The sequence below is a fragment of the Bacillus pretiosus genome (assembly GCF_051294775.1).
In the GTDB taxonomy this organism is placed as follows: domain Bacteria; phylum Bacillota; class Bacilli; order Bacillales; family Bacillaceae_G; genus Bacillus_A; species Bacillus_A wiedmannii.
In genome coordinates this window covers 1-55895 of record NZ_JBPPHF010000011.1, presented here as the reverse complement: position 1 = coordinate 55895, position 55895 = coordinate 1, and the positions used below count along the sequence as shown (strand labels likewise).

Annotated in this window: 71 protein-coding genes, 1 rRNA gene and 2 other annotated features (1 of these 74 running past the window's edge); of the genes, 1 reads left to right on the top strand and 71 read right to left on the bottom strand. The window is 39.1% G+C overall.

From position 1 onward, the window contains the following. A protein-coding gene (gene gerD / locus ACSG5Z_RS28750; RefSeq protein ID WP_087983920.1) for a spore germination protein GerD crosses the window boundary here: on the top strand, positions 1–335 show its 3' portion. 283 nt of this gene lie to the left of the window's left edge; only the last 335 of its 618 coding nucleotides appear in the window; the start codon falls outside the window, past its left edge; it ends in the stop codon at positions 333–335. 56 nt (positions 336–391) lie between these two features. On the opposite strand, the gene salA is transcribed toward gerD, so the two are convergent. The 71 genes from salA to rrf all read right to left on the bottom strand — a co-directional run bounded on the left by salA (position 392) and on the right by rrf (position 55886). Beyond that, entirely contained in the window at positions 392–1459 is a 1068-nt protein-coding gene (gene salA / locus ACSG5Z_RS28745; RefSeq protein ID WP_137011870.1) for an iron-sulfur carrier protein/transcriptional regulator SalA, read from the bottom strand. A gap of 143 nt (positions 1460–1602) precedes the next feature. Continuing rightward, entirely contained in the window at positions 1603–2316 is a 714-nt protein-coding gene (cwlD, locus tag ACSG5Z_RS28740; protein ID WP_000822446.1) for an N-acetylmuramoyl-L-alanine amidase CwlD, read from the bottom strand. A 66-nt stretch (positions 2317–2382) separates the two neighbouring features. Then, positions 2383–2811 carry a YbaK family protein gene (locus ACSG5Z_RS28735; RefSeq protein WP_001101006.1) on the bottom strand — a complete coding sequence of 143 codons (429 nt, stop codon included), beginning with the start codon at positions 2809–2811 and terminating at the stop codon, positions 2383–2385. A gap of 162 nt (positions 2812–2973) precedes the next feature. Then, positions 2974–3366 carry a 30S ribosomal protein S9 gene (gene rpsI, locus ACSG5Z_RS28730; protein WP_000079986.1) on the bottom strand — a complete coding sequence of 131 codons (393 nt, stop codon included), beginning with the start codon at positions 3364–3366 and terminating at the stop codon, positions 2974–2976. A 21-nt stretch (positions 3367–3387) separates the two neighbouring features. Further along, positions 3388–3825, bottom strand: a complete 438-nt coding sequence (gene rplM / locus ACSG5Z_RS28725; protein ID WP_001260795.1) for a 50S ribosomal protein L13 — start codon at positions 3823–3825, stop codon at positions 3388–3390. Between the two features lie 152 nt (positions 3826–3977). Further along, positions 3978–4721, bottom strand: a complete 744-nt coding sequence (gene truA / locus ACSG5Z_RS28720) for a tRNA pseudouridine(38-40) synthase TruA (protein ID WP_087983930.1) — start codon at positions 4719–4721, stop codon at positions 3978–3980. Positions 4722–4735: 14 nt separating this feature from the next. Continuing rightward, positions 4736–5530 carry an energy-coupling factor transporter transmembrane component T family protein gene (locus ACSG5Z_RS28715; protein ID WP_087983922.1) on the bottom strand — a complete coding sequence of 265 codons (795 nt, stop codon included), beginning with the start codon at positions 5528–5530 and terminating at the stop codon, positions 4736–4738. Beyond that, on the bottom strand, positions 5518–6399 hold the full coding sequence (locus ACSG5Z_RS28710; RefSeq protein WP_000406519.1) for an energy-coupling factor ABC transporter ATP-binding protein: 882 nt from the start codon (positions 6397–6399) through the stop codon (positions 5518–5520). Before ACSG5Z_RS28710 ends, ACSG5Z_RS28715 begins: the two co-directional genes overlap by 13 nt. Then, positions 6375–7217, bottom strand: coding sequence for an energy-coupling factor ABC transporter ATP-binding protein (locus ACSG5Z_RS28705; RefSeq protein WP_137035281.1), 843 nt, complete (start codon positions 7215–7217; stop codon positions 6375–6377). The genes ACSG5Z_RS28710 and ACSG5Z_RS28705 overlap by 25 nt, the downstream gene beginning before the upstream one ends. A gap of 103 nt (positions 7218–7320) precedes the next feature. Continuing rightward, positions 7321–7683, bottom strand: a complete 363-nt coding sequence (gene rplQ / locus ACSG5Z_RS28700) for a 50S ribosomal protein L17 (RefSeq protein ID WP_000331490.1) — start codon at positions 7681–7683, stop codon at positions 7321–7323. A 35-nt stretch (positions 7684–7718) separates the two neighbouring features. Next, the gene (locus ACSG5Z_RS28695) at positions 7719–8663 is read right to left on the bottom strand and encodes a DNA-directed RNA polymerase subunit alpha (RefSeq protein ID WP_000569644.1); all 945 of its coding nucleotides are present in this window, start codon (positions 8661–8663) and stop codon (positions 7719–7721) included. Positions 8664–8843: 180 nt separating this feature from the next. Next, positions 8844–9233, bottom strand: coding sequence for a 30S ribosomal protein S11 (rpsK, locus tag ACSG5Z_RS28690; protein WP_000101797.1), 390 nt, complete (start codon positions 9231–9233; stop codon positions 8844–8846). A gap of 24 nt (positions 9234–9257) precedes the next feature. Next, positions 9258–9623, bottom strand: a complete 366-nt coding sequence (gene rpsM / locus ACSG5Z_RS28685; protein WP_000090790.1) for a 30S ribosomal protein S13 — start codon at positions 9621–9623, stop codon at positions 9258–9260. A gap of 21 nt (positions 9624–9644) precedes the next feature. Further along, entirely contained in the window at positions 9645–9758 is a 114-nt protein-coding gene (rpmJ, locus tag ACSG5Z_RS28680; protein WP_000868344.1) for a 50S ribosomal protein L36, read from the bottom strand. A gap of 35 nt (positions 9759–9793) precedes the next feature. Further along, on the bottom strand, positions 9794–10012 hold the full coding sequence (infA, locus tag ACSG5Z_RS28675; RefSeq protein WP_001029884.1) for a translation initiation factor IF-1: 219 nt from the start codon (positions 10010–10012) through the stop codon (positions 9794–9796). A gap of 68 nt (positions 10013–10080) precedes the next feature. Next, positions 10081–10827, bottom strand: coding sequence for a type I methionyl aminopeptidase (gene map, locus ACSG5Z_RS28670; protein WP_000582534.1), 747 nt, complete (start codon positions 10825–10827; stop codon positions 10081–10083). Then, on the bottom strand, positions 10827–11477 hold the full coding sequence (locus ACSG5Z_RS28665) for an adenylate kinase (protein WP_001048998.1): 651 nt from the start codon (positions 11475–11477) through the stop codon (positions 10827–10829). The genes map and ACSG5Z_RS28665 overlap by 1 nt, the downstream gene beginning before the upstream one ends. Before the next feature lie 56 nt (positions 11478–11533). Beyond that, a complete protein-coding gene (gene secY, locus ACSG5Z_RS28660) occupies positions 11534–12835 on the bottom strand; it encodes a preprotein translocase subunit SecY (protein ID WP_000490119.1) in 1302 nt (433 codons plus the stop codon). After that, positions 12835–13275 (bottom strand): 50S ribosomal protein L15, encoded by a 441-nt coding sequence (gene rplO / locus ACSG5Z_RS28655; RefSeq protein WP_000766083.1) that lies wholly within the window; start codon positions 13273–13275, stop codon positions 12835–12837. The genes secY and rplO overlap by 1 nt, the downstream gene beginning before the upstream one ends. A gap of 33 nt (positions 13276–13308) precedes the next feature. After that, positions 13309–13491: a 50S ribosomal protein L30 gene (gene rpmD, locus ACSG5Z_RS28650; protein WP_001085232.1), complete on the bottom strand. Its 183-nt coding sequence runs from the start codon at positions 13489–13491 to the stop codon at positions 13309–13311. Positions 13492–13504: 13 nt separating this feature from the next. Next, positions 13505–14005, bottom strand: coding sequence for a 30S ribosomal protein S5 (gene rpsE / locus ACSG5Z_RS28645; protein ID WP_000554646.1), 501 nt, complete (start codon positions 14003–14005; stop codon positions 13505–13507). A gap of 21 nt (positions 14006–14026) precedes the next feature. Next, positions 14027–14389, bottom strand: a complete 363-nt coding sequence (gene rplR / locus ACSG5Z_RS28640; RefSeq protein ID WP_000628818.1) for a 50S ribosomal protein L18 — start codon at positions 14387–14389, stop codon at positions 14027–14029. 31 nt (positions 14390–14420) lie between these two features. Further along, positions 14421–14960 carry a 50S ribosomal protein L6 gene (gene rplF, locus ACSG5Z_RS28635; protein ID WP_000086550.1) on the bottom strand — a complete coding sequence of 180 codons (540 nt, stop codon included), beginning with the start codon at positions 14958–14960 and terminating at the stop codon, positions 14421–14423. 32 nt (positions 14961–14992) lie between these two features. Continuing rightward, on the bottom strand, positions 14993–15391 hold the full coding sequence (gene rpsH / locus ACSG5Z_RS28630; protein WP_000245511.1) for a 30S ribosomal protein S8: 399 nt from the start codon (positions 15389–15391) through the stop codon (positions 14993–14995). A 29-nt stretch (positions 15392–15420) separates the two neighbouring features. Continuing rightward, positions 15421–15606 (bottom strand): 30S ribosomal protein S14, encoded by a 186-nt coding sequence (gene rpsN, locus ACSG5Z_RS28625; RefSeq protein ID WP_001085700.1) that lies wholly within the window; start codon positions 15604–15606, stop codon positions 15421–15423. A gap of 33 nt (positions 15607–15639) precedes the next feature. After that, a complete protein-coding gene (rplE, locus tag ACSG5Z_RS28620) occupies positions 15640–16179 on the bottom strand; it encodes a 50S ribosomal protein L5 (protein WP_001080829.1) in 540 nt (179 codons plus the stop codon). A gap of 26 nt (positions 16180–16205) precedes the next feature. Beyond that, positions 16206–16517, bottom strand: coding sequence for a 50S ribosomal protein L24 (gene rplX, locus ACSG5Z_RS28615; RefSeq protein WP_000558201.1), 312 nt, complete (start codon positions 16515–16517; stop codon positions 16206–16208). 38 nt (positions 16518–16555) lie between these two features. After that, positions 16556–16924, bottom strand: coding sequence for a 50S ribosomal protein L14 (gene rplN / locus ACSG5Z_RS28610; protein ID WP_000615912.1), 369 nt, complete (start codon positions 16922–16924; stop codon positions 16556–16558). Between the two features lie 43 nt (positions 16925–16967). Continuing rightward, positions 16968–17231 (bottom strand): 30S ribosomal protein S17, encoded by a 264-nt coding sequence (rpsQ, locus tag ACSG5Z_RS28605; protein WP_000004106.1) that lies wholly within the window; start codon positions 17229–17231, stop codon positions 16968–16970. Positions 17232–17251: 20 nt separating this feature from the next. Then, a complete protein-coding gene (rpmC, locus tag ACSG5Z_RS28600) occupies positions 17252–17452 on the bottom strand; it encodes a 50S ribosomal protein L29 (RefSeq protein WP_000855718.1) in 201 nt (66 codons plus the stop codon). After that, the gene (gene rplP, locus ACSG5Z_RS28595; RefSeq protein ID WP_000928969.1) at positions 17442–17876 is read right to left on the bottom strand and encodes a 50S ribosomal protein L16; all 435 of its coding nucleotides are present in this window, start codon (positions 17874–17876) and stop codon (positions 17442–17444) included. Before rplP ends, rpmC begins: the two co-directional genes overlap by 11 nt. Position 17877: 1 nt before the next feature. Continuing rightward, the gene (gene rpsC, locus ACSG5Z_RS28590) at positions 17878–18537 is read right to left on the bottom strand and encodes a 30S ribosomal protein S3 (protein ID WP_000529958.1); all 660 of its coding nucleotides are present in this window, start codon (positions 18535–18537) and stop codon (positions 17878–17880) included. Between the two features lie 3 nt (positions 18538–18540). Beyond that, on the bottom strand, positions 18541–18882 hold the full coding sequence (gene rplV / locus ACSG5Z_RS28585; RefSeq protein WP_001148024.1) for a 50S ribosomal protein L22: 342 nt from the start codon (positions 18880–18882) through the stop codon (positions 18541–18543). A 17-nt stretch (positions 18883–18899) separates the two neighbouring features. Further along, the gene (gene rpsS / locus ACSG5Z_RS28580; RefSeq protein WP_000124454.1) at positions 18900–19178 is read right to left on the bottom strand and encodes a 30S ribosomal protein S19; all 279 of its coding nucleotides are present in this window, start codon (positions 19176–19178) and stop codon (positions 18900–18902) included. A 60-nt stretch (positions 19179–19238) separates the two neighbouring features. Beyond that, on the bottom strand, positions 19239–20069 hold the full coding sequence (gene rplB, locus ACSG5Z_RS28575; RefSeq protein ID WP_000511583.1) for a 50S ribosomal protein L2: 831 nt from the start codon (positions 20067–20069) through the stop codon (positions 19239–19241). A gap of 28 nt (positions 20070–20097) precedes the next feature. Continuing rightward, positions 20098–20388, bottom strand: coding sequence for a 50S ribosomal protein L23 (rplW, locus tag ACSG5Z_RS28570; RefSeq protein ID WP_001205558.1), 291 nt, complete (start codon positions 20386–20388; stop codon positions 20098–20100). Beyond that, entirely contained in the window at positions 20388–21011 is a 624-nt protein-coding gene (rplD, locus tag ACSG5Z_RS28565) for a 50S ribosomal protein L4 (RefSeq protein ID WP_001127258.1), read from the bottom strand. The genes rplW and rplD overlap by 1 nt, the downstream gene beginning before the upstream one ends. 25 nt (positions 21012–21036) lie before the next feature. Next, on the bottom strand, positions 21037–21669 hold the full coding sequence (gene rplC, locus ACSG5Z_RS28560; protein WP_000160209.1) for a 50S ribosomal protein L3: 633 nt from the start codon (positions 21667–21669) through the stop codon (positions 21037–21039). Between the two features lie 34 nt (positions 21670–21703). Further along, complete coding sequence (rpsJ, locus tag ACSG5Z_RS28555; RefSeq protein WP_001040595.1) at positions 21704–22012, bottom strand: 30S ribosomal protein S10; 309 nt, start codon at positions 22010–22012, stop codon at positions 21704–21706. A 398-nt stretch (positions 22013–22410) separates the two neighbouring features. Beyond that, positions 22411–23598: an elongation factor Tu gene (tuf, locus tag ACSG5Z_RS28550; protein WP_001029617.1), complete on the bottom strand. Its 1188-nt coding sequence runs from the start codon at positions 23596–23598 to the stop codon at positions 22411–22413. 117 nt (positions 23599–23715) lie between these two features. Then, positions 23716–25794 carry an elongation factor G gene (gene fusA, locus ACSG5Z_RS28545; protein WP_000196381.1) on the bottom strand — a complete coding sequence of 693 codons (2079 nt, stop codon included), beginning with the start codon at positions 25792–25794 and terminating at the stop codon, positions 23716–23718. A gap of 208 nt (positions 25795–26002) precedes the next feature. Next, positions 26003–26473, bottom strand: coding sequence for a 30S ribosomal protein S7 (rpsG, locus tag ACSG5Z_RS28540; RefSeq protein WP_001137489.1), 471 nt, complete (start codon positions 26471–26473; stop codon positions 26003–26005). Positions 26474–26502: 29 nt separating this feature from the next. Then, on the bottom strand, positions 26503–26925 hold the full coding sequence (gene rpsL, locus ACSG5Z_RS28535) for a 30S ribosomal protein S12 (RefSeq protein WP_001142341.1): 423 nt from the start codon (positions 26923–26925) through the stop codon (positions 26503–26505). A gap of 114 nt (positions 26926–27039) precedes the next feature. Next, entirely contained in the window at positions 27040–27288 is a 249-nt protein-coding gene (locus tag ACSG5Z_RS28530; RefSeq protein ID WP_000121828.1) for a 50S ribosomal protein L7ae-like protein, read from the bottom strand. A gap of 113 nt (positions 27289–27401) precedes the next feature. Beyond that, positions 27402–31013 carry a DNA-directed RNA polymerase subunit beta' gene (gene rpoC, locus ACSG5Z_RS28525; RefSeq protein ID WP_000567950.1) on the bottom strand — a complete coding sequence of 1204 codons (3612 nt, stop codon included), beginning with the start codon at positions 31011–31013 and terminating at the stop codon, positions 27402–27404. Between the two features lie 37 nt (positions 31014–31050). Continuing rightward, the gene (gene rpoB / locus ACSG5Z_RS28520; RefSeq protein WP_000147550.1) at positions 31051–34584 is read right to left on the bottom strand and encodes a DNA-directed RNA polymerase subunit beta; all 3534 of its coding nucleotides are present in this window, start codon (positions 34582–34584) and stop codon (positions 31051–31053) included. 290 nt (positions 34585–34874) lie between these two features. Next, entirely contained in the window at positions 34875–35474 is a 600-nt protein-coding gene (locus tag ACSG5Z_RS28515) for a class I SAM-dependent methyltransferase (RefSeq protein ID WP_048543031.1), read from the bottom strand. 76 nt (positions 35475–35550) lie between these two features. Then, a complete protein-coding gene (rplL, locus tag ACSG5Z_RS28510) occupies positions 35551–35910 on the bottom strand; it encodes a 50S ribosomal protein L7/L12 (RefSeq protein ID WP_000159737.1) in 360 nt (119 codons plus the stop codon). Between the two features lie 67 nt (positions 35911–35977). Continuing rightward, positions 35978–36478 carry a 50S ribosomal protein L10 gene (gene rplJ / locus ACSG5Z_RS28505; RefSeq protein ID WP_000048721.1) on the bottom strand — a complete coding sequence of 167 codons (501 nt, stop codon included), beginning with the start codon at positions 36476–36478 and terminating at the stop codon, positions 35978–35980. A 39-nt stretch (positions 36479–36517) separates the two neighbouring features. Beyond that, positions 36518–36661 (bottom strand) — a sequence feature (ribosomal protein L10 leader region). Positions 36662–36710: 49 nt separating this feature from the next. Further along, positions 36711–37403: a 50S ribosomal protein L1 gene (gene rplA, locus ACSG5Z_RS28500; protein WP_002096939.1), complete on the bottom strand. Its 693-nt coding sequence runs from the start codon at positions 37401–37403 to the stop codon at positions 36711–36713. Between the two features lie 177 nt (positions 37404–37580). Beyond that, positions 37581–38006, bottom strand: coding sequence for a 50S ribosomal protein L11 (gene rplK, locus ACSG5Z_RS28495; RefSeq protein WP_001085872.1), 426 nt, complete (start codon positions 38004–38006; stop codon positions 37581–37583). Between the two features lie 167 nt (positions 38007–38173). Further along, entirely contained in the window at positions 38174–38707 is a 534-nt protein-coding gene (gene nusG / locus ACSG5Z_RS28490) for a transcription termination/antitermination protein NusG (RefSeq protein WP_000415794.1), read from the bottom strand. Between the two features lie 131 nt (positions 38708–38838). Next, positions 38839–39018 carry a preprotein translocase subunit SecE gene (secE, locus tag ACSG5Z_RS28485; protein ID WP_001241321.1) on the bottom strand — a complete coding sequence of 60 codons (180 nt, stop codon included), beginning with the start codon at positions 39016–39018 and terminating at the stop codon, positions 38839–38841. A 32-nt stretch (positions 39019–39050) separates the two neighbouring features. Continuing rightward, the gene (gene rpmG / locus ACSG5Z_RS28480; protein ID WP_002070160.1) at positions 39051–39197 is read right to left on the bottom strand and encodes a 50S ribosomal protein L33; all 147 of its coding nucleotides are present in this window, start codon (positions 39195–39197) and stop codon (positions 39051–39053) included. A gap of 128 nt (positions 39198–39325) precedes the next feature. After that, entirely contained in the window at positions 39326–39985 is a 660-nt protein-coding gene (locus tag ACSG5Z_RS28475; RefSeq protein ID WP_000387198.1) for an RNA polymerase factor sigma-70, read from the bottom strand. Between the two features lie 67 nt (positions 39986–40052). Next, positions 40053–40565: an NYN domain-containing protein gene (locus ACSG5Z_RS28470; RefSeq protein ID WP_000997888.1), complete on the bottom strand. Its 513-nt coding sequence runs from the start codon at positions 40563–40565 to the stop codon at positions 40053–40055. A gap of 3 nt (positions 40566–40568) precedes the next feature. Further along, positions 40569–41312, bottom strand: a complete 744-nt coding sequence (gene rlmB, locus ACSG5Z_RS28465; RefSeq protein ID WP_000093757.1) for a 23S rRNA (guanosine(2251)-2'-O)-methyltransferase RlmB — start codon at positions 41310–41312, stop codon at positions 40569–40571. Then, a complete protein-coding gene (locus ACSG5Z_RS28460) occupies positions 41309–41716 on the bottom strand; it encodes a Mini-ribonuclease 3 (RefSeq protein WP_000564263.1) in 408 nt (135 codons plus the stop codon). The genes rlmB and ACSG5Z_RS28460 overlap by 4 nt, the downstream gene beginning before the upstream one ends. Before the next feature lie 2 nt (positions 41717–41718). Further along, entirely contained in the window at positions 41719–43116 is a 1398-nt protein-coding gene (gene cysS, locus ACSG5Z_RS28455; protein ID WP_262751484.1) for a cysteine--tRNA ligase, read from the bottom strand. Further along, positions 43097–43762 carry a serine O-acetyltransferase gene (gene cysE / locus ACSG5Z_RS28450; RefSeq protein WP_000476500.1) on the bottom strand — a complete coding sequence of 222 codons (666 nt, stop codon included), beginning with the start codon at positions 43760–43762 and terminating at the stop codon, positions 43097–43099. Before cysE ends, cysS begins: the two co-directional genes overlap by 20 nt. 146 nt (positions 43763–43908) lie before the next feature. Then, positions 43909–44155, bottom strand: a binding site (T-box leader). A 47-nt stretch (positions 44156–44202) separates the two neighbouring features. Then, on the bottom strand, positions 44203–45660 hold the full coding sequence (gene gltX / locus ACSG5Z_RS28445) for a glutamate--tRNA ligase (protein WP_087983926.1): 1458 nt from the start codon (positions 45658–45660) through the stop codon (positions 44203–44205). Positions 45661–45749: 89 nt separating this feature from the next. Further along, positions 45750–46226, bottom strand: coding sequence for a 2-C-methyl-D-erythritol 2,4-cyclodiphosphate synthase (gene ispF / locus ACSG5Z_RS28440; protein ID WP_000488386.1), 477 nt, complete (start codon positions 46224–46226; stop codon positions 45750–45752). A gap of 115 nt (positions 46227–46341) precedes the next feature. Next, entirely contained in the window at positions 46342–47022 is a 681-nt protein-coding gene (ispD, locus tag ACSG5Z_RS28435; protein ID WP_435712680.1) for a 2-C-methyl-D-erythritol 4-phosphate cytidylyltransferase, read from the bottom strand. 16 nt (positions 47023–47038) lie between these two features. Further along, entirely contained in the window at positions 47039–48142 is a 1104-nt protein-coding gene (locus ACSG5Z_RS28430; protein WP_000919686.1) for a PIN/TRAM domain-containing protein, read from the bottom strand. 160 nt (positions 48143–48302) lie between these two features. Further along, on the bottom strand, positions 48303–49376 hold the full coding sequence (gene disA / locus ACSG5Z_RS28425) for a DNA integrity scanning diadenylate cyclase DisA (protein ID WP_000392165.1): 1074 nt from the start codon (positions 49374–49376) through the stop codon (positions 48303–48305). Positions 49377–49379: 3 nt separating this feature from the next. Then, entirely contained in the window at positions 49380–50756 is a 1377-nt protein-coding gene (radA, locus tag ACSG5Z_RS28420) for a DNA repair protein RadA (protein ID WP_001085205.1), read from the bottom strand. 96 nt (positions 50757–50852) lie between these two features. Next, positions 50853–53288 (bottom strand): ATP-dependent protease ATP-binding subunit ClpC, encoded by a 2436-nt coding sequence (clpC, locus tag ACSG5Z_RS28415; protein ID WP_000971181.1) that lies wholly within the window; start codon positions 53286–53288, stop codon positions 50853–50855. A 22-nt stretch (positions 53289–53310) separates the two neighbouring features. Then, positions 53311–54375: a protein-arginine kinase McsB gene (gene mcsB / locus ACSG5Z_RS28410; RefSeq protein ID WP_087983928.1), complete on the bottom strand. Its 1065-nt coding sequence runs from the start codon at positions 54373–54375 to the stop codon at positions 53311–53313. Positions 54376–54379: 4 nt separating this feature from the next. Further along, the gene (gene mcsA, locus ACSG5Z_RS28405; protein WP_088061472.1) at positions 54380–54928 is read right to left on the bottom strand and encodes a protein-arginine kinase activator protein McsA; all 549 of its coding nucleotides are present in this window, start codon (positions 54926–54928) and stop codon (positions 54380–54382) included. A gap of 173 nt (positions 54929–55101) precedes the next feature. Then, entirely contained in the window at positions 55102–55563 is a 462-nt protein-coding gene (ctsR, locus tag ACSG5Z_RS28400; RefSeq protein ID WP_001244556.1) for a transcriptional regulator CtsR, read from the bottom strand. A 207-nt stretch (positions 55564–55770) separates the two neighbouring features. Next, positions 55771–55886 (bottom strand): 5S ribosomal RNA (gene rrf / locus ACSG5Z_RS28395). Positions 55887–55895 lie beyond the last annotated feature (9 nt).

Genomic DNA, 55895 nt, shown 5'->3' with positions numbered 1-55895 from the left:
ACCCTGAGTTCTCATCGAAATTCGCTAAAAGTATGGGGAAAGAACAAACAACCTTAATGAAAACATTACTAAAAGACCCTGAATACCAAGCAGGCGTTATAGAAATTATGAAAAACCCTGAAGTAGAAAAAATAATGTTACAAACAATGAAGAGCAAAGAATACCGCCAATATTTACAACAAGTACTAACAGAAACTGCTGAAAGCCCACTCTTCCAAGCTAAGATGATTGATATTATTAGTAAAGGTGTACAAAAGGCCGAAAAAAGTGGATCTGATAAAAAAGAAGCAGGCGGTGAAGGTGGTTCCCAAGACGGTAAAAAGGAGCAACAGTAAAAATAATAATTATAATAATGAGTGGACAATATATGTATCGTCCACTCATTATTATTTTATTTTTGCGCGACAGCTATTTTATCAATTACTGTCTCAGCTATCGTACGATAAATAAGACCCGTCGTATGTGTATCTTCATATACCGAAGGCGCAAAGTCATCTTTATTCCAATCAGGTTGTTGAAGCGGGATTCGGCCAAGTACTTCTGTTTGAAGTTCTTTAGCTAATTTATCTCCTCCACCTCTTCCAAACACATATTCTTTTTCACCAGTTGTTTTACTTTCAAAATACGCCATATTTTCAACAACACCAAGAATACTATGTTCTGTACGTAAAGCCATGGCTCCAGCACGCGCTGCCACAAATGCCGCTGTTGGATGTGGCGTTGTTACAATAATCTCTTTACAAGCTGGCAACATTGAGTGTAAGTCTAGCGCAACATCACCTGTACCCGGTGGTAAATCTAAAACTAAATAGTCTAAATCGCCCCACTCTACTTCTGTAAAGAAGTGATTTAACATTTTCCCAAGCATAGGGCCTCTCCAAATAACCGGTGCATTATCTTCTACAAAGAATCCCATTGAAATTACCTTTACACCTAGACGCTCCACTGGAATGATTCTATCTCCTCTTACAACAGGACGTTTTTCTATCCCCATCATATCCGGTACGCTAAAACCATAAATATCAGCATCAATGATACCAACCTTTTTACCTAGACGAGCTAAAGCAATAGCAAGGTTAACAGAAACTGTTGATTTTCCGACTCCACCTTTTCCACTCGCCACTGCTAAAAATGTTGTTTTTGAATTTGGTGACAATAAAGATTCAGTTTGCTCTTCTTCCTGTTCCGGTGCAAACTGAGCTAATTCCTCTTCTGTAAATTCTGCAAAGCGAAGCCCTACTGTTGCTGCTCCTAGTTCTTTTACTAATTTTACAATTCCAGATTGCAATTGCATTTGTTCCGCTGTACCGGTTTTTACAATTGCAATTTTAACACTTACATGTTCCTTCTCAGGCTTAACTGTTACCTCTTTAATTGCACCTGTTTCTTTTAACGTTTTATGTAAAAACGGATCTACAATCCCTTCTAACGCTTCCACTACTTGCTCTTTCGTTACCATAGTTAGCCCAGCCCCCTGTATGAAAAATAACGTAATGTTAATTAAATTTATCTCTCTTTATTTTTGAAATAAATGCGTTTACATTTCCAGTATAACATATTTTCGGAAAACTTCGTTAACGGGAGAAACTCAAAAAATCCTCCTTATTCTGGAGGATTCCCTTTTTCCGTGAAATAACGTAATATACCACGATATACTGCAGCCGCTACCTTTTGCTGATATTTCTCCGAATTTAACATATACCTTTCGTTTACATTCGATAAAAAGCCAGCTTCAATTAGAGCACCTGGTGTTTTCGCATACTTCAATAAATACACATGAGAAATTGTTTTAGCAGAACGATTCGTATTCTCTAAACTCGTTCTCAATTCAGCTTGTATAAATTTCGCAGCACGTTCATTTTCAACCGAAGAACGATAGTAGAACGTTTGTGCGCCTTTCGATCCACTACTAGTTAAAGCATTTAAATGAATACTCGCAAAAAAGTCTACATCAGGCTTATTAATAATCTCTACACGCTTTTTTAAATCCTCTGCTTTACGTCTACTATATGATTTTGTATCTTTCTGAGCTAAATCATAATCTCCCTCACGTGTTAAAATAACTAGTGCACCTTGTTCTTGTAAATAATCTTGTACCTTCTTTGTAATTTCAAGCGTAATATCTTTTTCTATAATATCTTTTCCACCAACAGCCCCTCCGTCTGGCCCACCATGCCCAGCATCTAATACAATCACTTTCCCTGATAAGGGTAAATTCCAAGCTCGCCACGATTTTGTAATTTGAAATTCTTGTTTGACTAAAAAAAACAAAACAACCGCAGCGAGTGCAAAAGAGATAATTCGAATTCTCTTCATACCTTTCCTCCTCCAGCTAGTCCCTCTAATTACTTATATGGGACAAGAGGAAAGTTTATGCTTGTCTTAATGAAGCTTTAATCGATATCTTCTTTCACCTTTTTCATATCCTTCCTGCCACCATAAGCCGATAAACTGCTGGCAAGATTCAAAAAGTAATTCCTCATCTTGTAACTTAATTTCCCGCATAGTCATGCTCGTTAAAAATTGGAATAGTGTTTCCGTTAATTGTTGCTCTTCTTCTAAGGCTCTATATTTCACATCAAAGAATGATTCACCATAATAACCAAACTTACTGTATCTCGCTCCTAATAAATACGATTCTATCCCTAATTCAATACAGTAATCTTCATACTGACGATGAAGTTCCTGCATCTGAAAGGCATCCCTAATATTTGAACGTAATGTTTTTAATGATAATTCTCGCAGCATCTTCCGTTCATATTTCAACTGCTTTTCTTTTTGTTTTTCTTGTAAGCTGACAATGACATTCATAGTACTTATAAACCTCCCTAATACGTATTAGTCTAAACTTCTAAAGAAGAAGCATACGCGAGAGAATAGCACTAAAATATTCCAAACTACAAAAATTACAAAAGAGGAATGAAACATAAAAAAACCCCAACCAAAATGGTTGGGGTTTGTAGTTCGCAAAAATTAACGTTTTGAGAACTGAGGTGCACGACGTGCGCCTTTAAGACCGTATTTTTTACGCTCTTTCATACGTGCGTCACGAGTTAATAGACCTGCACGTTTTAGTGTTAGACGGTATTCTGGATCAGCTTTTAATAAAGCGCGAGAAATACCGTGACGAATAGCACCAGCTTGACCAGTGTATCCACCACCATTTACGTTTACAAGTACATCGTAGTTACCTAAAGTTTCTGTTGCAACTAGAGGTTGTTTCACTACTTCACGTAATGCAGCAAATGGGATATAGTTTTCAAAATCACGACCGTTAATGATAACGCGTCCTTCGCCTGGAACTAGGCGTACGCGCGCTACTGAACTCTTACGACGTCCAGTGCCATAGTATTGAACCTGTGCCAAAGTAAGCCCTCCTTTAATTGATTATCCGCGAAGTTCGTAAACTTCTGGTTTTTGTGCTTGGTGTGGATGCTCTGCTCCAGCATACACGTTTAATTTCTTAGATACTTGACGTCCTAAACGTCCTTTTGGAAGCATCCCTTTAATTGCAAGCTCTAACATTTGTACAGGATAGTTTGTACGCATTTCTAGAGCTGTTCTTTGTTTAAGTCCACCTGGGTGGTTAGTGTGACGGTAGTAAATTTTATCGTTTAATTTATTACCTGTTAAATGAATTTTTTCAGCGTTAATAATAATTACATGATCACCCGTGTCAACGTGTGGTGTAAATGTAGGTTTGTTTTTACCGCGTAAAATAGATGCTACTTCAGTAGATAGGCGACCTAAAGTTTGACCTTCAGCATCAACCACATACCATTTACGCTCAACTTCGTTAGCTTTTGCCATAAAAGTCGTACGCATGTGTTTCCCTCCTCGTTATCTTTTCCATAGAAAAAATCTATTGTTTATCTTAAACACGATTTCCTTCCGGGGCTAATCGTGGTTTTAGAAACAATACCATATGTTATGATATACTTTTGAGTTTCTAATGTCAAGCAAATGTTACACCAGGATTAGTTGTTATAGTTTACCTGCCATAAGTAAAGTCCATGACCTGGAGCCATCTTTCCAGCAAACTGACGATTTTGTTTCGCTAAAATCTCTGGAATGCTATCAGGATCAAGCTTTCCTTGCCCTACGCTAAGTAACGTACCAACAATAATTCTGACCATATTATATAAAAATCCATTACCTACAAAACGAAAAATTAATTCATCGCCTTGCTCAATTAACTCAATTTCATAAATCGTTCGCACCTTATCTTTTTTGTCAGTTTTTGCCGAACAAAAAGAAGTGAAATCATGCGTTCCAATAAAATATGGAATCGCCTTTCTTATAGAGCTTATTTCGAGCGGATATGGATATTGATATACGTAATTTCTACGGAATACATCCGCAGTCTTTGATAATAATACACGATAACGATATTCTTTTCTCTCGACACCGTAACGCGCATGAAATTCTTCTGTTTTTTTCTCTACCTGTCTGATAACAATATCATCTGGCAACATTGTGTTTAATGCATTACTCCATTGCCACTCTTCAAGCGACAACGGTGTATCAAAGTGTATGACTTGTCCTTTAGCGTGAACGGTAGAATCCGTTCTGCCCGATGCCTGAACACGAACAAGCACTCCTTTATGCAATTTCTGCAAAGCTTTCTCAATCTCTTGTTGAACAGTACGATGCTGCGGCTGAATTTGATAACCACAAAAATGCATGCCATCATATGCAACCGTACATTTTATTCTATCCATTTCTCTATTCTCCATTACGATCGCACCCATGCCAAAATACAAGCTAAACAAAGTAAGCTTATTATCGTTACTGTATCACTTGTTTTCCAGCGTAGTTGCCTAAATTTAGTACGTCCTTCACCATTTTGATACCCACGTGCTTCCATAGCAATTGCTAAGTCCTCAGCACGCTTAAAAGCACTGATAAATAGAGGAACGAGTAGTGAGATAATAGCTTTCATCCTATCTTTTATCGGTCCTCCTGCGAAATCAATACCGCGTGAAGATTGTGCCTTCATTATTTTACTCGTTTCATCCATTAATGTCGGAATAAAACGAAGAGAAATTGACATCATTAATGCGATTTCATGAACAGGAACTTTTATACGTTTCAACGGCTTTAATAACGTCTCCAAACCATCTGTAATCTCAATAGGTGTCGTCGTTAACGTTAATAATGTCGTCATTAAAATAATAACGAAGAATCGTATAGAAATGTATATCCCTTGCTCTAATCCTTTTTCATGTATCGAAAACCAACCAAGCTGGAATAGTACTTCCCCTTCTTTATTTGTAAAAATATGCAGGAAAAATGTAAAAAGAAAAATCCATAGAATGGGTTTTAAGCCCGAAAGTACATAACGAATCGGCACTTTTGCAAAAAATAAAGCAATGAGTGCATATAAAAATAAAAATCCATATGAAATCGCATTATTTGCTAAGAAAACAACAAATACATATAAAAAGACAATCAGCAGCTTCGTACGTGGATCAAGTTGATGAATAAGAGACTTCCCTGGAATATATCTTCCAATAATCAACTGCTGCATGATTCATGACCACCTTTTCGTAACACCTGCACAACTTCATGAGTAAGATCCTCTAAAGATAAGGTAGCCTTTGGGATTGAAATGCCAAACTTCTCTTCAATTGCACGTTTATACTTTAAAGACATAGGAAGATCCACGCCAATTTTCTCTAGTTCATCAGCATGTGAAAATACTTCCTCTGCACTTCCTTGCAAAAAGACCGTTCCTTTATGCATGACTACAATCTGCTCTGCATACTTAGCAGCATCCTCCATATTATGTGTTACTAGGATAACTGTAAGACCTTTTTCCTTATGCAGCTTATAAAACATCTCCATAAGTTCATTCTGCCCTTTTGGATCTAGTCCTGCTGTAGGTTCATCTAATACAAGCACTTCGGGTTCCATCGCCAATACACCCGCTATCGCAACACGCCTCATTTGCCCACCACTTAACTCAAACGGTGAACGTGTTAACAGTTCTGGCTCTAACCCTACAAGTTCAATTGCCTCTCTTGCCTTTTGCTTCGCTTCTTCTACAGATACCCCAAAATTAGTAGGGCCGAAACAAATATCCTTCTCCACAGTCTCTTCAAACAACTGATGTTCTGGGAATTGAAAGACAACCCCTACCTTTTTACGTAGTGGCTTTAGCTTTTTTTCTTTCTTTCCTGCCGAAATGAAATGTTCACCAATTTGAACTGTGCCATTCGTCGGCTGCAATAAACCATTTAAATGTTGAATCATCGTCGACTTACCTGAACCAGTATGACCGATAATGGCATAATAGCCCCCACTTGGAAACGACACGTCTACATCATAAAGTGCGCGTCTTTCAAATGGAGTTTTATATTGATAACGATGTTCTACTTTTTGGAATGTAATCTCCAAAGTTCGTTCACCAAGCTTTCCATTGTAAGATGCGTATTTTGCAAGAGAATTTCATTTCTTTTTAATAATTCTGCTATTTTCACTGAAAATGGTACATCTAATCCAATTTCTTGGAGCATATGAGAGGACTTGAAGATTTGCTTTGGAGTCCCTTCCTCTAATATTTCTCCCTTGTTTAAAATAATGACACGATCTGATTGTGCCGCTTCTTCTAAATCGTGCGTAATTGATAACACGGTAATACCTTTTTGATTAACAAGTTGTCTAACCGTTTCTACTACTTCACGTCTCCCTTGAGGATCTAACATTGACGTTGCTTCATCTAATATCAAAATAGATGGCTGAAGTGCTAAAACGCCTGCTATTGCCACTCGCTGCTTTTGCCCACCAGATAACGAATGAGGTTCATCATTAAGAAAATCTTCCATACGGACAAGTTTGAGAGCCTGATTTAATCTTTCTACCATTTGCTCTCTTGGCATTCCGATATTCTCTAAGCCAAAAACAACGTCGTCTTGCACTGTCGTTCCAACAAATTGATTGTCTGGATTTTGAAATACCATCCCAATTTGTTTTCGAACATCCCATACCGTTTCCTCTGATAAAACCATTGTATCATTTACTGTAATAGTCCCTGCTTCCGGCAAAAACAAACCATTCAATAATTTTGCAAGTGTAGACTTCCCTGAACCGTTTTGTCCAATAACAGATACCCATTCTCCCTCATACAAGGCAAATGAAACATCTTTTAATGCATAAGTGGCTGCCCCAGGATATTGAAATGATATATTTTCTGTCCGAAGTTTCTCTTTTTTCAATACAAGGCACCCTTTCCTTCGCCAAGTTAGCCTATTTTTATATTTAAAAAAAAGGGCCATGACCAGTTTCTTGAAAAGAACTGTCCTGCCCTTTTAATTATCATTATACTAACTCGATAATTACCATTGGTGCTGCGTCTCCGCGACGTGGACCAATTTTTGCAATACGAGTGTATCCGCCTTGGCGCTCAGCATAGCGTGGAGCTACATCAGCGAATAATTTTTGAAGTGCATCTTGACCAGTCTCAGCGTTAGCTACTTCATTGCGAATGAAAGCTGCTGCTTGACGACGAGCGTGAAGATCTCCGCGTTTACCTAAAGTGATCATTTTTTCCACTACAGAACGAAGTTCTTTTGCACGAGTTTCTGTCGTTTGGATGCGCTCGTTGATAATTAAATCAGTAGCTAAATCACGTAACATAGCTTTACGTTGCGCACTTGTACGGCCTAATTTTCTGTATGCCATTCGTAGTTCCCTCCTTTGTTGATGGGTTTAAATCCTCAGTCGTCTTTACGTAAACCTAAACCTAATTCCTCAAGCTTATGTTTAACTTCTTCTAAGGATTTACGTCCTAAGTTACGAACTTTCATCATATCTTCTTCTGTTTTGTTCGCAAGCTCTTGTACAGTATTAATTCCTGCACGTTTTAGGCAATTATAAGAACGAACAGAAAGATCTAGTTCTTCGATAGTCATCTCAAGAACTTTCTCTTTTTGATCTTCTTCCTTCTCGACCATAATCTCAGCATTTTGTGCTTCATCAGTTAAACCAACAAAGATATTTAAATGCTCAGTTAAGATTTTGGCACCTAAAGAGATAGCTTCTTTTGGCCCGATGCTTCCATCCGTCCATACATCAAGCGTAAGCTTATCATAATTAGCCACTTGTCCGACACGTGTCTTTTCCACTTGGTAAGTCACACGTGATACTGGAGTATAAATAGAATCAATAGGAATTACTCCTATTGGTTGATCTTCGCTTTTATTTGCATCAGCTGGCGTATACCCACGGCCACGCTTTGCAGTTAAACGCATGCGGAAATGCGCATTTTTTGCTAACGTTGCAATGTGTAAATCTGGATTTAAGATTTCTACATCACTATCATGAGTAATATCAGCAGCTGTGACAATACCTTCGCCCTGCACATCAATTTCCAACGTCTTCTCTTCTTCAGAGTAGATTTTAAGAGCTAACTTTTTCAAGTTTAAGATGATCGTCGTAACGTCTTCTACTACGCCCTCAACTGTTGAAAATTCATGTAATACGCCATCGATTTGGATAGCAGTAACAGCGGCACCAGGGAGTGAGGATAAAAGAATACGACGTAAGGAGTTACCCAAAGTAGTACCATATCCACGCTCAAGCGGTTCAATTACGAATTTACCATATTTAGCATCTTCGTTAAGTTCAACCGTTTCGATTTTCGGCTTTTCGATTTCAATCATTAACTAAACCCTCCTTCAAAACGTCGAAACCCCGGTTAAACAAAGGGATACCCCCTGTCTAACCGAAAGTCCCCCTTAGGCAGTTCCCGATTGTGCACAACAAGCGATGTTTCTGTACGAAATTTCTCGATAATGCATCATATCCATTATAGACAAAAGGGAAAATTCTATACAGAAAAATTACACACGACGACGTTTTGGTGGACGACATCCATTATGAGGAACTGGAGTAACATCTCTAATTGCTGTTACTTCTAGACCTGCAGCTTGAAGAGCACGAATTGCAGCTTCACGACCAGCACCAGGACCTTTAACAGTAACCTCTAAAGTTTTTAAACCGTGCTCCATTGCAACTTTAGCAGCAGCTTCAGCAGCCATTTGCGCAGCGAATGGAGTAGACTTACGAGATCCACGGAAACCAAGTGCACCAGCACTAGACCAAGAAAGTGCGTTACCATGAGTATCTGTAAGTGTTACGATTGTGTTGTTGAAAGTAGAACGAATATGAGCTATACCAGCTTCAATATTCTTTTTCACACGTTTTTTACGAGTGTTTGTTTTACGTGCCATTGTTAGTTCAACCTCCTTTACTTATTATTTCTTTTTATTTGCTACTGTACGACGTGGACCTTTACGTGTACGAGCATTGTTTTTAGAGTTTTGACCACGAACTGGTAAACCACGACGGTGACGAAGACCACGGTAAGAACCGATCTCCATTAGACGTTTAATGTTAAGAGATACTTCACGACGAAGGTCTCCCTCAACTTTAATACGATCGATGATATCACGGATACGTCCTAGTTCGTCTTCCGTTAAATCACGAACTCGTGTTTCTGAAGAAATACCAGCTTCAGTTAGAATTTTTTCAGCAGTTGTGCGACCAATGCCGAATACGTAAGTTAAAGAAATAACAACGCGTTTGTCTCGAGGAATATCTACACCTGCGATACGTGCCATTCTGAATGCACCTCCTTCTGATTAACCTTGTTTTTGTTTATGTTTAGGGTTTTCACAAATAACCATTACTTTTCCACGTCTACGAATAACTTTACATTTTTCGCAGATTGGTTTAACTGACGGTCTTACTTTCATGTCTCGAACCTCCTTAAAGATTACGGAGTGCTATATTATTTAAAACGGTACGTAATACGACCACGATTTAAATCGTACGGAGATAATTCTACCGTAACTTTGTCTCCTGGTAAAATACGAATGAAGTTCATACGGATTTTACCAGAAACGTGAGCCAATACGACATGCCCATTCTCTAATTCTACTTTGAACATAGCATTTGGCAACGTTTCAAGAACGGTACCTTCGACTTCAATTACATCATCTTTAGCCATTCAATAGTTCTCCCTTCTTCAAATCAGTAACATTTTACACTGCTCTGAAATCCCGGAGAGCCAGCTACTTATAAAGTGGTAAGGATTTCGTATCCTGCTTCTGTAAGAGCAATCGTGTGCTCAAAGTGTGCACACCATTTACCATCTACCGTTACCACTGTCCAGTCATCAGATAGTGTTTTTACATATCGTCTTCCTTGATTCACCATCGGCTCAACACAGATGACCATTCCCGGCTTTAATCTAGGGCCTCTATTTGGTGGACCATAGTGCGGGATTTGAGGGTCCTCATGTAAGTCTTGCCCGATTCCGTGACCAACATACTCCCTAACGATCGAGAACCCATTCTCTTCAGCATGGGTTTGAACCGCATGTGAGATATTTGATAATCTTTCGCCTGGTTTTACTTGTTCTAGACCAAGATACAACGATTTTTCTGTGACATCAAGTAGCTTTTGAACAGATTCAGAAATGTTTCCAACTGGATACGTCCATGCAGAATCTCCATGGTACCCATTGTATTTCGCACCAATATCGATACTGATGATATCGCCCTCTTCGAGCTTGCGCTTCCCTGGAATTCCGTGTACAAGCTCTTCATTTACAGAAGCACATATGCTCCCCGGAAATCCGTTGTATCCTTTAAAAGATGGCGTAGCACCATATTTTTGAATCGTCTTTTCCGCTATTTGATCGAGCTCTTTCGTTGTAATTCCTGGAGTAATATGCTGTTTCAACTCTTGATGAGTTAAAGCAACGATCCTGCCAGCTTCTCGCATGATTTCTATCTCGCGAGGAGTTTTGCAGATGATCATTACGCTAAGCCTCCGATGAGAACATCGATATCAGCAAATACTTTATTGATATCTTGCTCACCATTAATGCTTTGTAAGTAACCAAGCTCCTCGTAGAAATCAAGCAAAGGTTTTGTTTGCTTAATATTTACATCTAAACGATTTGCCACAGTTTCTTCATTGTCATCAGAGCGTTGATATAATTCGCCACCACATTTATCGCACACATCAGCTTTTGCTGGTGGATTGAATTCTAAGTGGTAAGTCGCACCGCACTCTTTACAAATGCGACGGCCTGTAAGGCGTGTTAATAACAACCCTGAATCCACATTAATGTTTAAAACATAGTCGATTTTTTTACCAAGATCTTTCATAATCTCTTCAAGAGCTGATGCTTGTGCAACAGTTCGTGGGAAACCGTCTAGTAAGAAACCTCTTACGCAGTCTTCTTGACTTAAACGTTCACGAACGATTCCGATTGTAACTTCATCTGGAACAAGTGCACCTTTATCAATAAAAGATTTTGCTTGTAGACCCATTTCAGTTTCAGCCTTCATAGCTGCACGAAACATATCTCCTGTTGAAATGTGAGGGATGTTATACTTGGCAACAATCTGTTCGGCTTGTGTACCTTTACCAGCACCAGGAAGCCCCATTAAAATTAAGTTCATCCTTGTTCCCCCTCAGAGTACATGAGCATGTAGGGAAGACAATTCTTCCCACTTACTCATTGCTTGATAAACCCTTTGTAATGGCGTTTTACCAGTTGACTTTCTAGCTGCTTCATTGTTTCTAAAGCAACGCCGACAACGATTAACATACTCGTTCCACCAATCTGTGCAGATGGAGGAAGATTTCCCAATTTCGTAAAGATAACTGGTAAGATTGCAATCGCTGCTAGGAAAATTGATCCTACAAAGGTCAAACGATACAAGATTTTTGTTAGATATTGTTCCGTATTCTTACCCGGACGAATACCTGGAACATATCCACCTTGTTTGTTTAGATTCTCTGACATTTGCTCTGGATTAACCTGAACAAACGCATAGAAATATGTGAAGGCTACAATGAGCGCAACATATATGATCATTCCCACTGGGTGAGAATAGTTAAAGTTTGCAATGATCCACTGCGATACATCATGATTCGGGAAGAACTGTGCAATAGTTGGAGGCGTAATTAAGAATGAAACAGCAAAAATGACTGGAATAACACCCGCACTATTTACCTTAAGGGGTAAATGTGTGTTTTGTGCTCCAGCATGATTCCCATTCCCTCCTGTTACACGCTTCGCATATTGAATTGGGATCTTTCTAACAGCCTGTTGAATGAAAATAACACCAACAATAACCGCTAGCACAGCTAGTAAGATCAATGCAACTTTAACGATACTCATGAACAATTGATCTCCGATATTTTGAAACTGTTGTTGATACACTTGAGATATAACACTTGGGATCGCTGCGGCAATACCGCCAAAGATAAGGATGGAAATACCATTACCTACACCTTTAGCTGTAATCTGTTCACCTAACCACATTAAAAATGCAGTACCAGCAGTCAGTACCGTAGCAATGTATAAATAAGTGCTCCAACCAGGATTCAAAATTAATTGCCCACCTACCATACCGTTAAAACCAATTGACATACCAAACCCCTGAATAAACGCAAGAACAATTGTAAAGTAACGCGTGAATTGCGTTAGTTTACGACGGCCCATTTCACCTTGCTTCGACCATTCCGAAAATTTAGGAACAACATCCATCTGCAATAATTGCACGATGATGGATGCTGTAATATACGGCATGATTCCCATCGCGAAGATGGAGAAGTTTTTCAAGGCGCCACCGCCAAATGTATTTAGGATACCTAAGGCATTTAATTGATCTTGTGCTTTCAGTACGTCTCCATTTGTAAATGGCACTGGGATAAACGTGCCAATTCTGAATACGATTAACATCGCTAAAGTGAATAATATTTTACGTCTTATCTCAGCAACGCGCATAAAGTTGGAGATTGTACGAAACATTAGATCACCTCAACTGATCCGCCAGCTGCTTCAATTGCTTCTTTAGCACTTGAAGAGAACTTGTGCGCTTTAACAGTTAATTTTTTCTCTACTGCGCCGCTTGCAAGAATTTTAACACCGTCGTTTAACTTGCTGATAACGCCAGTTTCCAGCAATAATTCAGGTGTTACTTCTGTACCATCTTCAAAACGATTTAACGTTGATAAGTTTACAATAGTAAACTCTTTACGGTTAATGTTTGTGAAGCCGCGTTTTGGTAAACGACGGAATAATGGAGTTTGACCACCTTCGAAGCCAAGACGAACACCGCCACCAGAACGTGCGTTTTGTCCTTTATGACCTTTACCAGCAGTTTTACCGTTACCAGAACCGATACCACGACCGACACGGTTACGTACTTTACGAGAACCTTCTGCAGGTTTTAATTCATGAAGTTTCATTCCCAGGCACCTCCTTATATTAATGAGTTATCCTTAAGCTTCTGTTACAGTTATAAGGTGAGAAACTTTGTTGATCATACCAAGAATAGCAGGAGTTTCTTCCTTAACTACAGTTGAATTCAACTTTTTAAGACCTAAAGCTTCTACCGTCGCACGTTGATCTTGTGGACGACCAATTACACTACGAGTGAGGGTAATTTCTAACTTTTTCGCCATTTGTTTTCCCTCCTTAACCTAGTAGCTCTTCTACAGATTTACCGCGTAATTTTGCAACATCTTCAGCGCGCTTAAGTTCGCTTAATCCGTTCACAGTAGCGCGAATCATGTTGATTGGTGTGTTAGAACCAAGAGATTTCGAAAGAATATCTTGTACACCAGCTAATTCAAGTACCGCACGAACAGGTCCACCAGCAATAACACCAGTACCTTCAGCAGCAGGTTTTAAGAATACTTCACCAGCTCCAAAATGACCGTTGATTGTGTGTGGAATTGTTGTACCAACTAATGGTACAGCGATTAAGTTTTTCTTAGCGTCTTCGATAGCTTTGCGGATTGCGTCTGGTACCTCTTGTGCTTTACCAGTACCGAATCCAACATGACCGTTTTTATCGCCAACTACAACTAGTGCAGCAAAGCGGAAACGACGACCACCCTTAACAACTTTCGCGACACGATTTATCGTAACTACACGTTCTTCAAGTTCTAATTTACTTGGGTCAATGCGATGCATCAATTTTCCCTCCTTTGACCATTAAAATTGTAATCCAGCCTCACGAGCAGCCTCAGCTAGAGCTTTAACACGGCCATGGTATAAGTAACCACCGCGATCGAATACTACTTCTTTAACGCCTTTCTCTACAGCACGCTTAGCAACTGATTCTCCTACTTTCGTAGCAGCTTCAGTATTGCTAGTACCGTTAAGAGCAAGGTCTTTATCAAGAGTAGATGCACTTACTAACGTTACACCATTTACATCATCAATAACTTGAGCGTAAATATGTTGGTTAGAACGGAACACGTTTAAACGTGGACGTTCTGCAGTACCAGTAAGTTTAGCACGTACACGTGCATGTCTTTTCTTACGAGTCGCATTTTTATCAGCTTTAGTGATCATTCTTGTCACTCCTTTCTCTCACCTAACGGGTTTACTTAGCAGTTTTACCTTCTTTACGACGAACAACTTCGCCTTCGTAACGAATACCTTTACCTTTATAAGGCTCAGGAGCACGTACAGCACGGATGTTAGCAGCAAATTCGCCAACACGTTGCTTGTCGATACCTTTGATTACGATTTTAGTTGGTACAGGTACTTCAACTTCAAGACCTGCTTCCGGAGTCATTTCTACTGGATGAGAATAACCTACGCTTAATACAAGTTTATCTCCTTGTTTTTGAGCACGGTAACCAACACCGACTAATTCAAGTCCGCGTGCGAAACCTGTAGTTACACCTTCAACCATGTTTCCGATTAAAGCACGAGTTGTACCGTGTAATGCACGGTGTTCCTTCTGTTCAGATGGACGCTCAACTGTTAGTGTATTTTCTTCAATTTTGATAGACATATCAGCATTGAATTTACGAGTTAATTCACCTTTAGGGCCTTTTACTGCTACAGTATTGTCTTCTGCAATTGTAATAGTAACACCTGCAGGGATTTCAAGAATCTTTTTACCAATACGAGACATGTGGTCACACCTCCGTTCGTTTTAAATATATATTACCAAACGTATGCTACTACTTCTCCACCAGTTTGTAATTGACGAGCGTCTTTGTCTGTCATTACTCCCTTAGATGTAGAAACAAGAGCGATACCTAATCCGTTAAGTACACGTGGTACTTCATCAGCTTTAGCGTAAACGCGTAAGCCAGGTTTACTGATACGTTTTAATCCAGTGATTACACGTTCATTGTTTGCACCATATTTCAGGAAAATACGAAGGATACCTTGTTTGTTATCCTCGATGTATTCTACATCACGAATGAAACCTTCACGTTTTAAAAGTTCAGCGATCTCTTTTTTGATTTTAGAAGCAGGAACCTCTAATTTCTCATGACGTACCATGTTCGCATTACGGATGCGAGTAAGCATGTCTGCAATTGGATCTGTCATCACCATGTGTTTTACCTCCTTCCCATTTGTGGGTTTTACCAACTAGCTTTTTTAACACCAGGAATTTGACCTTTATATGCAAGTTCACGGAAACAAATACGGCAAAGCTTAAATTTGCGGTATACAGAATGCGGACGACCGCAGCGTTCGCAACGTGTATACTCTTGTACTTTAAACTTAGGAGTACGCTTTTGTTTCGCTATCATAGATTTTTTAGCCACGTTTTCGCCTCCTCTACTTAGCGTTGGTTTCCATTATTTTTGGAATGGCATACCGAATTGTGTTAAAAGTTCACGAGCTTCTTCATCAGTTTTCGCTGTAGTAACGATTACGATGTCCATACCGCGGACTTTGCTTACTTTATCATAATCGATCTCAGGGAAGATAAGTTGCTCTTTAACACCTAATGTGTAGTTCCCACGACCATCGAATGATTTCTTAGAAACACCACGGAAATCACGTACACGTGGTAAAGAAACTGATACTAATTTGTCGAAGAACTCATACATTTGCTCGCCGCGTAAAGTTACTTTCGCACCGATTGGCATACCTTCACGAAGACGGAAACCAGCGATTGATTTTTTAGCACGAGTTACAACAGGTTTTTGACCTGCGATTTGTGTTAATTCTTCTACTGCATTGTCTAAAGCTTTTGAGTTAGATACCGCGTCACCAACACCAGTGTTGATTACGATCTTTTCGATTTTCGGTACTTCCATCACAGATTTATAGTTAAACTTGCTCACTAGAGCAGGAGTAATTTCCTTTTGGAACTTCTCTTTAAGGCGATTCAATGAAGTGACCTCCTTTCTTAAGAAAATTATTTATCTAATAATTCACCAGATTTTTTTGCAATACGAACTTTTTTACCATCTTCTACTTTGAAGCCTACGCGAGTAGGTTCACCTGTTTTCGGATCTAAAACCATAACGTTAGAAACGTGAATAGGTGCTTCTTTAGTAATAATTCCACCTTGTGGATTTAATTGAGATGGCTTAGAGTGTTTTTTAACGATGTTAACACCCTCAACGATAACACGGTTTTGCTTTGGGAAAGCCACAAGGATAACGCCTTGTTTTCCTTTGTCTTTTCCAGTGATTACCTGTACTTTATCACCTTTTTTTACATGCATCTTAATTCTGCACCTCCTTAGCAAGGCAATACCTTAAATTATAGAACTTCTGGAGCTAAAGAAACGATCTTCATGAAGTTGCTATCACGTAATTCACGAGCTACTGGTCCGAAGATACGAGTACCACGTGGGCTCTTATCGTCTTTGATGATAACCGCTGCGTTTTCATCAAATTTGATATAAGAACCGTCCGGACGACGAGCTCCGCTCTTCGTACGTACCACTACTGCTTTAACAACGTCACCTTTTTTAACAACGCCACCTGGTGTTGCTTGTTTTACCGTAGCAACGATAATGTCACCAATGTTAGCATATTTACGACCAGAGCCGCCTAATACTTTAATTGTTAAAAGTTCACGTGCACCAGAGTTGTCAGCAACTTTCAAACGAGATTCTTGTTGGATCATGTTATGAAACCTCCCTTCGGACTAAAAATTCCGATTCGTCTATTTAGATAATAACCGCTTCTTCAACGATTTCAACTAAACGGAAACGCTTAGTAGCAGAAAGCGGGCGAGTTTCCATGATTTTAACGATATCGCCAAGTTTCGCTTGGTTTTGCTCATCATGGGCTTTGTACTTCTTAGAATACTTAACACGTTTTCCGTACAAGGAATGAGTTTTGTAAGTTTCAACTAAAACTGTAATCGTTTTGTCCATTTTATCAGACACAACACGACCAGTATAAACTTTGCGTTGGTTACGTTCGCTCACTATGCAAACCTCCCCTCAATTTATCGATTAATTCCGATCTCTCTTTCACGAACTACAGTTTTCATACGAGCAATTGCTTTACGCACTTCACGAATGCGAGTTGGATTCTCTAATTGTCCTGTAGCAAGTTGGAAGCGAAGATTGAACAATTCTTCCTTTAAAGCTTTAACTTTTGTTTCGATTTCGGCAGTGGTTAATTCACGAATATCATTAGTTTTCATTAGATTCACCACCATTTTCTTCACGTTTTACGAATTTACATTTCACAGGTAACTTGTGAGCTGCAAGACGTAATGCTTCGCGTGCTACCTCTTCAGATACACCCGCGATTTCGAACATAATTTTCCCAGGTTTTACTACTGCTACCCAGCCTTCTGGTGCCCCTTTACCGGAACCCATACGTACTTCTAGAGGTTTTGCAGTGTAAGGTTTAGAAGGGAAAATTTTAATCCATACTTTACCGCCACGTTTCATGTAACGAGTCATTGCACGACGAGCAGCTTCGATTTGACGGTTTGTAATCCATGAAGCAGCTTGTGCTTGTAAACCGAATTCACCGAAAGCAATTTCAGTTCCACCTTTTGCACGACCACGCATTTTACCACGATGCTCTCTACGATATTTTACGCGTTTTGGCATTAACATATTATTTTCCTCCTTCCTCAGAAGCTTTCTTTTTTGTAGGAAGGACTTCTCCACGGTAGATCCATACTTTTACGCCTAATTTACCGTATGTTGTATCAGCTTCAACTGCTGCATAGTCAATATCAGCGCGAAGTGTATGAAGTGGAACAGTTCCTTCACTGTAAGATTCTGCACGAGCGATATCAGCTCCGCCAAGACGACCAGAAACCTGTGTTTTAATACCTTTAGCACCTGCACGCATAGCACGTTGAATAACTTGCTTTTGTGCACGACGGAATGATACACGGTTTTCTAATTGACGAGCGATGTTTTCGCCTACTAATTTAGCGTTAAGATCAGCTCTCTTAACTTCTAAAATGTTGATGTGTACACGCTTGCCTGTTAATTGGTTAAGAGCTTTACGAAGTGCTTCAACTTCAGTACCACCTTTACCAATTACCATACCAGGTTTTGCAGTGTGAATTGTAACATTTACACGATTTGCTGCACGTTCGATTTCTACTTTAGCAACAGCAGAATCTTTTAAGCGTACAGTAATGTACTCACGGATTTTGATGTCTTCATGTAGTAATGTAGCATAATCTTTCTCTGCGAACCAACGAGATTCCCAGTCACGGATAACGCCGACACGAAGACCAATTGGATTAACCTTTTGACCCATCGATTATCCCTCCTTCTTTTCTGATACCACAACTGTAATGTGGCTTGTGCGTTTGTTAATTTGGCTTGCACGACCCATTGCACGTGGACGGAAACGTTTTAACGTTGGACCTTCGTCAACGAAAACTTTTTCAACAACTAGGTTGTTAATATCCATCTCATAATTGTGCTCTGCATTTGCGATTGCAGATTTTAAAACTTTCTCTACAACTGGAGAAGCAGTTTTTGGTGTGTGGTTAAGGATAGCAATCGCTTCACCCACTTGCTTACCTCGGATTAAGTCTACTACTAAACGAACTTTACGAGGAGCAATACGAACTGTTCTCGCTACTGCTTTAGCTTGCATTGAAGTGCCTCCTCTCATTATCTTCTAGTTTTCTTATCGTCAGCAAGGTGACCTTTATACGTACGAGTTGGTGCGAATTCACCTAACTTATGGCCAACCATATCCTCAGTGATGTACACAGGTACGTGTTTACGACCATCATATACAGCGATTGTGTGTCCGATGAACTGAGGGAAGATTGTTGAACGGCGAGACCAAGTTTTAACAACTTGTTTTTGCTCAGATGCAACTAATTTTTCCATTTTGCTCATTAAGTGATCATCGACAAATGGTCCTTTTTTTAAGCTACGAGCCATTTTGGTGCCTCCCTTCGTGATTGGCGTACGGTTCTAGAAATGAACCGTACTACAATCCCATTATTTTTTACGACGACGAACGATGAATTTGTCAGACGCTTTGTTTTTCTTACGAGTCTTGAATCCAAGAGTTGGTTTACCCCATGGAGACATTGGAGACTTACGTCCGATTGGAGAACGTCCTTCACCACCACCGTGTGGGTGATCAACCGGGTTCATTACAGAACCACGAACTGTTGGGCGTTTACCTAACCAGCGAGAGCGACCTGCTTTACCGATTTTGATAAGTTCATGCTGTTCGTTACCTACTTGACCGATTGAAGCGCGACAAGCAGATAATACAAGACGTACTTCACCAGAAGTTAAACGTACAAGTACGTATTTACCTTCTTTACCAAGTACTTGAGCAGAAGTACCAGCAGAACGAACTAATTGTCCGCCACGACCAGGCTTAAGCTCGATATTATGAACAACAGTACCTACTGGAATGTTGATTAATGGTAATGCGTTACCGATTTTGATGTCAGCTTCTGGGCCAGACATAACTTCCATACCTACTTCTAAAGATTTAGGAGCAAGAATGTAACGTTTTTCACCGTCAACGTAGTTAATTAATGCGATATTCGCAGAGCGGTTTGGATCGTATTCGATCGTAGCAACGCGTCCTGGAATTCCATCTTTGTTACGCTTAAAGTCGATGATACGGTATTGACGCTTATGTCCGCCACCTTGATGACGTACAGTAATTTTACCTTGGTTATTACGACCAGCCTTCTTGCTTAAAGGAGCAAGTAATGACTTTTCTGGTCTGTCAGTCGTGATTTCAGCGAAATCATTCGTAGTCATATTACGACGACCGTTAGTAGTTGGATTATACTTTTTAATTCCCATCTCAATTTCCCTCCTTCTTTAGTAAGAATTAAACACCTTGGAAGATTTCGATTTCTTTGCTGTCAGCAGTTAGCTTAACGATTGCTTTACGACGACGGCTAGTAAAACCAGCGTGACGACCAACGCGTTTTGCTTTCGGCTTGTAGTTCATGATGTTCACTTTTTCTACTTTAACACCAAAGATCGCTTCAAGAGCATCTTTAACTTCTGTTTTATTAGATTTAACGTCCACATCGAACGTGTATTTTTTTTCAGCCATCATTTCCATAGAACGTTCAGTGATAACTGGGCGCTTAATGATATCACGAGGATCTCTCATTATGCAAGCACCTCCTCTACTTTTTCCACTGCCGCTTTTGTCATGATTAGCTTATCATGATGAAGCACGTCTAAAACGTTTACGCCATCAGCAGTGATTACTGTTACTCCAGGGATATTGCGAGCAGATAACTCTACAGATTCGTTTGCATCAGCAGTTACGATAAGAGCTTTCTTCTCAACAGTTAATCCTTTAAGTACTGCTAGCATGTCTTTTGTTTTTGGTGCATTTAACACTAGGTCTTCAAGAACTACAATGTTGTTCTCAACTACTTTAGTAGCTAATGCAGATTTGATTGCTAAACGACGAACCTTCTTAGGAAGTTTGTACGCATAGCTTCTTGGTGTAGGTCCGAATACCGTACCACCACCACGCCATTGAGGAGAGCGGATAGACCCTTGACGAGCACGTCCAGTTCCTTTTTGACGCCATGGTTTACGACCACCACCACGAACTTCAGAACGAGTTTTTACTTTGTGTGTACCTTGACGTAAAGATGCACGTTGCATCATTACAGCTTCGAAAAGTACAGCTTCATTTGGTTCGATACCGAAAATAGCTTCAGCTAATTCGATTTCACCAACCTGTGAACCAGTTTGGTTATATACAGTAACTTTTGGCATTGGAATTCCTCCTTCCTATTGTGAATTATTTGCTAACCTTCACAGCGCCTTGAACAACTACAAGAGATTTCTTAGCACCTGGAACGTTACCTTTTACTAGTAATAAGTTGCGCTCAGTGTCAACTTGAACGATTTCTAAGTTTTGGATAGTAACTTGGTCTCCACCCATACGTCCAGCAAGTTTTTTGCCTTTGAATACACGGTTCGGAGCAACTGGGCCCATTGAACCTGGACGACGGTGATAGCGAGAACCATGAGACATAGGTCCGCGAGATTGTCCGTGGCGTTTGATAACACCTTGGAAACCTTTACCTTTAGAAATTCCTGTTACGTCAACGATTTCACCTGCAGCGAAAACTTCAACTTTTACCTCTTGACCAACCTCTAATCCGTCCACGTCTGCATCGCGGATTTCGCGAATGAAGCGCTTAGGAGTTGTAGATGCTTTAGCAGTGTGGCCTTGTTCAGGTTTGTTAGTTAACTTTTCACGTTTATCTTCAAATCCTAACTGGATTGCATTGTAGCCATCAGTTTCAGTTGTTTTCTTTTGAAGAACAACGTTTGGATTAGCAGCGATAACTGTTACTGGGATTAACTCACCGTTCTCAGCAAATACTTGAGTCATACCGATCTTTCTTCCTAAGATTCCTTTGGTCATGAGTTACACCTCCTACATTTTTAAGTTATATGAATTATAGTTTGATTTCGATATCTACACCAGACGGTAAGTCTAAACGCATTAATGAATCTACTGTTTGTGGAGTAGGACTCACGATATCGATTAAACGTTTGTGTGTGCGCATTTCGAATTGCTCACGAGAATCTTTGTACTTATGAACAGCACGAAGAATTGTGTAAATAGTCTTCTCAGTTGGTAATGGGATCGGACCAGAAACTGTTGCCCCAGAACGCTTAGCTGTTTCTACAATTTTCTCAGCTGATTGATCAAGAATACGGTGATCATAAGCTTTTAAACGGATACGAATTTTTTCTTTTGCCATTATTTTCCCTCCTTCGTTCGCCTATTTCTAAAATAGACCTTCTCCATGGAAATTTCCCCACACCATGCCATGGCAAAGCGGCCGGGTGTGTCAGCAACCTTCCACTTCATCGCAGTCAAAGACCAACATTGTCTATTATACAATGTTATTCGTCTAGATGCAAGCATCTTTTTGTTTGCATATGCTTTTCTCTACTTTTGCTATTATACATGGCACTTTAAAGAATTTCAAGTTTTCATCTCACAGAATCCGTTTTACAGTTTCTGGATTTTAGTTTATTGATTTTGTATTACTATAGAAGAAACTCGTCAAAACATAAAAAAATCATTTCATTCCTTATATAAATACAAACAAAAAAACCAAGGGAAAATCCCTTGGTTTTTTTATATCAGTTAAGATTACTCAACGATAGTAGCAACTACACCGTAACCTACTGTACGTCCACCTTCACGAATAGAGAATTTAGTTCCCTCTTCGATAGCGATTGGAGCGATAAGTTCGATAGTCATTTCGATGTTGTCACCAGGCATTACCATTTCAGTACCTTCTGGTAATTGGATGATACCAGTTACGTCAGTTGTACGGAAGTAGAACTGAGGACGGTAGTTAGCGAAGAATGGAGTGTGACGTCCACCTTCTTCTTTAGATAATACGAAAACTTCAGCTTTGAATTTAGCGTGAGCTTTTACAGAGCCAGTTTTAGCAAGAACTTGTCCACGTTGGATGTCTTCACGAGCAACCCCACGAAGTAAAGCACCGATGTTGTCTCCAGCTTGAGCTTGGTCAAGAAGTTTACGGAACATCTCTACACCAGTTACAGTTGTAGAAGCATTTTCTTCAGCAAGACCGATGATTTCTACTACGTCACCAACTTTAACGATTCCGCGCTCTACACGACCAGTTGCAACTGTACCACGACCTGTGATAGAGAATACATCCTCGATAGGCATTAAGAATGGTTTGTCAGTTTCACGTTCTGGAGTTGGGATGTAAGCATCAACTTCAGTCATTAATTCAATGATTTTTGCTTCCCAATCAGCTTCTCCTTGAAGAGCTTTAAGAGCAGAACCTTTGATTACAGGAATATCGTCGCCTGGGAATCCGTATTCAGATAATAGGTCGCGAACTTCCATTTCTACTAATTCTAATAATTCTTCGTCGTCTACCATGTCGCATTTGTTTAAGAATACAACGATGTAAGGAACACCTACTTGACGAGAAAGAAGGATGTGCTCACGTGTTTGAGGCATTGGGCCATCAGCAGCAGATACTACTAAGATACCGCCGTCCATTTGAGCAGCACCAGTGATCATGTTTTTAACATAGTCAGCGTGACCTGGGCAGTCAACGTGTGCATAGTGACGAGTTTCAGTTTCGTACTCAACGTGAGCAGTTGAGATTGTGATTCCGCGCTCTCTTTCTTCTGGAGCAGCGTCGATTTGATCGTATCCGCGTGCTTCAGCACCACCAGCTTTTGCAAGAACTGTAGTGATCGCAGCAGTTAATGTAGTTTTACCATGGTCAACGTGGCCGATTGTACCGATGTTAACATGGGGTTTAGAACGTTCGAATTTAGCTTTAGCCATTCTAAATTCCTCCTTAGTTTATATAGGTTATTTTATATTTAGACTAGAAAGTGAAACTTACGTCCCACTTTCTAAGCTTACATAAGTAGTTATACTTGAACAATCGATAAAAATCAATTATTCACCTTTATTTTTTTTAATAATTTCTTCAGAAACAGACTTCGGTACTTCTTCATAATGATCAAATGTCATTGAGAATGTTCCGCGTCCTTGAGTGTTAGAACGTAATGCCGTTGCATAACCGAACATTTCAGAAAGTGGAACCATAGCGCGAACAACTTGTGCGTTACCGCGAGCTTCCATACCTTCTACACGTCCACGACGAGATGTTACGTCGCCCATAATGTCACCCATGTACTCTTCAGGAATTACAACTTCAACTTTCATCATTGGCTCAAGAATTACTGGGCTACATTTAGAAACCGCAGCTTTAAGTGCCATAGATGCAGCGATTTTGAACGCCATCTCAGATGAATCGACATCATGGTAAGATCCGTCAACTAACGCAGCTTTGATGTCAACTAGTGGATAACCAGCTAGTACACCATTTTTAAGTGAGTCTTCAAGACCCGCTCCAACAGCTGGGATGTATTCACGTGGAACTACACCGCCGACGATTTTGTTTTGGAATTCAAAACCTTTACCTTCTTCATTAGGTTCAAACTCAATCCAAACGTGACCGAATTGTCCACGACCACCAGATTGACGAGCGAACTTACCTTCAACTTTCGCAGCAGCGCGGAAAGTCTCACGGTATGCTACCTGAGGAGCACCAACGTTTGCTTCCACTTTGAATTCACGGCGCATACGGTCAACGATGATATCAAGGTGAAGTTCACCCATACCAGCGATGATTGTTTGGCCAGTTTCTTGGTCAGTGTGAGCACGGAATGTTGGATCTTCTTCAGAAAGCTTAGATAATGCTGTACCCATTTTATCTTGGTCAGCTTTAGATTTTGGTTCGATAGCTACAGAAATAACTGGCTCTGGGAATTCCATAGACTCAAGGATAACAAGACTCTTCTCATCACAAAGAGTATCACCAGTAGTAGTATCTTTTAAACCTACAGCAGCAGCGATATCACCAGCATAAACTGTTGAAATCTCTTCACGGCTGTTAGCGTGCATTTGTAGGATACGACCTACACGCTCACGCTTACCTTTAGTTGAGTTTTTCACGTATGATCCAGAGTTTAACACACCAGAATACACACGGAAGAACGTTAACTTACCAACATAAGGGTCAGTCATGATTTTGAATGCTAAAGCTGCGAATGGTTCTTCATCGCTAGACTTACGTTCGATTTCTTCATCTGTATCCGGAAGAGTACCTTTAATAGCTGGTACGTCTAATGGAGATGGTAGGTAGTCGATAACTGCGTCTAACAGAATTTGAACACCTTTATTTTTGAATGCAGAACCACAGATTACTGGGAAGAATTCTACAGAAGTTGTAGCCTTACGGATACCAGCTTTAAGCTCTTCTACAGTGATTTCTTCACCTTCTAGGTACTTCATCATCATTTCTTCATCAAGCTCAGCTACCGCTTCAATAAGTTTTCCACGGTATTCTGCAGCTAATTCTTTATGCTCTTCAGGAATTTCAACACGCTCGATGTCTGTTCCTAAATCGTTACCGTACATGTAAGCACATTCCTCAACAAGGTCAATGATACCATTGAACTCATCTTCAGCACCGATTGGTAACTGAATTGGGTGTGCGTTTGCTTGTAAACGATCGTGGATTGTTCCTACAGAGTATAAGAAATCCGCACCAATCTTATCCATTTTGTTAACGAATACGATACGAGGTACACCGTAAGTAGTAGCCTGACGCCAAACAGTTTCTGTTTGTGGTTCTACACCAGATTGTGCATCAAGTACTGCTACCGCACCATCAAGTACGCGTAAAGAACGTTCTACTTCTACTGTGAAGTCTACGTGTCCTGGAGTGTCAATGATGTTTACACGGTGACCTTTCCATTGAGCTGTAGTTGCAGCAGAAGTAATTGTGATACCACGCTCTTGCTCTTGCTCCATCCAGTCCATCTGAGATGCACCTTCATGAGTTTCACCGATTTTATGAATACGTCCTGTATAATACAGAATACGCTCAGTTGCTGTTGTTTTACCAGCATCGATGTGAGCCATGATACCAATATTACGAGTGTTTTCTAAAGAGAACTCTCTTGTCATTTGGTGTCTTGCTCCTTCCATATATGGATTGGATTTTTTTATTTTAAGTAGCAAAAAAGCCACTTTATATTGTTACACATGTCAGTATGTCCAGTACCCTCATTATGTAAAACGAGCGCCCAACGAAAGGGAGAGGCATTCTCCCTCTCCACACTTCCATAAGCGACAAATAAAGCGGTTTATGCTTACATTTATTTTACGTTGAATCCTACCAACGGTAATGAGCAAATGCTTTGTTAGCTTCTGCCATTTTATGAGTGTCTTCACGTTTCTTAACAGATGCACCAGCATTGTTAGCTGCATCTAAGATTTCGTAAGCTAGACGCTCTTCCATAGTTTTTTCACCACGAAGACGAGCATAGTTTACTAACCAGCGAAGACCTAAAGTTGTACGGCGTTCTGGACGAACCTCAACTGGAACTTGGTAGTTAGCACCACCAACACGACGAGCACGTACTTCAAGAACAGGCATGATGTTCTTAAGAGCTTGCTCGAATACTTCCATAGGGTCTTTATCTGAACGTTCACGAACGATATCGAAAGCGTTATAAAGAATTGTTTGAGATTTACCTTTTTTACCGTCAACCATCATTTTGTTGATAAGGCGTGTTACTAGCTTAGACTTGTACATTGGATCTGGTAACACGTCACGTTTCGCAACAGGTCCTTTACGAGGCATATTGAGTTCCTCCTTTCATTATAAGTTTATTATTTTTTAGCAGGTTTTGGTCGCTTAGTACCATATTTAGAACGTCCTTGCATACGTTTGTCAACACCAGCTGTATCAAGCGCACCACGAACGATGTGGTAACGTACCCCTGGTAAATCCTTTACTCGACCACCGCGAATTAATACTACGCTATGCTCTTGTAGGTTATGACCGATACCTGGGATGTAAGCTGTAACCTCGATACCGTTTGTTAAACGTACACGAGCGTATTTACGTAACGCTGAGTTAGGTTTCTTTGGAGTCATTGTACCAACACGAGTACATACACCACGTTTTTGAGGTGCAGAGATATCAGTTGATTTTTTCTTTAAAGAGTTGAACCCTTTGTTTAACGCAGGTGATTTAGATTTCCATACTTTATCAGTACGACCATTTCTCACTAATTGGTTAATAGTAGGCATTTGATTATCCTCCCTTCGCATGTTTGTATGACCACATATCCAGGTGGTTCATTATTAGTTGAAAACAAAGTTTTTGCAAGGAAGAGCAAATGCTCTCTCCTCACAAAAACAGTTTTAACTTATTATTCCTATTGCTGAAGCTCCCACTTGAATCCCCGAAACTTTTCCAAGCTTACGAACTGATTCAACTTTGGTTATGGGTATGTTATGTTGCAAGGCGGTACGAATGATCATATGGGTTAACCGCATATCAGCATCTTCCGCAATAACAACTTCTTTAACTATACCATTTTTGATTGCCTCCAATGTGCGTTTATGACCAACGACTACATTTTCAGCATTTGACACTTTTTGATAAGACATATAAATATCCTCCAAAGCATCGTTCAGGAGCAACCTTGATTATAGTAACATTTTGACTCATACAATGTCAACTAGGATTAACTGTTTTTATACAAAATTTACGACGGAAAATTTTACTGTTCCACATAAACTTCATCGTTTTCTACATTCATGTCACCTTGTGTTGTTTTTACAAGATCCACTTTGCGATAACGATTCATACCTGTTCCAGCAGGAACAAGTTTACCGATAATAACATTTTCTTTCAATCCTAGAAGCTCATCGCGTTTACCCTTAATCGCTGCATCAGTTAAGACACGTGTCGTTTCTTGGAACGATGCTGCAGATAAGAATGAATCAGTTTCAAGTGAAGCTTTTGTAATACCAAGTAGAACAGGTCTAGCCGTTGCTGGTTGTTTACCTTTCAGTAACACCTTCGCATTCGCATCAGTAAACTGATGGATATCTAGTAGTGTTCCTGGTAATACATCTGTTTCACCCGCATCACTTACACGAACTTTACGTAACATTTGACGTACCATTACTTCTACGTGTTTGTCACCAATTTCTACCCCTTGCATACGGTATACTTTTTGAACTTCACGTAGTAAGTATTCTTGAACCGCCGTAATGTCCGTTACTTTTAGTAATTCTTTCGGATCAATAGAACCTTCTGTTAACTCTTTACCGTGGCTAATTGGCTGTCCTAGAGTTACTTTCAGACGTGCACCGTAAGGAATAGCATACGTACGAGCTTCAACTTCACCCTGTACAACTACTTCTTGGCGATCTTTAACATCGTTAATCGCTGCGATAACACCATCGATTTCACTGATAACTGCCTGACCTTTCGGGTTACGAGCTTCGAAGATCTCTTGGATACGAGGTAAACCTTGAGTGATATCATCTCCGGCAACCCCACCTGTATGGAACGTACGCATCGTTAACTGTGTACCTGGCTCACCGATAGATTGAGCTGCGATAATACCTACCGCTTCTCCTACTTCTACGTCTGTACCAGTTGCTAAGTTTCGACCGTAACACTTCTTACATACACCGTGGCGAGTGTTACACGTGAACGCTGAACGAATGTTTACAGTTTCAACACCCGAATTTTCAACGATATGCGCGATATCTTCAGTAATTAGTTGGTTTTCACTAACTAATACTTCACCTGTTTCAGGATGTTTTACAGTTTTTCTTGCAAAACGTCCAACAAGACGATCATATAATGACTCAATTACTTCATTACCCTCTTTAATCGCACCAATTAATAGACCACGATCTGTTCCACAATCATCTTCACGGACAATTACATCTTGTGCAACGTCTACAAGACGACGTGTTAAGTAACCAGAATCGGCAGTTTTAAGTGCTGTATCGGCAAGACCTTTACGCGCACCATGCGTAGAGATGAAGTACTCAAGTACTGTTAAACCTTCACGGAAACTTGATTTAATTGGAAGTTCGATAATACGACCAGATGGATTGGCCATCAGACCACGCATACCAGCAAGCTGAGTAAAGTTCGATGCGTTACCACGGGCACCTGAATCACTCATCATGAAGATTGGGTTGCGTTTATTCAAGGATTTCATCAGTTTTCCTTGGATAACATCTTTTGCATTACTCCAAATAGAGATAACGCGATCGTAACGTTCTTCTTCCGTGATTAAACCGCGACGGAATTGTTTAATTACATTATCTACTTTTGCTTGTGCTTCATGGAGAATTTCATCTTTTTCGCCTAATACAAGAATGTCAGATACCCCAACTGTAATACCAGCTTTTGTAGAGTACTTAAATCCTAAGTTTTTCATGCGGTCAAGCATGCGAGATGTTTCCGTAATTTGGAAACGTTTGAATACTTCCGCAATGATGTTACCAAGGATCTTCTTGCTAAATGGCGCCACTTCTTCGCGACTAGCAATAATTTCTTTAATGTTCGCACCTTTTTCAACGAAATATTCCGCTGGTGTTTCTTTTTCAAGGTTTGAGTTTGTTGGTTCATTAATATAAGGGAACGACTCTGGTAAGATTTCGTTAAATATTAATTTACCAACTGTTGTTAATAGAAGCTTACTCTTTTGCTCTTCAGTAAACGTTACATTATTTACCGAACTTGCAGCAACTGCAACACGTGTGTGCAGATGTACATATCCATTTTGGTATGCAAGTATTGCTTCGTTTGCATCTTTGAAGACCATACCTTCACCGATTGCGCCTTCACGCTCAAGTGTTAAGTAGTAGTTACCTAATACCATATCCTGAGATGGAGTAACAACTGGTTTTCCGTCTTTTGGATTCAAGATGTTTTGTGCCGCTAACATAAGAATACGAGCTTCTGCTTGTGCCTCTGATGATAACGGTACGTGAACTGCCATTTGGTCACCGTCAAAGTCCGCGTTGTATGCAGTACATACAAGTGGGTGAAGACGAATTGCGCGACCTTCTACTAATGTAGGTTCAAACGCCTGGATACCAAGACGGTGAAGTGTTGGTGCGCGGTTTAGAAGTACTGGATGCTCTTTGATCACAGATTCTAAAACGTCCCAAACTTCAGGTTGTACACGCTCAATTTTACGTTTAGCACTCTTAATGTTGTGTGCTAAACCTTTTCCAACTAACTCTTTCATAACGAAAGGCTTAAACAATTCAAGCGCCATTTCTTTCGGTAATCCACATTGGTACATCTTTAAGTTCGGTCCTACAACGATTACAGAACGGCCAGAGTAGTCAACACGTTTACCTAATAAGTTTTGACGGAAACGTCCTTGTTTACCTTTAAGCATGTGAGATAGCGATTTTAATGGACGGTTACCTGGTCCAGTAACTGGACGGCCGCGGCGACCATTATCGATTAATGCGTCTACAGCTTCTTGTAACATACGTTTTTCGTTTTGAACGATGATGCTTGGTGCACCTAAGTCCAATAGACGTTTTAAACGATTATTACGGTTAATTACACGACGGTATAAGTCGTTTAAGTCAGAAGTAGCAAAACGTCCACCATCCAACTGTACCATTGGGCGTAGTTCTGGCGGGATAACTGGAAGAACATCTAGGATCATCCAAGATGGGTGATTTCCAGAGTTACGGAATGCTTCTAATACTTCTAGACGTTTAATAGCACGAGTACGGCGTTGTCCTTGCGCTGTTTTTAATTCTTCTTTTAAGAAGTCTACTTCTTTATCTAAATCGATGTCTTGTAGTAGCTTTTTAATCGCTTCCGCACCCATAGCAGCTTGGAATGTGCTACCATATCGATCACGATATGCACGGTATTCTTTTTCAGAAAGTAATTGCTTCTTATCAAGTGGTGTATCTCCACTTTCTGTTACAACATAAGAAGCGAAATAAATTACTTCTTCAAGCGCGCGAGGGGACATGTCTAAGACAAGTCCCATGCGGCTCGGGATACCTTTGAAATACCAAATATGAGATACAGGAGCAGCTAATTCGATATGACCCATACGTTCACGACGAACTTTTGCACGCGTTACTTCAACGCCACATCGATCACAAACTACACCTTTATAACGTACACGTTTGTATTTTCCGCAATGACATTCCCAGTCCTTTTGTGGTCCGAAAATACGCTCACAGAACAAGCCATCTTTTTCAGGCTTTAACGTACGATAGTTAATTGTTTCTGGTTTCTTAACTTCACCGTATGACCAAGAACGAATCTTGTCAGGTGAAGCAAGTCCAATCTTCATATATTCAAAGTTATTTACATCTATCAAGGGGCCTACCTCCCTTTTAGTCTACAGGTTATCCCAATTATTCTTTAGTTGTCTCCACTTCGACATTCAATTTATCTGCTGATTGATGATCATCGTCATCTTCTGTATCACGCATTTCAATTTCTTTATCGTCGCTAGACATCATTTTAACGTCCATACCTAAACTTTGCAGCTCTTTAATCAATACTTTGAATGATTCAGGAACGCCTGGTTCTGGAACATTTTCGCCTTTAACAATTGCTTCATACGTCTTAACACGTCCAACAACATCATCAGACTTCACTGTTAAGATTTCTTGAAGAGTATAAGCAGCACCGTAAGCTTCAAGTGCCCAAACCTCCATCTCACCGAAACGCTGTCCACCGAACTGAGCTTTACCTCCAAGAGGCTGCTGCGTTACAAGTGAGTATGGTCCAGTAGAACGAGCATGAAGTTTATCGTCAACCATGTGCGCAAGTTTGATCATATACATGACACCAACAGATACGCGGTTATCGAATGGTTCACCAGTACGTCCGTCATACAGGATTGTTTTCGCGTCATTTGCCATACCAGCTTCTTCAATCGTGCCCCAAACATCTTCCTCACGAGCACCATCGAATACTGGTGTTGCAATGTGAATACCAAGGTATCTTGCTGCCATACCAAGATGAAGCTCTAATACCTGACCGATATTCATACGAGATGGTACCCCTAATGGGTTTAACATGATATCGATTGGCGTACCGTCTGGTAAGTAAGGCATATCTTCTTCTGGTAAAATACGAGAGATAACACCTTTGTTACCGTGACGTCCGGCCATCTTGTCACCTTCAGAGATTTTACGTTTTTGAACGATATATGCACGTACAAGTTGATTCACGCCTGGTGGCAATTCATCGCCATCTTCACGGTTGAATACTTTTACGTCTAAGATAATACCGCCACCACCGTGTGGTACACGTAGTGATGTATCACGTACTTCACGTGCTTTTTCTCCAAAGATAGCATGTAATAGACGTTCTTCAGCTGTTAATTCTGTTACACCTTTAGGTGTTACTTTACCAACAAGTAAATCTCCATCTTTTACTTCCGCACCAACGCGAATGATACCGCGCTCGTCAAGGTTGCGTAATGCATCTTCCCCAACGTTTGGAATGTCACGTGTAATTTCTTCTGGTCCAAGCTTCGTATCACGAGCTTCTGACTCATATTCTTCAATATGAATAGAAGTGTACACATCATCTTTTACAAGGCGCTCACTCATAATGATCGCATCCTCGTAGTTATAACCGTCCCAAGTCATGAAGCCAACAAGCACGTTACGTCCAAGTGCTAGTTCACCTAATTCCATAGAAGGACCATCCGCAAGAATCTCACCTTTTACAACTTCATTTCCAACACTTACGATTGGACGTTGGTTGTAGCAAGTTCCTTGGTTAGAACGAATGAATTTTTGCATTTTGTAACGATCTAAGTCGCCTTTTACTGTTTGACCGTCAACTTCTACATAGCGACGTACCCAAACTTCACGTGCTTCTACGCGTTCAACAACACCAGGATGTTTACAGATTACTGCAGCACCTGAGTCTTTTGCTGATACGTACTCCATACCTGTACCTACAATCGGAGATTCCGGATTCATTAACGGAACCGCCTGACGTTGCATGTTCGCTCCCATAAGTGCGCGGTTAGAGTCATCGTTTTCTAAGAACGGAATACAAGCTGTCGCTGCCGACACTACTTGTTTTGGAGATACATCCATGTAGTCGATGCGTTCTTTATTTGTGACAATGTTTTCACCACGGAAACGAGCTACGATATCTTCGCTAAGGAATTCTCCTTCTTCAGATAATTTCATATTCGCTTGGGCTACAACATAATTATCTTCTTCATCTGCTGTTAAGTAATCAACCTGCCCTGTTACAAGACCAGATTCTGGATCAACACGACGGTATGGTGTTTCAATGAAACCAAACTCATTTACTTTCGCGAACGATGATAATGAGTTAATCAAACCGATGTTTGGTCCCTCTGGTGTTTCAATCGGACACATACGACCATAGTGAGAGTAGTGAACGTCACGTACTTCAAAGCCTGCGCGCTCACGCGTTAAACCACCGGGTCCTAATGCAGATAGTCTTCGTTTGTGAGTTAACTCTGCTAATGGGTTTGTTTGATCCATGAACTGAGATAACTGAGAACTTCCGAAGAACTCTTTAATAGATGCAATAACCGGGCGAATGTTAATTAACGCTTGTGGTGTAATTGCATTTGTATCTTGAATCGACATTCTCTCACGAACAACACGTTCCATACGAGAAAGACCGATACGGAATTGATTTTGTAATAGTTCTCCAACAGAACGCAGACGACGGTTTCCTAAATGGTCGATATCATCTGTATCACCCACTTTGTATAGTAGGTTGAAGAAGTAACTGATAGAAGCAAGGATATCACCTGGTGTGATGTGTTTTACATCACGAGTAATATTTGCATTACCAATTACATTAATTACGCGTTCGCCTTCTGACTCAGGAGCATAAATCTTAATAGATTGCAGCTCAACATCGCCTTCTACCACTCCACCCATTGGTTTCGCTGTTTTGAATCCAATGTTTTTCTCTAAGTAAGGTAAAATGCGATCAAGTGTACGACGATCTAAGATTGTTCCTTCCGCCGCTAAAATTTCACCAGTTTCTGGATCCACTAATGTTTCAGCTAAACGTTGATTAAACAATCTGTTTTTAATGTGTAACTTCTTGTTGATCTTATAGCGACCTACATTTGCTAAATCGTAGCGCTTTGGATCGAAGAAACGAGACACAAGTAAGCTCTTAGCATTTTCTACTGTTGGTGGTTCACCAGGACGTAGACGCTCATAAATTTCAAGCAATGCTTTTTCTGTGCTATCTGTGTTGTCTTTTTCTAATGTGTTGCTTAAGTATTCGTTATCACCTAAAAGCTCGGTGATTTCTTGATCAGAGCCAAACCCTAATGCGCGTAACAAAACAGTTACAGGAAGTTTACGCGTACGGTCAATACGCACATATACAACATCCTTAGCATCTGTCTCATACTCTAACCAAGCTCCGCGGTTTGGAATTACAGTAGCAGTAAAACCACGTTTTCCGTTTTTATCCACTTTGCCACTATAGTATACGCTTGGAGAGCGAACTAACTGGGAAACGATAACACGTTCTGCACCGTTAATTACGAATGTTCCAGTCTCTGTCATGAGTGGGAAATCTCCCATGAACACATCTTGTTCTTTTACTTCACCAGTTTCCTTGTTGATTAGACGCACTTTTACACGAAGTGGTGCTGCATACGTCACATCACGCTCTTTGCATTCGTCTACAGAGTATTTAGGTTCACCTAAGCTGTAGTCGATAAATTCAAGCGATAGATTTCCCGTAAAGTCTTCGATCGGAGAAATGTCCTGGAACATTTCTCGCAAACCCTCATCAAGAAACCACTGATAAGAAGAGGTTTGAATTTCGATAAGATTTGGTAACTCTAATACTTCACTAATACGGGCATAACTTCTTCGTTGGCGGTGGCGTCCGTATTGAACTAGTTGACCTGTCAACTGCTTCACCCCTCAAATCATGAGTATTATAAATGCACAAAAAAATTTGTGCAAAATCACAAATAAATACAACTACTGCTATTAGCGTAGTTTTTTCTCTTAAAGATAAATACGTTGAGTCTTTCTACCTGCTCAAAAAAGAAAAATGGCTTCTATAAGAAAACCATCATTCTGTTTCATAATCTGCTGATTTTACTATCTTTTCCAAGAGAAACAAAAATATACATCTTTCTCAACGCAGAAAATCATATATTGGCATTGTATAATGTTAACATAGCCAAAAATAACCGTCAACGTTTTTTTGATTTTATGATATAATATCCTTTTTTCTTTTCTACAACTTCGACTTCAGAAAATACTTCCTCTAGTTTCTTCAGTGCAGATGGTGCACCTTGCTTCTTTTGAATAACAATCCATAACTCTCCACCTGGAACTAAATACTCTACAGCCTTTTCTAAAATCTCATGCACGATATCTTTACCTGCACGAATTGGAGGATTAGATAGAATAGCAGCATACATACCATCTACATTTTCATAGACGCTACTTTGAAAAATGCGTACATTTCCAATTCTATTGTTAGCGGCATTTTCTTTCGCAAGCTCAAGCGCCCTTTCATTCACATCCACCATGTGAACTTTACGGTCTTGAAACTCTTTCGCCAACGATAAACCAATTGGTCCATATCCACAACCTACGTCTAATATATCACCTTTAATATCTGGCACTTGAAACGCTTCAATTAAAAGACGAGAACCAAAGTCCACTTCGTTTTTCGAGAACACCCCACGGTCAGATAAGAAAGTAAATTGAGATCCACGAAGTGTAAATTCCCATCGTTTACGATCACTTTTACTAGAAGGGTCGTTAGAAAAATAATGGTCTGCCATATGGCCACCTCTTTTCTTTACAGTTAAAAAAAAAGCTCGCATGAGAGCGAGCTTTTTTTAAAGCATCAAAAGTTAATTACTTAACTTCTACAGCAGCGCCAACTTCTTCAAGTTTAGCTTTCATTTCTTCAGCTTCCTCTTTAGAAACGCCTTCTTTGATTGCTTTTGGAGTGTTGTCAACTAATTCTTTAGCTTCTTTTAAGCCAAGACCAGTGATTTCACGTACAGCTTTGATAACTTTGATTTTTTGAGCGCCAGCACTTGCAAGTACTACGTCAAATTCAGTTTTCTCAGCAGCAGCTTCACCAGCGCCACCAGCTACAGCTACAGGAGCAGCAGCAGTTACGCCGAATTCTTCCTCGATAGCTTTTACTAAGTCGTTAAGTTCTAATACAGTCATAGATTTAACTGCTTCAATGATTTGTTCTTTAGTCATTGTAAATATCCTCCCTTAAATAGGTTTGTATTGTTTTATAGATAACAAGTAATTATCTTTTAAAAAATTAAGCGCCTTGCTCTTCCTTTTGTTCTGCAACTGCTTTAGTAGCAAGTGCAAGGTTACGGATTGGAGCTTGAAGAACGCTAAGAAGCATAGAAAGTAAGCCTTCACGTGATGGAAGAGTAGCGATAGCTTTAACCTCATCAAGTGTTACAAGTTTACCTTCGATTACACCAGCTTTAATTTCTAAAGCTTCATGTTTTGTAGCGAAGTCGTTTAATACTTTCGCAGGAGCAACTACATCCTCGTTACTGAACGCGATTGCGTTTGGTCCTGTTAAGAATTCGTTTAACTCAGCCATTTCAGCAGACTCTGCAGCACGACGAGTTAAAGAGTTTTTGTAAACTTTGAACTCAACGCCAGCTTCACGTAAGTTTTTACGTAATTCTGTTACTTCAGAAACTGTTAAACCACGGTAGTCAACAACGATTGTAGATTTACTTTCGCGAAGTTTGTCCGCGATTTCAGTTACAACTTGTTGTTTAGTTTCGATTACTTTGCTCATGTTATTACACCTCCTGTAGATTATATAGAAGATGTACCGAAAGTGCACTAAAAACCTCCATGCCCAACTTGTAGACATGGAGGCATATAGTCACAGAAAAAAATTCCGTTTCGTATATTAACACCTAGGTAGGAAATTAAGTCTATTGACACCTACTGTCTACGGTACACTAATTAAATTCACAACATAAATGATTATATAAAAACTTCTTTATGAAGTCAACTTCCAAATTTTACGCTAATGTAGAAACGTCTACACGTACGCCAGGTCCCATTGTAGAAGCAACTGTTACGTTCTTCATGTAAGTACCTTTTGCAGCAGCTGGCTTAACTTTTTGTAAAGTGTCAGCAATTGTTCCGAAGTTTTCTACTAATTTAGCATCTTCGAAAGATACTTTACCGATTGGAACGTGGATGTTACCAGCTTTATCAACGCGGTATTCAACTTTACCAGCTTTGATTTCGTTAACAGCTTTAGTTACATCGAAAGTAACTGTTCCAGTTTTAGGGTTTGGCATTAAACCTTTAGGTCCTAATACGCGACCAAGTTTACCAACTTCCCCCATCATGTCAGGAGTTGCTACTACTACATCGAAATCGAACCAACCTTGTTGGATTTTACCGATGTAATCAGCATCGCCTACGAAGTCAGCTCCAGCAGCTTCAGCTTCTTTAGCCTTTTCACCTTTAGCGAATACTAATACACGTTGTACTTTACCAGTACCGTGTGGAAGAACAACTGCACCACGGATTTGTTGGTCAGCTTTCTTAGGGTCAACACCTAAACGGAATGCAACTTCTACAGTCGCATCAAATTTAGCTGTGTTTGTTTTCTTTACTAATTCTACTGCTTCTGTTGCAGAGTAAGCAGTTGCACGATCAACAAGCTTTGCAGCTTCTACGTACTTTTTACCTCTTTTAGCCATTTTTATTTCCTCCTCGAATGTGGTTTTAGCGGAATAACCTCCCACGTTTACGCTTATTTTCAGGTATAACCTGAGGATGCGCGCCATCCATTTATTTAAAAACGATAATCATTTACGATAATAAAGGTTGCGAATTGGAATTCCAGACCCGCAACCTTTTTAAAAAAACAAATCGAATTAGTCTTCGATAACGATGCCCATACTGCGTGCAGTACCTTCAACCATACGCATTGCAGCTTCTACACTAGCAGCGTTTAGGTCAGGCATTTTAGTTTCAGCGATTTCGCGTACTTTATCACGCTTAACAGTTGCCACTTTATTACGGTTTGGTTCACCAGAACCAGACTCAATACCAGCTACTTTCTTAAGAAGAACAGCAGCAGGAGGAGTTTTAGTAATGAAAGTGAATGAACGGTCCTCAAATACCGTAATTTCAACAGGGATGATAAGACCAGCTTGATCAGCTGTACGAGCGTTAAACTCTTTACAGAAGCCCATGATGTTAACACCTGCTTGTCCTAATGCTGGACCAACTGGTGGAGCTGGGTTAGCTTTACCTGCAGGAATTTGAAGCTTTACCATTTTAATTACCTTTTTAGCCACGAGACACACCTCCTTAAGTCCGTGATGTGGTCAATTGGACAGTGATTTGCCCTCCCACGTCATATTTTATCTGTAAGGATAAAATCTTTCAAAAAACGTCTCCGATAACGAAGACGTACTGACTTAAAAGATATTATCACTTTTTACAATTCATTTCAAGTTTCATTTTATAATTTTTCAATTTGATGGAAGTCAAGCTCAACTGGAGTCTCGCGACCAAACATATCCACAAGCACGCTAACCTTTTTCTTCTCCACATCAATTTCTTCAATAGCACCTGTATAATCTGCGAATGGCCCCTCATTTACACGCACTGTCTCATGAAGTTCAAAGTCGAAATCAACCACTTCGTTGTCCATTCCCATATGCTTCATAATGGTAACCACTTCCTCTTCTAATAGAGGTGATGGTTTAGATCCAGAACCAGAAGAACCAACGAACCCAGTTACACCTGGCGTGTTACGTACAACATACCAAGAGTCATCAGTCATGATTAATTCTACTAATACATAACCTGGGAACACTTTTCTTTTCATTAATTTTTCTTTACCGTTTTTCATTTCTACTTCTACTTCTTCCGGGACAACAACACGGAAAATTTTATCTTGCATACCCATTGATTCTACACGTTTCTCTAGGTTTGCTTTTACTTTATTTTCATATCCAGAATAAGTATGGACAACATACCAACTTTTTTCCATTCATTTAGGACGAGCGTCCTTCCCTCCCTGACGTACATTTTTTTGCGCAAATGAAAAAACCCGTTCACCGGGCCTTTACACAGTTCTTATAAATAACATTATATCATGGATAAGTGCTTCTTATTCAAGAATTAACCAAGAATTAACCGAATTAAAGAAGAAATGCCCATATCAACCACTGCGAAGAAAATCGCAAAGAAGACAACTGTAGCGATAACAGTCGCTGTTGAACGGAGTAATTCATCTTTTTTAGGCCAACTTACTTTTTTCATTTCGCGACCTACATCGCCGAAAAAGTTCGTTAAACGCATCTACGGGACCTCCAGTGTATTATTTCAATTATTTATTTTGTTTCCTTGTGAACTGTATGCTGATTGCATGTTTTACAAAACTTCTTTATTTCAAGTCGCTCTACTGAGCTCGTATCTTTCATCGTAGAGTAGTTTCGATTTTTACACTCTTCACATGAGAGTACAACTTTTTTCCTCATTAGTTACACCAACCTTGTAACATTATGTCCCTAAAAATGTATCATACAACAAAAGACAATGTCAATGACATGCCTTTTGCACTCTCTACAAAAAGAAAACAGGTGATTTTTTACACCTGTAGCATTTGTTATGAATTTAAAGTGGTACTCTCTCTCATTTCCATATATCGTTCCAATTTCCGCTTCACCCTCTGTAAAGCGTTATCAATAGATTTCACATGTCTATTTAACTGTTCCGAAATCTCTTGATAAGAACGACCATCTAGATATAAAGAAAGCACTTTTCTTTCTAAATCGCTTAATAATTCAGATATTTTAGATTCTATGTCTGTATATTCTTCCTGACTTATAATCATTTCTTCAGGATCCGTTACCTTCGCTTCCGAAATAACATCTAATAATGTTCGATCAGATTCCTCATCATAAATCGGCTTATCTAAAGACACGTATGAATTTAACGGAATATGTTTTTGCCTTGTTGCTGTTTTAATAGCGGTAATAATTTGCCGAGTGATACACAGTTCAGCAAATGCTTTGAATGAAGACAGCTTGTCCTCTTTATAATCACGAATCGCTTTAAACAATCCAATCATACCTTCTTGAACAATATCTTCTCGATCGGCACCCACTAAGAAATAAGATCTCGATTTCGCGCGAACAAAGTTCTTATATTTGTGAATCAAATATTCTAGAGCGTCAGTATTACCTTTTCGAACTAACTCAACGATTGCCTCATCCTCTAAATCACGAAATGTAACGTCGCCTACACTTACGAAGCCTGCTTCCACCTTGATCCCTCCGACCGCTATTTATTTAGCAATATTATACAGTAAAAAGATAAAGAGCGTCAATGCTTCAACGCTCTCCTCTTCTTAATTTTTCTAATTTTTCTGTAATATCTTTACTAAATATCTTTCGCATGGCGGGTTGCTTTTCTTTTGTGTCTTGTGTACGCCTTCTTACTTGTTGCTCCATCGCTTGTACTTCCAACTCCAATTCACGTGCAGATTTCCGAAGAGCACCTTGCGCAAATATAACCCATTGTTCCGTATAATCAGAAGTCGCAACATATATTTGCGTATTTATATTTCTAAGCTCAATCGCAAGCTGCTCTATCTTTTCATCTGCAGTTTGATTCTTCCTCGTGAATATGACTTCCACACGCGATTGTTTCATCTTTTTTTCAATACCTTGGACTGTATAAGCATCAAAAACTATCATTACCTTTGTACCTGTGTATCCTTGGTAATCCGCCATCTTATCAATCAGTGCATCTCTTGATGATTGCAAATCTACATCCCGTAGTTTCTTCAAGTCTCCCCAAGCTCCGATAATGTTGTAACCGTCAACGATTAAAATATCGTTCATTTTTTATTTACCAATTTCGTGACGCTTACGATATACCTCATACATTAACAAACTTGCGGCTACTGAAGCATTTAAGGATGTAACTTTACCGACCATCGGTAAAGTAATTAAGAAATCACATTTTTCACCAATAATACGACTCATACCTTTTCCTTCACTTCCAATTACTAATCCAATTGGCATTTTACCATCTAAATTACGGTAATCCGTTTTCCCTTTTGCATCTGTACCAGCAATCCAAAGTCCACGTTCTTTTAATTCATCGATTGTACGAGATAAATTCGTTACACGTGCAACAGGAATATATTCAATTGCTCCAGTCGATGCTTTCGCAACTGATGCAGTAAGTCCCACAGCTCTTCTTTTCGGAATAATAATTCCATGAGCTCCTGTTGCATCCGCAGTACGCATAATAGAACCTAGGTTATGCGGGTCTTCGATTTCATCTAAAATTAAGAAGAACGGATCTTCGTTACGCTTCTCTGCCACTTTAAATAGATCTTCTAGCTCAGCATATTGATATGCAGCCACTTGAGCAATTACACCTTGATGGTTCCCCTCAACTAATTGATCTAACTTCTTCTTTGGTGCATGTTGTAAAATAATCTTATTTTCTTTCGCTAGTGCTAGTACAATTTGTATTTGTCCTTTGGCAGCACCTTCCGCGATCCAAATTTTATTAATATCTCTTCCTGAGCGTAACGCTTCAATTACAGGGTTACGTCCGATAATATATTCACTACTCATGATGATGTGCCCCCTTCCTTTTCTTCTAAAACAGCAATTGCCTTATATACAATTTCGTCTAATCTTTCACGATTATTTAATAAGTGATGATAGCCAATTAGCGCTTCAAAGGCTGTACTATATCGATATGTTTGTACATCAGTATTTTTCGGGACAGTACCTGAATTTGCATTACGCCCTCTTCTTAGTACCGCCTCTTCTTCCTCTGTTAAAAATGCTGTCTCTAATAAATGATAAACAACTTTCGCCTGTGCTTTTGCCGAAACAAAGCTTGTCCCTAATCGATGCAATTGATTAGGACGAACTTTCCCTTTTTGAAGTAGGTGATAGCGGATATATTGTTCATATACCGCATCACCCATATATGCTAACGCTAAGCTGTTTAATTGCTTTGCATCAATCATTCTTATCCTCTTTTCCATCTTGTACCTTGAGCGGTATCTTCTAAAATAATATTACGGTTTTTTAAATCATCGCGAATTTGATCCGATAACGCAAAATCACGATTTTTACGAGCTTCAATGCGCTTTTGAATAAGTACCTCAATTTCTTCATCAAGCAACTCTTCTTGCGCTAATTCTAACCCTAAAATATCAAATAATGTTTCAAGTTGTTTTACGTATGCTTCAATTACAACTGTAGACGTATGTTCTTCCAGTAAATATTGATTTGCATGATTTGCTACATTATATAACTCAGTGATTGCATTAGCAGTGTTGAAGTCATCATTCATTGCTTCTTCAAATGCAGTCTGGAATTTTTCCAGTTCCGCTAACCATTTCTCATTATGATCTGTTAAATCAGTACTACTTTCCATACGGTGTTTTAAATTACCGTAGGCCGTTTTAATTCTTTCCAGTCCGTTATTTGTACTTTGTAGTAAATCTTCACTGAAATTAATTGGGTGACGGTAATGTACCGATAGCATAAAGAATCTAATTAGCTGTGGATCATATTGCTTAATGATATCGTGAACTAAAATGAAGTTCCCCAGTGACTTAGACATCTTCTCATTATTAATATTAATATATCCATTGTGCATCCAATAACGTGCAAATGTTTTTCCTGTTAATGCCTCAGACTGCGCAATTTCATTCTCATGATGAGGAAATGCCAAGTCTTGACCACCAGCATGAATATCGATTGTATCTCCTAAGTATTTACGCGCCATTGCTGAGCATTCAATATGCCAGCCTGGACGACCTTTCCCCCAAGGGCTTTCCCAGAAGATTTCTCCTTCTTTCGCAGCTTTCCATAGAGCAAAATCAAGAGGATCTTGTTTCTTTTCTCCTACTTCAATGCGTGCACCGTGACGTAAGTCGGCGATTGGTTGATGCGATAATTTACCGTATCCTTCAAATTCCTTCGTTCTAAAGTACACATCACCTTCTGATTCATATGCATATCCTTTATTCACAAGTTCTTGAATAAATTCAATAATGATATCCATATTTTCCGTTACACGCGGATGAACTGTTGCATGTTTGCAACCTAGTGCCGTTACATCTTCAAAATACGCTTCAACGAAACGGTCAGCAATTGTCGGCACATCTTCACCTAATTCATTTGCTGCTTTAATTAATTTATCATCTACGTCAGTAAAGTTAGATACATACTGCACATCATACCCTTTATATTCTAAATAACGGCGTACCGTATCAAATACCATAGGTGGTCTTGCATTCCCAATGTGAATATAGTTATAAACTGTAGGTCCACACACATACATCTTTACCTTATTTTCTTCTAATGGAGTAAACTCTTCCTTTTGACGCGTTAACGTATTATAAATGTGAATAGTCATTTTTATCCTTCCTTTCTACCTTTACTTCAAGTTGTTTTTTCAATTTATCAAGTTCTACTTCCATGACCTTTAACTTATCAAAAATTGGGTCTGGAAGGTCAGAATGATTTAATTCTTGACCGATCTTTACTCCATTTTGAATAACGACTCGGCCAGGTATACCTACAACTGTAGAATGTGCAGGCACTTCTTTTAATACGACAGACCCTGCTCCAATTTTAGAATTCTCTCCAACTGTAATAGAACCTAGCACTTTAGCACCTGTTGCAATTAATACATTATCCTGAATTGTAGGGTGCCTCTTCCCCTTTTCTTTACCCGTACCACCTAATGTAACACCTTGATAGATCGTTACATTATCACCAATCTCGCACGTTTCTCCAATTACAACCCCCATTCCATGGTCTATGAAAAAACGACGACCAATTGTTGCTCCTGGATGAATCTCAATACCGGTAAAAAAACGACTAACTTGTGAGATCCAACGTGCAATAAAGAAGAAATTCTTTTTATAAAAAGCATGTGCAATTCGATGGGCCCAAACTGCATGTAATCCAGAGTAAGTCAAAATGACTTCGAAATAACTTCTTGCCGCTGGATCCTGTTCAAAAACGACTTCAATATCTTCCCGAAGCCTCTTAAACATCGACGCTCCCTCCCCTTTATGGGCTGCTTTTTCGAGTGAACTAACTCCCTTAACTCCCTACTTATCCCCCTAAATCTTTATACACGGGGATAAAACTTATACTCATACCCATTTTTACGGTATAAAAAAGACGCCTCTGTCATATTGACAGAGACGCCTTATAAGCGCGGTTCCACTCTGTTTAGGCTAAAGAAAGCCTCAAACTCATCTATGATAACGGTGTACACCGCTTCTGCTTACTTTACGCCCTAAGACGTTTCACAAAACAATTCGCTGTTCAGCAGAAGACTCGAAGGGGCATTTCAAAAATCCGCTTATAAACCACTTCCAGCCTAAAGGTGGTTCTCTCTGTAAAAAGCCTGATTTTCTACTTCTCCTTCTCGTCGCTTTTCCTTATTAGGTTTTAAGTATACTTATTATATTTCTAAATCTAGAAAATGTTAACCAATTACTTTTTGAAGACGATTTAAAACTTTTTCTTTTCCAAGAAGTGCAATAGCATTAGGAAGCTCTGGGCCATGTGTTTGACCAGTAGTTGCAACACGGATTGGCATAAATAAGTTTTTACCTTTATGACCTGTTTCCTTTTGCACTGCTTTAATAGCCGCCTTAATCGCTGCTGGTTCCATCGCTTCTAGTGCTTCTACTTGACTCGCAAATGCACGAAGTACTTCTGGTACTTGTTCACCTTTTAATACTTCTTGTCCTTCTTCTTCATAATCAACATGATCTTTGAAGAACATTTCAGAAAGCTCTACAATTTCAGCTCCAAAACTCATTTGTTCATGATATAACGCAATTACATCACGAATCCAAGCTTGTTCTTGTTCGCTTAAAGTTTCACCTATACGTCCAGCTTTCACTAGATGCGGTAAGCTTAATTCTACCACCGTATCTAAATCTTGCTTTTTCATATATTGGTTGTTCATCCATTTTAGTTTTTGAGAATCAAATAATGCAGGTGATTTTGATAAACGAGCTGCATCGAACATTTTGATAAATTCTTCTTGAGAGAAGATTTCTTCTTCTCCTACTGGCGACCAACCTAGTAGTGCAATAAAGTTAAAGATCGCTTCTGGAAGATATCCAAGCTCTTTATATTGCTCAATAAATTGAATAATAGATTCATCACGCTTACTTAACTTTTTACGGCTTTCGTTTACAATTAAAGTCATATGACCAAATTGCGGAATATCCCAACCGAAAGCTTCGTAAATCATCATTTGTTTTGGCGTATTTGAAATATGATCATCACCACGAAGTACATGTGTAATCTCCATTAAGTGATCATCTACTGCTACCGCAAAGTTATAAGTTGGAATTCCATCTTTTTTCACGATAACGAAATCACCGAAATCATTTGAATGGAATGCAACTTCATCTTTTACGATATCTTTAAACGTGTAGTCGCGATCAACCGGTACACGGAAACGAATACTCGGAATGCGGCCTTCAGCCTCAAATCCCTTCATTTGCTCCTCAGTTAAATCACGGTGGTTTCCAGCATAACGCGGTGTTTCACCACGAGAGATTTGTCCTTCACGCTCTGCTTCTAGCTCTTCTTCTGTCATATAACATTTGTAAGCTAAACCGCGTTCTAATAAATCTTCATATAATTTTTTATAAATATCTAAACGCTCTGTTTGACGATATGGTCCAAATTCACCACCAACATCAACACCTTCATCCCAGTCCATACCGAGCCATTTCAAGTATTTTAATTGGCTTTCTTCTCCACCAGCAACATTACGTTTCACATCAGTATCTTCAATACGAATAATAAACTTACCATCTTGATGACGAGCAAATAAATAATTAAATAATGCCGTACGCGCATTTCCGATATGTAAGTGTCCTGTTGGACTTGGCGCATAGCGCACTCTCACTTGCTTTTCCATAATTGGTACACCTTCCATTCTTAATGTCAACACATTCTATAATTGTACACCAAAAAAATGTGATTATCCATCTTACGAATTAAAAACCATTATTTTTTCTGTAATAAAACAACTGCTTGAGAAGCAATTCCTTCTTCTCTACCTGTAAATCCTAATTTTTCTGTTGTTGTTGCTTTTACATTGATATTGTCAATAGACGTTTCTAACAGTTCACTAATACGTTTACGCATACTTTCAATATGTGGTGCCATCTTTGGCTTTTGAGCAATAATTGTACAATCTAGATTCCCTAACTCGTAACCTTGTTCACGTACAAATTCCCAAACCTTTTGCAGCAATACAGCTGAATCAGCATCTTTAAAAGCAGGATCTGTATCAGGGAAATGCTTTCCAATATCCCCAGCTGCAATTGCACCTAAACATGCATCTGCAATCGTATGTAACAATACGTCTGCATCTGAATGACCAATTAATCCTTTCTCATGAGGAATTGTAATTCCACCAATAATTAACGGTCTACCTTCCGCAAACTCATGCACATCAAAACCTTGTCCAATTCGAAACATTTTTTACATCCTCCTCAAGCTAAACTACAGAGCTTTATGATTCTATATTATATCGCTATCCTTATAAAGAAAAGCCCGGCTGTTGCCGAGCTTTTTTTCGCTATAATCATCACTTTCATTTCTTTTGAACATGAAGGAAACTTTCAGCAATTAATAAATCCTCTGGAGTCGTCACTTTAATATTATAGTAACTCCCCTCTACTACACCTACTTGCTTCCCGATACGTTCTACGAGGCTTGCATCATCTGTACCAAGGAAACAACCCTGTTTTGCACTTCTATGAGCTTCTAACAAAAGAGAAACAGCGAACCCTTGTGGTGTTTGTACAGCTTTAAGCTGAGATCTTTCTACCGTTTCGACAACGATACCCTGCTCTACTTTCTTAACTGTATCTTTCACTGGTACCGCACAAATGGACGCTCCATATTTTTCCGCTGCAGTTAATACATCTTGAATCACTTTGTTCGTTACAAATGGACGCGCGCCATCATGTACAAGAACATACTCAACATCACTAGTATGCTGAATGGCGTTATATACACTATCTTGTCTTTCGGCTCCGCCCTGAATAAATTGTACTGGCTTTTCAATTGGATACTTCTGCATTAATTCTTCAAAATACGGACGTTCTTCTTTGTTAATTGCCATAATAATACTTTTGCACGCTTTATCTTTTTCAAAAGCACGTAACGTATGCACAATAATCGGTACTCCATTAATAAGTAAGAACAACTTATTTTTACCAGCACCCATCCGCTTACCTTGACCAGCTGCTGGAATAATTAATGTATACATATTAATAATCCTCTACTTATAATGCTTTTTCTAATAATTTACGTTTGGCGAAAATCATACGCCCAGCCGATGTTTGTAACACACTAGTAACAAGCACATTGAGTTGTGAACCTACATATTCTCGACCATCTTCTACTACAATCATCGTGCCATCATCTAAATATGCAACACCTTGATTTTGTTCTTTTCCATCTTTGACAACATAAACACTCAGTTCTTCACCTGGGAGTACAACAGGTTTAATTGCATTAGCTAAATCGTTAATATTTAACACCGTTACCCCTTGTAATTCAGAAACTTTGTTTAAATTGAAATCATTCGTTACTACCGTTCCACCAGTGATTTTCGCCAACTTTACAAGTTTGCTATCCACTTCTTGAATATCATCGAAATCGCCTTCATAAATTTCTACCGGAATCGGCATCTCTTTTTGAATACGATTTAAAATATCTAATCCTCTGCGACCACGATTACGCTTTAAAGCATCAGAAGAATCGGCAATGTGCTGAAGTTCTTCTAACACGAATTGTGGAATCACAATTGTTCCTTCTAAAAACTTTGTTTGGCAAATATCAGCAATACGCCCATCGATAATTACACTCGTATCGAGAATTTTCCAATGAGTTGTAGATTCTTCTACCTCAGTTTCTTCATTCTCACTATTATTATTTTTCTTCTTCCCACGTTGTGGTAATGTAAATAATCCTAGCAATTCATTCCTCTTTTTAAACCCTACTTGGAATCCTAAATATCCAAGTAAAAGAGTAAAGAACACTTGCAACACTGTGCTAATAACTGGAATTGTAAATTCACGAATTGGTATTAAAATTAAATATGCAACAATAAGACCAGAGATTAACCCTAATGTACCAAATAAAACATCCGCTACAGGCGCCTTTACAAGAGCCTCTTCAATATGCTTAATAAGTTGAACAATATAATCTACAAGCCAAAATGTTGTTAAAAATAAAATAATTGCACCAATAATTGCACGAACATACGATCCTTCCAATAAAGGAACGGCACCGATGTCTAATACATTAATAACTTTTGGGATTAAGTAAATCCCTAACGCTCCGCCAATTACTAGAAAGAAGAGCTGTACAATCCGTTTTAACATCCAACCACCTCCTACTCATTATTAACCATTGTTTCGCTAATCAAAACGCCGAATGCAAAAGCGGACGTGTTTTTTTATAAATAGTTTTATTTACCAATATACCATATCTTATACCAAAAATGTTCTAGTGTCGTTATATTATGGAATCAATGTAATATTCTTAATTGTGTCTACTCATATAGAGATGCTCTTGGATTCTTTTTAAGCCTTCTCGTATTTTCTTCGCCCTTACTTCTCCAATTCCTTCCACATCATCCAATTCATTAATAGTTGCTCGACAAACACCTTGTAAAGTCTTAAATCGATTAATTAAATTTTCAATGATAAGTGGCGGAACGCGCGAAATTTTGCTTGTGATTCGGTATCCTCTCGGCGTCACACTTTCTTCTAAACTCATTTGTCCTGGATAGCCAAGCAATTTAACTAAATCGCTATCCTCTAGAAGTTGTGTATTCGCAAGATCTTGTAACTTTTTCAAAATTTGATGATGGTCTTGTGTTTTTTCTTGATAATAATCTTTAATTAATAACGCTGCCTCTGCCTCTAAATCAGCTAGTAGTTCTGTAAGTTGTAAACGAATTAACCTACCTTCCGTTCCTAACTCATGAATATAGCTCAATATTTCATTTTTAATCCGCAGTACCATTTCAACACTATGTAACACATGAACCACCTCGGACATTGTAACGACTTCTTCAAATTCTAGAATGCCCAAATTCGTAATACCATCATTCCATACAGCCTTATATTTTTCTAACGTTTGAATAGCTTGGTTTGCCTTTGTTAAAATAACACCTATATCCTTTAGTGTATAACGTAAATTCCCTTGATATAGTGTAATTACGTTACGTCTTTGTGAAATAGCCACAACGAGACTACCTGTCTGCTTTGCTACACGCTCTGCCGTCCGGTGGCGCATACCTGTTTCAATAGAATCAATAGATGCCTCTGGAACTAACTGTGCATTTGCAATTAAAATTTTACTTCCAGTTTCATTTAAAATAAGTGCCCCATCCATTTTTGCTAATTCGTATAAACTAGCAGGAGAGAATGCACAATTAATGTGAAATCCCCCATCAACAATACTTTTAATTTGTTCATTATATCCAAGAACAATTAGTCCCCCTGTTTGTGCGCGAAGCACATTATCTATCCCTTCGCGCAGTGGTGTTCCTGGGGCCACGAGCTGTAAAATATTAATCATACTTTTGACACGTTGCTTGTTTTCTTCCATAGCCTAGCCTCCTAATGTCAAACGAAGCGCTTCCCCTAAATTAGATACACCTACTACCTCAATCCCATCCGGAATTGTCCATCCTCCCAAATTTTTTCTAGGAATAATAGCACGTTGAAATCCTAATTTAGCTGCTTCTTGTACACGTTGTTCAATTCTTGATACTCTTCTTATTTCTCCAGTTAATCCTACTTCTCCTATTACTGCATCAGTTGGTGTCGTAGATTTATCTCTAAAACTTGAAGCAATACTTAAAGCCACAGCTAAATCAATTGCTGGTTCATCTAATTTCAAACCACCTGCTACTTTTAAATATGCGTCTTGGTTCTGCAATAATAAACCTGTTCTTTTTTCTAGCACTGCCATAATAAGCGATACACGGTTATGATCAATTCCCGTCGCCATTCTTCGAGGGTTTCCAAAACTAGTAGGGGAGATTAATGCTTGTATTTCTACTAAAACCGGTCTTGTTCCTTCCATTGAGGCAACTACTGTTGATCCCGCGACTCCAACGGGTCTTTCCTCAAGAAAAATTTCAGAAGGGTTTAAGACTTCCGCAAGACCGAGCTCTTTCATTTCAAAAATACCCATTTCATTCGTGGAGCCAAAACGATTCTTCACAGCTCGCAAAATACGATATGTATGATGACGATCTCCTTCAAAGTAAAGAACTGCATCGACCATATGTTCTAACATACGAGGTCCTGCAATTGCCCCCTCTTTTGTTACATGTCCGACGATAAAAATAGGAATTCCTTTCGTTTTTGCAAGTTTCATTAATTCCGCTGTACATTCACGTACTTGCGCTACACTTCCTGGGGCTGACGTCACTTCAGGTAAATGTATCGTTTGAATAGAGTCAATAACAACAAAAGCTGGATTCATTTCTTCAATGTGCGCTGCAATTCGCTGTAGATCAGTTTCTGCTACAACAAATAGATTACTACCCTTTACATGCAAACGATCTGCACGAAGTTTAATCTGCTTTGCTGACTCCTCACCTGATATGTATAGTACATCATATGAAGAATCTGCTAATTGCGATGAAATTTGTAATAACAATGTTGATTTCCCAATCCCAGGGTCTCCACCAATAAGTACTAAGGATCCATCTACAATCCCACCACCAAGTACACGGTTAAACTCTTGGAATTTCGTTTCAATACGTGCCTCAGATTTTGTTTCTACTTCTGTTAGGCGTCTTGGTTTTGTTACTTCCGATTGAATTGCATTGGCATAATTAAGGCGTCTTGATGATACAACCGGTTCCATCTCTTCAACAAGCGTATTCCATTGACCACAACCAGGGCATTTCCCCATATATTTTGGTGACTGATAACCACACTCTTGACATGTGAATTTTGTTTTCTTTTTAGCCATATCGTTTTATATTTCACTTCACTTTCATCTATAAACAGTTTATCCTTCTCGTACAAGAAAGAGGGCTATCTCGTAGCCCTCTTAGTTTGTCTATACTTATTTTACCTTTTCAGCACTATGAATGACAAATGATTCCCCTTCAACATCAAAGATAACTTTTTGTCCTTTCTCAATAGCACCTTTTAAAAGTTCTTCCGATAGTCTATCTTCTACATGTTTCTGAATTGCTCTACGAAGCGGACGAGCACCGTATTCTCGGTCAAATCCTTTATCAGCAATGGCTGAAATCGCTCCTTCTGTTAAATGCAATTCAATCTCTTGCTCTTTTAAGCGCTTCACTAACTGATTCACCATAAGTGTTACAATCTCTTGAATATGTTTTTTCTCAAGCATATGGAACACGATAATTTCATCAATACGGTTTAAGAATTCTGGACGAAATGCCTTTTTCAGTTCATCCATTACTTTACCTTTCATATCTGAATAATCGCGGCTCTCATCTTGTACGTTAAATCCAAGATGTTTATTACGTTTTAACGCATCTGCACCAACGTTAGATGTCATAATAACAATTGTATTACGGAAATCAACTGTACGCCCTTTAGAATCCGTTAAGCGACCATCTTCTAATACTTGTAGTAAAATGTTAAACACATCAGGATGAGCTTTCTCTACTTCATCTAATAGGACAACTGAATATGGCTTACGGCGAACCTTTTCTGTTAATTGTCCACCTTCTTCATATCCAACATATCCTGGAGGAGATCCAACTAAACGAGAAGTCGAATGCTTCTCCATGTACTCAGACATATCGATGCGAATCATTGCATCCTCATCACCGAACATAGATTCTGCTAATGCTCTTGCTAGTTCTGTTTTACCTACACCTGTTGGTCCTAAGAAAATAAATGAACCAATCGGACGTTTCGGATCTTTCAATCCTGCTCTAGCACGACGAACAGCTTTCGCTACAGCTACTACCGCTTCATCTTGACCAATAACACGGTTGTGAAGAATGGATTCTAAGTTCAATAATTTATCAGTCTCTGTTTGTGCAAGTTTAGAAACCGGTATACGAGTCCACGTAGAAACGACATTTGCAATATCTTCTACTGTCACTTCTGAGTTTTCTTTTCCTTGTTGCTCTTTCCATTGACGCTTCGTATCTTCTAACTTTTCACGTAAGCGTTGTTCCATATCACGTAAGGAAGCAGCTTTTTCAAATTCTTGACTTTGCACAGCTGCATCTTTTTCTTTTCTAATTTCCTCAAGTTTTACTTCAAGCTCTTTTAGATTTGGTGGTGTTGTATAAGAGCGTAAGCGAACCTTTGAAGCAGCTTCATCAATTAAATCAATTGCTTTATCTGGTAAGAAACGATCTGTAATATAGCGGTCTGAAAGCTTTACAGCTGCATCAATTGCATCATCTGTAATAGATACACGGTGATGCGCTTCGTAACGATCACGTAAACCTTTCAATATTTGAGTTGATTCGTCTAAACTTGGCTCATCAACGTGAATTGGTTGGAAACGTCTTTCTAAAGCCGCGTCTTTTTCAATATATTTACGATATTCATCTAAGGTTGTCGCCCCAATACATTGTAACTCTCCGCGTGCTAAAGATGGTTTTAAAATGTTAGATGCATCAATTGCACCTTCTGCTCCACCTGCACCAATTAATGTATGAAGTTCATCAATAAATAGAATAATGTTTCCAGCTTGACGGATTTCATCCATAACTTTCTTTAAACGATCTTCAAATTCACCACGATATTTCGTTCCAGCTACAACTGTACCCATATCTAGTGTCATAACACGCTTATCTCTTAATGTTTCAGGAACTTCATTATTTACAATTTGTTGTGCTAATCCTTCTGCAATTGCCGTTTTACCTACACCAGGTTCTCCAATTAATACAGGATTATTTTTTGTTCTACGGCTTAAAACTTCAATTACACGTTGAATTTCTTTACCACGACCGATAACAGGATCTAGACGATTTTCACGTGCAACAACTGTTAAATCACGTGCTAAGCTATCCAGTGTCGGTGTATTTGCATTCGTTGAAGAACCACCTTGGTGACCTGAACTTGCTTCATTACTTCCAAGGAGTTGCAATACTTGTTGTCTTGCCTTATTTAAGCTAACACCTAAGTTATTTAAAACACGTGCTGCTACACCTTCACCTTCACGGATTAAACCAAGTAAGATATGTTCTGTTCCAACGTAAGAATGACCTAATTTACGAGCTTCATCCATAGACAACTCAATAACCTTTTTAGCACGCGGTGTATAATGTACAGTTTGAGAAGCTTCTGTTCCGCGTCCAATTAACGCTTCTACCTCTTTTTGAACCTTCTCTGGACTTAATCCAAGAGCAATTAACGCTTTTGCTGCAATTCCTTCCCCTTCGCGTACAAGCCCAAGTAAAATGTGTTCTGTTCCAATATTATTATGCCCAATACGAATTGCTTCCTCTTGAGATAAAGCTAATACTTTCTGTGCTCTTTCTGTAAATCTTCCAAACATCATAGAAATCGCCTCCTACTTGCGCTTAGTTTTTTTCAATACGTAATCGCTCACGGATTAAGGTTGCTCTTCGATAATCTCTTTCTTCTGGTCCTAAAGGTCCGCCTGCATATTGTTGTAAAATGCCTGGTTGTGTAAGAACCATTAGCTCAGTCAAAATATTTCTCGATACACCTTTTATATATCCTAAATCAATACCAAGTCGTACATCTGATAAGCAAGTGGCCGCTTCTGCAGATTGAATTAACCGACTGTTTGCTAGTATGCCATAAGAGCGATAAACCTTATCTTCAAGCTCAATACTTGAATTTTGTACAATTAATTCTCTAGCCATTTTTTCTTGCTGTATGATTTGTTGAATGACACTTTTTAGATCTGCAATAATATCTTCTTCAGATTTTCCTAGCGTCATTTGATTTGACACTTGAAATATATTACCTAACGCTTCGCTACCTTCACCGTATATTCCTCTTACAACTAACCCTAATTTTTGAATTACTTGTATAATGCGGCTAATTCTTTTCGTTAAAACGAGTCCCGGTAAGTGAATCATTACGGAAGCCCTCAATCCTGTACCAACGTTAGTAGGGCAGCTCGTTATATATCCAAGTGATTCATCAAAAGCATATTCAACCTCTTCCTCTATCCAATTATCTATTTGATTGGCACTTTGAATAGCCTCTGATAACTGTAACCCTGAAAATAAGCACTGTATCCTAATGTGGTCTTCTTCATTAAGCATAACACTAATATGTTCGCTTTCTGATAATAGACATGCTCCATATTCTGTTCCTGCAAGGTTAGGACTAATTAAATGCTTTTCAACTAATACTCTCCTTTGAAGAGGCGTTAATTCATTCATTTTTAATAGTTCAAACTCTCCAAAAGGTTCTACCGTTTTATTTATAAATTCCTTTTTAAATAATTCATGAATCTGTCTAGCTTCTTCTTCGTTTTGCATAGTAGAGAATTGATATTTTTTAAAATTACGAGCCAAACGAATTCGACTACTTAAAACAATATCAGAATCAGGGCCATCCCCCTTCATCCATGGACTAATCGCTTCATTCATAATTTTGTCCAGTGACATAGAACTATTCCCCCTCTCTATGCTCACTAAGCTGATTTTCAAGACCTCGAATATCATCCCTTACTTCAGCAGCTTTCTCAAACTCCTCTTTCTGTACGTATTGTTTCAGAATGAGTTTTAGTTCATCTAATTCTTTCTTTAAGTGAAGATTTCCTTCTATACGTTCCGGAATTTTCCCACAATGATCTGTATGTCCGCCGTGCAGACGTTTTAATAATGGCTTTAAATGTTCCTTAAATGTATCGTAACAAGAAGCACATCCAAACCGTCCCACCTTTGTAAATTGCTCATATGTCATCTTACAATCTGGACACCTTAATATACTTGTATTCGAAAGCCCGTTTTGTCCTTCTTCAAACATTGTTGATTCACCGTGTAATAACCCAGCAAATAAATCATGGAATGAAAAGTTAGACTGCGGTGATTGAAAGAAAGACGTATAGCCACTTTGTTCTGCACATTGCTCACAAAGATGAACTTCCGTCTTCTTTTCGTTGATTACTTTTGTATAATGTAAAGTTGCTGGTCTTATATTACAGTTTTGACAAGTCATCACTATCCCCACCTTTACAATAGGAACGATCTATCTGATAGTACTTTTCATACATTACTAGATTGTTCACTTTCCTTTACTTGTTTAAATAAAAGTGCGTGTTCTTTTTTCAAAACCTCTACAATATTTAACTGCCTTATCTCTTAGTTATTATTCTTTTACAAAAGCTATATTTATTTATATTTCAGTGTTCTTAACATTGCGCATAATATTCGAGCCCTAAGTTCATCTCGAGAAGGAACATCCATTGATAATACAGAACGATCTAGTACACTTAACATAAGTTTAGCTTCACGATTTGTTATGATTCCCTCTTCTATTAAACGTATAATCATACTCTCTGCATTCCCTTGCGCAACGCTATGATCAATCATATGAAGCATTTGATCAATCATGTCTATATCGTCATGCAGTTTGACTTTTATAATGCGAATGTAACCTCCTCCACCACGTTTACTTTCTACTACAAATCCTCTTTCTATCGTAAAACGGGTATTGATTACATAATTGATTTGAGATGGTACGCACTCGAATCGATCCGCAATCTCATTTCTTTTGATTTCAATCACATTATTATTACTTAAGTCAATAACTTGCTTTAGATATTGCTCAATGATATCAGATATATTTCTCATTTATCCGCCACCTTTATTGACTTTGACTATCTTTGACTTTAATTATATACGTATTAATAAAATTTGCAACTCTTTTGCTTATTCACTATCCTAGCCACATTCCCCTGTATTTAATCAAAATAATAATTATTTGAACACATTTTTTAATTACTATGGATTATAAAAGAAAACACGAAAAAACACGAGTCATTTGACTCGTGTTTAGTTGCTTGGCGACGTCCTACTCTCACAGGGACAAGGTCCCAACTACCATCGGCGCTAGAGAGCTTAACTTCCGTGTTCGGTATGGGAACGGGTGTGACCTCTCTGCCATCATCACCAAACTATGAAGG

What these genes read in the sequence shown, in the direction of transcription:
- ACSG5Z_RS28460 (WP_000564263.1), bottom strand. Translation starts at nt 41,716, where the DNA reads ATGATTGATGCAAAGCAATTAAACAGCTTAGCGTTAGCATATATGGGT.
- tuf (WP_001029617.1), bottom strand. Translation starts at nt 23,598, where the DNA reads ATGGCTAAAGCTAAATTCGAACGTTCTAAACCCCATGTTAACATCGGT.
- ACSG5Z_RS28470 (WP_000997888.1), bottom strand. Translation starts at nt 40,565, where the DNA reads ATGAACGATATTTTAATCGTTGACGGTTACAACATTATCGGAGCTTGG.
- rplJ (WP_000048721.1), bottom strand. Translation starts at nt 36,478, where the DNA reads ATGAGCAAAGTAATCGAAACTAAACAACAAGTTGTAACTGAAATCGCG.
- rplP (WP_000928969.1), bottom strand. Translation starts at nt 17,876, where the DNA reads ATGTTAATGCCAAAACGCGTAAAATATCGTAGAGAGCATCGTGGTAAA.
- rplL (WP_000159737.1), bottom strand. Translation starts at nt 35,910, where the DNA reads ATGACTAAAGAACAAATCATTGAAGCAGTTAAATCTATGACTGTATTA.
- rpmC (WP_000855718.1), bottom strand. Translation starts at nt 17,452, where the DNA reads ATGAAAACTAATGATATTCGTGAATTAACCACTGCCGAAATCGAAACA.
- secY (WP_000490119.1), bottom strand. Translation starts at nt 12,835, where the DNA reads ATGTTTCGTACAATCTCCAACTTTATGCGCGTTGCTGAGATAAGACGT.
- map (WP_000582534.1), bottom strand. Translation starts at nt 10,827, where the DNA reads ATGATCATCTGCAAAACTCCTCGCGAGATAGAAATCATGCGAGAAGCT.
- rplV (WP_001148024.1), bottom strand. Translation starts at nt 18,882, where the DNA reads ATGCAAGCTAAAGCAGTAGCGAGAACAGTTCGTATTGCTCCTCGTAAA.
- rpsL (WP_001142341.1), bottom strand. Translation starts at nt 26,925, where the DNA reads ATGCCTACTATTAACCAATTAGTGAGAAATGGTCGTACTGATAAAGTA.
- cysE (WP_000476500.1), bottom strand. Translation starts at nt 43,762, where the DNA reads ATGTTTAAGAGGCTTCGGGAAGATATTGAAGTCGTTTTTGAACAGGAT.
- ispF (WP_000488386.1), bottom strand. Translation starts at nt 46,226, where the DNA reads ATGTTTCGAATTGGACAAGGTTTTGATGTGCATGAGTTTGCGGAAGGT.
- ACSG5Z_RS28430 (WP_000919686.1), bottom strand. Translation starts at nt 48,142, where the DNA reads ATGTTAAAACGGATTGTACAGCTCTTCTTTCTAGTAATTGGCGGAGCG.
- ACSG5Z_RS28665 (WP_001048998.1), bottom strand. Translation starts at nt 11,477, where the DNA reads ATGAACTTAATTTTAATGGGGCTTCCTGGTGCTGGTAAAGGTACACAA.
- ACSG5Z_RS28530 (WP_000121828.1), bottom strand. Translation starts at nt 27,288, where the DNA reads ATGTCTTATCAAAAAGTGTCAAATGCTGAAAATGTAGTCGTTGGTCAT.
- truA (WP_087983930.1), bottom strand. Translation starts at nt 4,721, where the DNA reads ATGGATAGAATAAAATGTACGGTTGCATATGATGGCATGCATTTTTGT.
- disA (WP_000392165.1), bottom strand. Translation starts at nt 49,376, where the DNA reads ATGGAAGAAAACAAGCAACGTGTCAAAAGTATGATTAATATTTTACAG.
- rpsC (WP_000529958.1), bottom strand. Translation starts at nt 18,537, where the DNA reads ATGGGTCAAAAGGTTAATCCAATTGGTCTTCGTGTCGGCGTTATCCGT.
- rpmJ (WP_000868344.1), bottom strand. Translation starts at nt 9,758, where the DNA reads ATGAAAGTAAGACCGTCAGTTAAACCAATCTGCGAAAAATGTAAAGTT.
- mcsA (WP_088061472.1), bottom strand. Translation starts at nt 54,928, where the DNA reads ATGACTTGTCAAAACTGTAATATAAGACCAGCAACTTTACATTATACA.
- fusA (WP_000196381.1), bottom strand. Translation starts at nt 25,794, where the DNA reads ATGACAAGAGAGTTCTCTTTAGAAAACACTCGTAATATTGGTATCATG.
- cysS (WP_262751484.1), bottom strand. Translation starts at nt 43,116, where the DNA reads ATGACTATTCACATTTATAATACGTTAACGCGTCAAAAGGAAGAGTTT.
- rplF (WP_000086550.1), bottom strand. Translation starts at nt 14,960, where the DNA reads ATGTCTCGTATTGGTAAAAAGATTCTTGAAATCCCTGCAGGTGTTACT.
- clpC (WP_000971181.1), bottom strand. Translation starts at nt 53,288, where the DNA reads ATGATGTTTGGAAGATTTACAGAAAGAGCACAGAAAGTATTAGCTTTA.
- rpsH (WP_000245511.1), bottom strand. Translation starts at nt 15,391, where the DNA reads ATGGTGATGACAGATCCAATTGCAGACATGCTTACTCGCATCCGTAAT.
- ctsR (WP_001244556.1), bottom strand. Translation starts at nt 55,563, where the DNA reads ATGAGAAATATATCTGATATCATTGAGCAATATCTAAAGCAAGTTATT.
- ACSG5Z_RS28515 (WP_048543031.1), bottom strand. Translation starts at nt 35,474, where the DNA reads ATGGCAGACCATTATTTTTCTAACGACCCTTCTAGTAAAAGTGATCGT.
- rpsE (WP_000554646.1), bottom strand. Translation starts at nt 14,005, where the DNA reads ATGCATCGCATTGACCCAAGTAAATTAGAACTTGAAGAACGTGTAGTT.
- nusG (WP_000415794.1), bottom strand. Translation starts at nt 38,707, where the DNA reads ATGGAAAAAAGTTGGTATGTTGTCCATACTTATTCTGGATATGAAAAT.
- rplR (WP_000628818.1), bottom strand. Translation starts at nt 14,389, where the DNA reads ATGATCACTAAAGCTGATAAAAATGCGACTCGTAAGAAAAGACATGCA.
- rpmG (WP_002070160.1), bottom strand. Translation starts at nt 39,197, where the DNA reads ATGAGGAAAAAAGTTGTACTCTCATGTGAAGAGTGTAAAAATCGAAAC.
- salA (WP_137011870.1), bottom strand. Translation starts at nt 1,459, where the DNA reads ATGGTAACGAAAGAGCAAGTAGTGGAAGCGTTAGAAGGGATTGTAGAT.
- rplC (WP_000160209.1), bottom strand. Translation starts at nt 21,669, where the DNA reads ATGACCAAAGGAATCTTAGGAAGAAAGATCGGTATGACTCAAGTATTT.
- rplD (WP_001127258.1), bottom strand. Translation starts at nt 21,011, where the DNA reads ATGCCAAAAGTTACTGTATATAACCAAACTGGTTCACAGGTTGGTGAA.
- rplM (WP_001260795.1), bottom strand. Translation starts at nt 3,825, where the DNA reads ATGCGTACGACTTTTATGGCAAAAGCTAACGAAGTTGAGCGTAAATGG.
- rplB (WP_000511583.1), bottom strand. Translation starts at nt 20,069, where the DNA reads ATGGGAATTAAAAAGTATAATCCAACTACTAACGGTCGTCGTAATATG.
- rlmB (WP_000093757.1), bottom strand. Translation starts at nt 41,312, where the DNA reads ATGAGTAGTGAATATATTATCGGACGTAACCCTGTAATTGAAGCGTTA.
- gltX (WP_087983926.1), bottom strand. Translation starts at nt 45,660, where the DNA reads ATGGAAAAGCAAGTGAGAGTGCGCTATGCGCCAAGTCCAACAGGACAC.
- rpsG (WP_001137489.1), bottom strand. Translation starts at nt 26,473, where the DNA reads ATGCCTCGTAAAGGACCTGTTGCGAAACGTGACGTGTTACCAGATCCA.
- rplN (WP_000615912.1), bottom strand. Translation starts at nt 16,924, where the DNA reads ATGATCCAACAAGAATCTCGTTTGAAAGTTGCTGACAACTCTGGTGCA.
- ispD (WP_435712680.1), bottom strand. Translation starts at nt 47,022, where the DNA reads ATGTATACATTAATTATTCCAGCAGCTGGTCAAGGTAAGCGGATGGGT.
- rplA (WP_002096939.1), bottom strand. Translation starts at nt 37,403, where the DNA reads ATGGCTAAAAGAGGTAAAAAGTACGTAGAAGCTGCAAAGCTTGTTGAT.
- rpmD (WP_001085232.1), bottom strand. Translation starts at nt 13,491, where the DNA reads ATGGCGAAAAAGTTAGAAATTACCCTCACTCGTAGTGTAATTGGTCGT.
- rpsS (WP_000124454.1), bottom strand. Translation starts at nt 19,178, where the DNA reads ATGGCTCGTAGCTTAAAAAAAGGACCATTTGTCGATGATCACTTAATG.
- radA (WP_001085205.1), bottom strand. Translation starts at nt 50,756, where the DNA reads ATGGCTAAAAAGAAAACAAAATTCACATGTCAAGAGTGTGGTTATCAG.
- rpsJ (WP_001040595.1), bottom strand. Translation starts at nt 22,012, where the DNA reads ATGGCAAAAGAAAAAATTCGTATCCGTTTAAAAGCTTATGATCACCGT.
- infA (WP_001029884.1), bottom strand. Translation starts at nt 10,012, where the DNA reads ATGGCTAAAGATGATGTAATTGAAGTCGAAGGTACCGTTCTTGAAACG.
- rpsK (WP_000101797.1), bottom strand. Translation starts at nt 9,233, where the DNA reads ATGGCACGTAAAACAAACACTCGTAAAAAACGTGTGAAAAAGAATATT.
- rplO (WP_000766083.1), bottom strand. Translation starts at nt 13,275, where the DNA reads ATGAAACTTCATGAATTAAAACCTGCAGAAGGTTCTCGTAAAGTACGT.
- mcsB (WP_087983928.1), bottom strand. Translation starts at nt 54,375, where the DNA reads ATGTCACTGGACAAAATTATGAATGAAGCGATTAGTCCATGGATGAAG.
- ACSG5Z_RS28695 (WP_000569644.1), bottom strand. Translation starts at nt 8,663, where the DNA reads ATGATTGAAATCGAAAAGCCGAAAATCGAAACGGTTGAACTTAACGAA.
- rplX (WP_000558201.1), bottom strand. Translation starts at nt 16,517, where the DNA reads ATGCATGTAAAAAAAGGTGATAAAGTACAGGTAATCACTGGAAAAGAC.
- secE (WP_001241321.1), bottom strand. Translation starts at nt 39,018, where the DNA reads ATGCGTTTAACGAACTTTTTCGGCGATGTAGGTCGCGAAATGAAAAAA.
- rpsM (WP_000090790.1), bottom strand. Translation starts at nt 9,623, where the DNA reads ATGGCACGTATCGCAGGTGTAGATATTCCTCGAGACAAACGCGTTGTT.
- ACSG5Z_RS28735 (WP_001101006.1), bottom strand. Translation starts at nt 2,811, where the DNA reads ATGAATGTCATTGTCAGCTTACAAGAAAAACAAAAAGAAAAGCAGTTG.
- rplW (WP_001205558.1), bottom strand. Translation starts at nt 20,388, where the DNA reads ATGAGAGATCCTCGTGATATCATTAAGCGCCCAGTTATCACTGAACGT.
- ACSG5Z_RS28715 (WP_087983922.1), bottom strand. Translation starts at nt 5,530, where the DNA reads ATGCAGCAGTTGATTATTGGAAGATATATTCCAGGGAAGTCTCTTATT.
- cwlD (WP_000822446.1), bottom strand. Translation starts at nt 2,316, where the DNA reads ATGAAGAGAATTCGAATTATCTCTTTTGCACTCGCTGCGGTTGTTTTG.
- rplQ (WP_000331490.1), bottom strand. Translation starts at nt 7,683, where the DNA reads ATGGCATACAGAAAATTAGGCCGTACAAGTGCGCAACGTAAAGCTATG.